General features: G+C 42.3%; 47 protein-coding genes (2 of these 47 only partly in view). 37 read left to right on the forward strand and 10 right to left on the reverse strand.

Going from position 1 to position 57671, the window contains the following annotated elements:
- From dnaJ to IGI89_RS12530, 6 genes are all read left to right on the forward strand, one after another.
- Positions 1–374, forward strand: partial view of a molecular chaperone DnaJ gene (dnaJ, locus tag IGI89_RS12505; RefSeq protein WP_005235650.1) — the 3' portion only. The gene continues 796 nt to the left of window position 1, outside the view; the window shows 374 of its 1170 coding nt (coding positions 797–1170); its start codon lies off the left edge, out of view; it ends in the stop codon at positions 372–374.
- Between the two features lie 187 nt (positions 375–561).
- A complete protein-coding gene (locus tag IGI89_RS12510; protein WP_438735714.1) occupies positions 562–1662 on the forward strand; it encodes a glycerol dehydrogenase in 1101 nt (366 codons plus the stop codon).
- A 407-nt stretch (positions 1663–2069) separates the two neighbouring features.
- Positions 2070–3035: a PLP-dependent cysteine synthase family protein gene (locus IGI89_RS12515; RefSeq protein ID WP_430600994.1), complete on the forward strand. Its 966-nt coding sequence runs from the start codon at positions 2070–2072 to the stop codon at positions 3033–3035.
- Positions 3025–4170 (forward strand): cystathionine gamma-synthase, encoded by a 1146-nt coding sequence (locus tag IGI89_RS12520; RefSeq protein WP_430600993.1) that lies wholly within the window; start codon positions 3025–3027, stop codon positions 4168–4170. Before IGI89_RS12515 ends, IGI89_RS12520 begins: the two co-directional genes overlap by 11 nt.
- Before the next feature lie 2 nt (positions 4171–4172).
- Positions 4173–4817: a class I SAM-dependent methyltransferase gene (locus IGI89_RS12525; protein WP_218193077.1), complete on the forward strand. Its 645-nt coding sequence runs from the start codon at positions 4173–4175 to the stop codon at positions 4815–4817.
- A gap of 12 nt (positions 4818–4829) precedes the next feature.
- Positions 4830–5285, forward strand: a complete 456-nt coding sequence (locus tag IGI89_RS12530; RefSeq protein WP_430600991.1) for an S-ribosylhomocysteine lyase — start codon at positions 4830–4832, stop codon at positions 5283–5285.
- A gap of 95 nt (positions 5286–5380) precedes the next feature.
- Here IGI89_RS12530 and IGI89_RS12535 read toward each other — a convergent pair whose 3' ends face one another.
- Together IGI89_RS12535 and IGI89_RS12540 are read right to left on the reverse strand one after the other, a co-directional pair.
- Positions 5381–6136, reverse strand: a complete 756-nt coding sequence (locus tag IGI89_RS12535; protein WP_430600990.1) for a Tat pathway signal sequence domain protein — start codon at positions 6134–6136, stop codon at positions 5381–5383.
- A gap of 105 nt (positions 6137–6241) precedes the next feature.
- A complete protein-coding gene (locus tag IGI89_RS12540) occupies positions 6242–6784 on the reverse strand; it encodes a hypothetical protein (RefSeq protein ID WP_430600989.1) in 543 nt (180 codons plus the stop codon).
- A gap of 391 nt (positions 6785–7175) precedes the next feature.
- Here IGI89_RS12540 and IGI89_RS12545 point away from each other — a divergent pair, with 391 nt between their 5' ends.
- Complete coding sequence (locus IGI89_RS12545; protein ID WP_008382185.1) at positions 7176–7415, forward strand: hypothetical protein; 240 nt, start codon at positions 7176–7178, stop codon at positions 7413–7415.
- 52 nt (positions 7416–7467) lie between these two features.
- Here the strand turns inward: IGI89_RS12545 and IGI89_RS12550 are convergent, their stop codons facing one another.
- Together IGI89_RS12550 and IGI89_RS12555 are read right to left on the reverse strand one after the other, a co-directional pair.
- Entirely contained in the window at positions 7468–8205 is a 738-nt protein-coding gene (locus IGI89_RS12550) for an amino acid ABC transporter ATP-binding protein (protein WP_005235668.1), read from the reverse strand.
- A gap of 1 nt (position 8206) precedes the next feature.
- Positions 8207–10360 carry an amino acid ABC transporter substrate-binding protein/permease gene (locus IGI89_RS12555; protein ID WP_196044288.1) on the reverse strand — a complete coding sequence of 718 codons (2154 nt, stop codon included), beginning with the start codon at positions 10358–10360 and terminating at the stop codon, positions 8207–8209.
- 270 nt (positions 10361–10630) lie between these two features.
- Here IGI89_RS12555 and uvrB point away from each other — a divergent pair, with 270 nt between their 5' ends.
- The 7 genes from uvrB (at position 10631) to whiA (ending at position 20684) form a co-directional block, all read left to right on the forward strand.
- Positions 10631–12622: an excinuclease ABC subunit UvrB gene (uvrB, locus tag IGI89_RS12560; protein ID WP_430600988.1), complete on the forward strand. Its 1992-nt coding sequence runs from the start codon at positions 10631–10633 to the stop codon at positions 12620–12622.
- A gap of 13 nt (positions 12623–12635) precedes the next feature.
- Positions 12636–15452 carry an excinuclease ABC subunit UvrA gene (gene uvrA, locus IGI89_RS12565; protein WP_429967816.1) on the forward strand — a complete coding sequence of 939 codons (2817 nt, stop codon included), beginning with the start codon at positions 12636–12638 and terminating at the stop codon, positions 15450–15452.
- Positions 15453–15760: 308 nt separating this feature from the next.
- Positions 15761–17014 (forward strand): carboxylate--amine ligase, encoded by a 1254-nt coding sequence (locus tag IGI89_RS12570; protein WP_035007337.1) that lies wholly within the window; start codon positions 15761–15763, stop codon positions 17012–17014.
- Positions 17015–17017: 3 nt separating this feature from the next.
- Positions 17018–17728, forward strand: a complete 711-nt coding sequence (locus tag IGI89_RS12575) for an amino acid racemase (RefSeq protein WP_430600986.1) — start codon at positions 17018–17020, stop codon at positions 17726–17728.
- Positions 17729–17841: 113 nt separating this feature from the next.
- A complete protein-coding gene (rapZ, locus tag IGI89_RS12580; RefSeq protein ID WP_005235675.1) occupies positions 17842–18732 on the forward strand; it encodes an RNase adapter RapZ in 891 nt (296 codons plus the stop codon).
- Positions 18729–19730 carry a gluconeogenesis factor YvcK family protein gene (locus tag IGI89_RS12585; protein WP_005235677.1) on the forward strand — a complete coding sequence of 334 codons (1002 nt, stop codon included), beginning with the start codon at positions 18729–18731 and terminating at the stop codon, positions 19728–19730. Before rapZ ends, IGI89_RS12585 begins: the two co-directional genes overlap by 4 nt.
- A gap of 18 nt (positions 19731–19748) precedes the next feature.
- Positions 19749–20684 (forward strand): DNA-binding protein WhiA, encoded by a 936-nt coding sequence (gene whiA / locus IGI89_RS12590; RefSeq protein WP_005235679.1) that lies wholly within the window; start codon positions 19749–19751, stop codon positions 20682–20684.
- An 88-nt stretch (positions 20685–20772) separates the two neighbouring features.
- On the opposite strand, the gene IGI89_RS12595 is transcribed toward whiA, so the two are convergent.
- Entirely contained in the window at positions 20773–21288 is a 516-nt protein-coding gene (locus IGI89_RS12595) for a DsbA family protein (protein WP_005235682.1), read from the reverse strand.
- A 227-nt stretch (positions 21289–21515) separates the two neighbouring features.
- On the opposite strand from IGI89_RS12595, the gene nifJ reads away from it, so the two are divergent.
- The 4 genes from nifJ to glmM all read left to right on the forward strand — a co-directional run bounded on the left by nifJ (position 21516) and on the right by glmM (position 28834).
- A complete protein-coding gene (nifJ, locus tag IGI89_RS12600; RefSeq protein WP_430600985.1) occupies positions 21516–25199 on the forward strand; it encodes a pyruvate:ferredoxin (flavodoxin) oxidoreductase in 3684 nt (1227 codons plus the stop codon).
- A gap of 270 nt (positions 25200–25469) precedes the next feature.
- Entirely contained in the window at positions 25470–26351 is an 882-nt protein-coding gene (gene cdaA / locus IGI89_RS12605) for a diadenylate cyclase CdaA (protein WP_005235688.1), read from the forward strand.
- Positions 26348–27439 (forward strand): CdaR family protein, encoded by a 1092-nt coding sequence (locus IGI89_RS12610; RefSeq protein WP_315041964.1) that lies wholly within the window; start codon positions 26348–26350, stop codon positions 27437–27439. Before cdaA ends, IGI89_RS12610 begins: the two co-directional genes overlap by 4 nt.
- 39 nt (positions 27440–27478) lie before the next feature.
- Complete coding sequence (gene glmM / locus IGI89_RS12615; protein ID WP_008382200.1) at positions 27479–28834, forward strand: phosphoglucosamine mutase; 1356 nt, start codon at positions 27479–27481, stop codon at positions 28832–28834.
- Positions 28835–29123: 289 nt separating this feature from the next.
- Here glmM and glmS read toward each other — a convergent pair whose 3' ends face one another.
- Entirely contained in the window at positions 29124–30935 is a 1812-nt protein-coding gene (gene glmS, locus IGI89_RS12620) for a glutamine--fructose-6-phosphate transaminase (isomerizing) (protein ID WP_430600984.1), read from the reverse strand.
- 445 nt (positions 30936–31380) lie between these two features.
- Between glmS and IGI89_RS12625 the strand changes: the two genes are divergently transcribed.
- From IGI89_RS12625 to IGI89_RS12660, 8 genes are all read left to right on the forward strand, one after another.
- Entirely contained in the window at positions 31381–31671 is a 291-nt protein-coding gene (locus IGI89_RS12625; RefSeq protein ID WP_005235701.1) for a hypothetical protein, read from the forward strand.
- Positions 31672–31703: 32 nt separating this feature from the next.
- Entirely contained in the window at positions 31704–32735 is a 1032-nt protein-coding gene (sppA, locus tag IGI89_RS12630) for a signal peptide peptidase SppA (protein WP_005235703.1), read from the forward strand.
- 2 nt (positions 32736–32737) lie between these two features.
- The gene (locus IGI89_RS12635; RefSeq protein WP_194188489.1) at positions 32738–33568 is read left to right on the forward strand and encodes an RDD family protein; all 831 of its coding nucleotides are present in this window, start codon (positions 32738–32740) and stop codon (positions 33566–33568) included.
- Between the two features lie 37 nt (positions 33569–33605).
- The gene (locus IGI89_RS12640) at positions 33606–34553 is read left to right on the forward strand and encodes a hypothetical protein (RefSeq protein WP_086316178.1); all 948 of its coding nucleotides are present in this window, start codon (positions 33606–33608) and stop codon (positions 34551–34553) included.
- Positions 34554–34672: 119 nt separating this feature from the next.
- Positions 34673–35956 carry a trigger factor gene (gene tig, locus IGI89_RS12645; protein WP_005235710.1) on the forward strand — a complete coding sequence of 428 codons (1284 nt, stop codon included), beginning with the start codon at positions 34673–34675 and terminating at the stop codon, positions 35954–35956.
- Positions 35957–36181: 225 nt separating this feature from the next.
- A complete protein-coding gene (clpX, locus tag IGI89_RS12650; protein WP_005235713.1) occupies positions 36182–37426 on the forward strand; it encodes an ATP-dependent Clp protease ATP-binding subunit ClpX in 1245 nt (414 codons plus the stop codon).
- 70 nt (positions 37427–37496) lie between these two features.
- The gene (yihA, locus tag IGI89_RS12655; RefSeq protein ID WP_400451310.1) at positions 37497–38081 is read left to right on the forward strand and encodes a ribosome biogenesis GTP-binding protein YihA/YsxC; all 585 of its coding nucleotides are present in this window, start codon (positions 37497–37499) and stop codon (positions 38079–38081) included.
- 170 nt (positions 38082–38251) lie between these two features.
- A complete protein-coding gene (locus IGI89_RS12660) occupies positions 38252–39133 on the forward strand; it encodes a helix-turn-helix transcriptional regulator (RefSeq protein ID WP_016620052.1) in 882 nt (293 codons plus the stop codon).
- A gap of 111 nt (positions 39134–39244) precedes the next feature.
- Here IGI89_RS12660 and IGI89_RS12665 read toward each other — a convergent pair whose 3' ends face one another.
- Positions 39245–39421 carry an SPJ_0845 family protein gene (locus tag IGI89_RS12665; protein ID WP_005235717.1) on the reverse strand — a complete coding sequence of 59 codons (177 nt, stop codon included), beginning with the start codon at positions 39419–39421 and terminating at the stop codon, positions 39245–39247.
- Positions 39422–39551: 130 nt separating this feature from the next.
- On the opposite strand from IGI89_RS12665, the gene IGI89_RS12670 reads away from it, so the two are divergent.
- On the forward strand, positions 39552–40883 hold the full coding sequence (locus tag IGI89_RS12670; protein ID WP_438735715.1) for a hypothetical protein: 1332 nt from the start codon (positions 39552–39554) through the stop codon (positions 40881–40883).
- 42 nt (positions 40884–40925) lie between these two features.
- On the opposite strand, the gene IGI89_RS12675 is transcribed toward IGI89_RS12670, so the two are convergent.
- Genes IGI89_RS12675 through IGI89_RS12685 form a run of 3 tightly spaced genes read right to left on the reverse strand, consistent with a single transcriptional unit; the run spans position 40926 to position 44534 of the window.
- Positions 40926–42851 (reverse strand): PTS fructose transporter subunit IIABC, encoded by a 1926-nt coding sequence (locus IGI89_RS12675; RefSeq protein ID WP_005235722.1) that lies wholly within the window; start codon positions 42849–42851, stop codon positions 40926–40928.
- A 13-nt stretch (positions 42852–42864) separates the two neighbouring features.
- Entirely contained in the window at positions 42865–43782 is a 918-nt protein-coding gene (gene pfkB, locus IGI89_RS12680) for a 1-phosphofructokinase (RefSeq protein ID WP_008380122.1), read from the reverse strand.
- Positions 43779–44534, reverse strand: coding sequence for a DeoR/GlpR family DNA-binding transcription regulator (locus IGI89_RS12685; RefSeq protein ID WP_420657524.1), 756 nt, complete (start codon positions 44532–44534; stop codon positions 43779–43781). Before IGI89_RS12685 ends, pfkB begins: the two co-directional genes overlap by 4 nt.
- A gap of 205 nt (positions 44535–44739) precedes the next feature.
- Between IGI89_RS12685 and IGI89_RS12690 the strand changes: the two genes are divergently transcribed.
- The 10 genes from IGI89_RS12690 to IGI89_RS12735 form a co-directional block, all read left to right on the forward strand.
- Positions 44740–46206: an alpha-amylase gene (locus tag IGI89_RS12690; protein WP_420657525.1), complete on the forward strand. Its 1467-nt coding sequence runs from the start codon at positions 44740–44742 to the stop codon at positions 46204–46206.
- A 214-nt stretch (positions 46207–46420) separates the two neighbouring features.
- Positions 46421–48664, forward strand: coding sequence for a DNA helicase PcrA (gene pcrA, locus IGI89_RS12695; RefSeq protein WP_430600980.1), 2244 nt, complete (start codon positions 46421–46423; stop codon positions 48662–48664).
- A gap of 13 nt (positions 48665–48677) precedes the next feature.
- Complete coding sequence (gene ligA / locus IGI89_RS12700; RefSeq protein ID WP_301389198.1) at positions 48678–50708, forward strand: NAD-dependent DNA ligase LigA; 2031 nt, start codon at positions 48678–48680, stop codon at positions 50706–50708.
- 215 nt (positions 50709–50923) lie between these two features.
- Positions 50924–51229, forward strand: coding sequence for an Asp-tRNA(Asn)/Glu-tRNA(Gln) amidotransferase subunit GatC (gene gatC / locus IGI89_RS12705; RefSeq protein ID WP_005225977.1), 306 nt, complete (start codon positions 50924–50926; stop codon positions 51227–51229).
- On the forward strand, positions 51229–52701 hold the full coding sequence (gatA, locus tag IGI89_RS12710) for an Asp-tRNA(Asn)/Glu-tRNA(Gln) amidotransferase subunit GatA (RefSeq protein WP_315041923.1): 1473 nt from the start codon (positions 51229–51231) through the stop codon (positions 52699–52701). Before gatC ends, gatA begins: the two co-directional genes overlap by 1 nt.
- Positions 52698–54128 (forward strand): Asp-tRNA(Asn)/Glu-tRNA(Gln) amidotransferase subunit GatB, encoded by a 1431-nt coding sequence (gene gatB, locus IGI89_RS12715; RefSeq protein WP_005225979.1) that lies wholly within the window; start codon positions 52698–52700, stop codon positions 54126–54128. The genes gatA and gatB overlap by 4 nt, the downstream gene beginning before the upstream one ends.
- A 10-nt stretch (positions 54129–54138) precedes the next feature.
- Positions 54139–55173, forward strand: coding sequence for a diacylglycerol kinase (locus IGI89_RS12720; RefSeq protein WP_430600979.1), 1035 nt, complete (start codon positions 54139–54141; stop codon positions 55171–55173).
- A 372-nt stretch (positions 55174–55545) separates the two neighbouring features.
- Complete coding sequence (locus IGI89_RS12725) at positions 55546–55845, forward strand: YlaN family protein (RefSeq protein ID WP_008380108.1); 300 nt, start codon at positions 55546–55548, stop codon at positions 55843–55845.
- A 2-nt stretch (positions 55846–55847) separates the two neighbouring features.
- Entirely contained in the window at positions 55848–57011 is a 1164-nt protein-coding gene (locus tag IGI89_RS12730; protein WP_005235746.1) for an FtsW/RodA/SpoVE family cell cycle protein, read from the forward strand.
- A gap of 22 nt (positions 57012–57033) precedes the next feature.
- Positions 57034–57671: the 5' end (the start) of a pyruvate carboxylase gene (locus IGI89_RS12735; protein WP_005235747.1), read on the forward strand. The gene runs 2791 nt beyond the window's last position; 638 of the gene's 3429 nt are visible here — the first part of the coding sequence; the start codon lies at positions 57034–57036; the stop codon falls past the right edge of the window.

A 57671-nucleotide genomic window follows, 5' to 3' on the forward strand; every position in this document is an offset into this window, starting at 1 on the left:
TGGAAGAAAGTGATATTTTTGATCGTGACGGTTCAGAGATTTATTACGAGTTGCCGTTGAACTTTGTCCAAGCAGCTTTAGGAGATGAGGTCAATGTGCCAACCGTTCACGGGAATGTGAAGTTAAAAATCCCAGCTGGGACCCAAACAGGTACGAACTTCCGCTTACGCGGTAAAGGAGCACCTCGCTTACGGGGAGGCGGCAATGGCGATCAACAAGTCAAAGTGAAGCTGATCACACCTAAGAACTTAAATGAGGAACAAAAAGAAGCATTGCGGGCTTATGCAAAAGCTAGTGGTCATGAAACCACCGAACAACAACCAGAAGGGTTTTTTGATAAAATGAAAGATGCTTTTGGTGGGAAAAAGAAATAACAAGTAAATAATCCAATTCATGCCCTTATAAAACCATCAGTTTTATAAGGGCATGAGTGTTTGTATGGCTATAAATGTGCAGTATGTGCGAGAATCGAATCTTCTTGGCCATCTTTTTTTCTTTTCCTTTGAAATCGCTTGCTTAGTGTGTCACAATAAAAGTAGACCAATTGAAGGAGGAGATACAATGGAAAGAATATTTGCGAGTCCGTCACGATACGTTCAAGGAAAAGGAGTATTGAAGGATGGTTTATCTCACATTAAAGATCTAGGAAAGAAAGTGCTGCTTTTGACCGATGAAACAGTTTGGAAAATTGCCGGGGAAGATTTATTTGAAAATCTCAAAGCGGCTGATTTAGGTCCGGTAAAAGAAATTTTTGGTGGAGAAGCTTCTGCAAATGAAATCGATCGTATCGTCTCTAAAGCCAAAAGCGAATCCATTGAAGTAATTGCTGCATTAGGTGGCGGGAAAGCCATCGATACTGGGAAAGCTGTTGCGGATGAATTAAACATACCGATTGCTGTTTTGCCAACGATCGCTTCTACTGATGCACCAACTTCGGCACTTTCTGTTATTTATACAGATGAAGGTCGCTTTGAAAAATATCGTTTTTACAACAAAAACCCTGAACTTGTCTTAGTGGATACAGCCGTTATTGCGAAAGCGCCTGCCAAATTACTTGCAGCGGGTATTGCGGATGCACTAGCAACCTATGTCGAAGCACGCGCCGTTGCCCGAAGCCATAGTAAGAATATGGTGGGTGGTATTCAACCAATTGCCGGCATGGCAATCGCTGAAAAATGCGAAGAGATTCTTTTTGAGAATGCACTGAAAGCCTATCAAGCAAATAAAAAACAAGTCGTTACCGAAGCTTTTGAACAAATCGTGGAAGCCAACACTCTGTTAAGTGGTTTAGGCTTTGAAAGTGCTGGTTTGGCAGCAGCTCATGCGATCCATAATGGCTTGACAGCCCTTGAAGGAGACGTCCATGATTTGACTCATGGGGAGAAAGTTGCTTACGGGACACTTACACAGTTGATGCTGGAAAACGCGGATCCTGATGAAATTGACCAATATATTGAGTTGTATCAGGCGTTGGAATTACCAACGACATTAGCTGAAATGCATCTTTCTGATGTTAGCGATGCAGAGCTTATGAAAGTCGGTAAACAAGCAACCATCGAAGGGGAGACGATTCACAATATGCCGTTCACGGTATCCGCAGAAGATGTTGTAGCCGCGATCAAAGTCGTGGATGCCTATGTGACTGCTTATTATCCTCTTTAATGTTATTTTATAAACGTTCATTGATCGATACTTGTTGATTAAAAAAAATATTTGACAAAAAAAAAGAGTCGTGCTATTTTGATAACAAGCAAATTAAAGGAGGGAACAAGACATGACGAACTTCAACACACAAACTACCTGTTGTTGTTGTATGGTGCAAAAAGCAGCATACCCATTTGTCATGCCTATTATTAGTTCCTTTGTCGCAGCAGATCGCTGATTTTTATTAGTGATTCGCTTCTATCCGGATAAGACGACATTTTTTTGGGGTACTGATGTAATAGTCAGTACCCCTTTTTGTTTGCTTTTTTTTACCGCTTTCATTGGCGACGGCTGATGATTGCAAGCCAAAATAGGTATATGAAGCTTACAAGTTTTGCCTAAAAAACTGAATAAGGAGTCAAACGATGATCGTTAAAAATGTAAAAGAATTGATAGGGCATACCCCGCTCTTTGAATTTGATGCCGCAGCTTTAGGCGGAAAAAAGGGAAGTAAAATCTATGCGAAACTTGAATATTTAAATCCTGGTGGCAGCATTAAGGACCGCTTAGGAAAGTACTTGATCGATGAGGCATTTCGAGAGCGTACAATCAATCATGAGACAACAGTAATTGAACCGACAGCCGGAAATACCGGGATTGGCTTAGCTATTGCCGGGATCGAGCATGGACTAAAAATGATTTTTGTTATTCCGGAGAAATTCAGCATTGAAAAGCAGCAATTGATTGAAGCATTAGGCGCAACTATCGTTCATACACCAACGGAAGCTGGCATTCAAGGGGCAATCGAAAAAGCAAAGGAATTAGCAAAAGGACAGCCGAATAGTTTTATGCCATTGCAGTTTCATAATCAGAACAATCCCGCAGCCTATCAAGCAACATTGGGGCCTGAGATCTATCAGGAATTACATGGAAAAATTGACAGCTTTGTTGCAGGCGCTGGCAGTGGTGGTACTTTTGCGGGTGTCGCGACGTACTTAAAGAAGCAAAAATCAAGCACTCGTCTTGCTGTTGTTGAGCCGGAAGGATCAATCTTGAACGGCGGTCCTGCCCATGGCCACGAGATTGAAGGGATCGGTGTTGAGTTCATTCCACAATTTTTTGACGATTTGCTTATTGATAACATTTATACGATAAGTGATGCCGAAGGCTTTGCCTTTACTCGTTACTTGGCAAGAAACTATGGTCTGCTTGTTGGAAGTTCAAGTGGAGCCGTGATGGCAGCAGCAGTAAAAGAAAGCCTCGAATTACCAACCGGAAGCTCGATCGCCACAGTCTTTCCCGATGGTGGCGACCGCTATCTATCAAAAAAGATTTATGCTGGCGAATCAGCAATCACACCATTCATAGGAGGAACAAACAATGCATTTTAATACAAAAGTAATTCACGGCGGTATCAGCGAAGACGAACTCACCGGTGCAGTCAGTGTGCCAATCTACCAAACATCTACCTATCGGCAAAATGCTCTAGGTCAGCCAAAGCAATATGAATACAGTCGTTCAGGCAACCCAACTCGTTTTGCCTTAGAAGAATTGATTGCGGATCTTGAAGAAGGCGCTCAAGGGTTTGCTTTTGCCTCTGGATTAGCAGCCACCCATGCGATCTTCACGCTTTTTCAGACAGGAGATCATGTCATTTTAGGAGATGACGTTTATGGGGGGACATTTCGTTTGCTTCATCAAGTATTAGAAAAAAGCGGGTTGACTTATTCACTTGTCAAAACCGATGATTTAGTTGCTATTGAAACAGCAATTCTTCCGGAGACCAAAGCGATTTTTCTGGAAACACCGACGAACCCGCTGTTAAAAATCACGGATATCAAATCGGTTGCGAGACTAGCTGCCCAGCACGATCTCTTGACGATCGTGGATAATACCTTTGCGACGCCATATTTTCAAAAGCCGCTACAATTAGGCGCAGATATTGTGATTCACAGTGCTACCAAGTACCTCGGTGGACACAGTGATGTAGTAGCTGGATTAGCGGTTGCCAAAGAGCCGCTAATCGCCGAAAGAATTGCCTTTTTACAAAACGCTATTGGCGGTGTATTGGGGCCTCATGATAGCTGGTTGATCCAACGAAGCATCAAAACACTTGCTTTGCGGATGAAAGCACATCAAAACAATGCGATGAAAATTGCCCACTACTTACAAGCACATCAAGCTGTTGCAAAGGTCTATTATCCAGGATTGATTGACCATGAAGGTCATGAGATCGCCAAATCACAGATGTCTGGGTATAGCGGTATGATATCTTTTGAACTAAACGATGAATCGAAAACAGCAGAATTTGTTGAATCATTAAAGATTTTTACTTTAGCAGAAAGCTTAGGTGGCGTGGAAAGCTTGGTAGAAGTGCCAGCCGTGATGACCCATGCCTCGATCCCTAAAGAAATTCGTGAGCAATCTGGGATCAAAGATGGCTTGATTCGGTTGTCGGTGGGCATCGAAGACGGTGAGGATCTGCAGGCAGATTTAGAGCAAGCGTTTGAAAAGGCAGGTAGCTAGTGATGGGGAGAGAGTTTATTCCAATTTTTTCTGACTGGGCAGCTGAGTACGATGAAACAGTTGCAGGTAAGGATGAAGAATATCGAGCGGTTTTTTTCAAATATGAACAGTTACTCGCTGAAATAGCTGAAAAAGCAGGGCAGTCTGTGGTAGAATTTGGTAGTGGAACTGGAAATCTAACACAAGCTCTGCTTGATCAAGGAAAAAACGTGCTGGCAATCGAGCCATCGCCAGAGATGCGGCGGATCGCCAAGTCAAAACCCAGTCTTTCTAAAGTGACTTTTGTAGATGGTGATATGGAGATTTTTCCTGAAATCACGGATGTAATCGATACGATCGTTTCTACCTATGTTTTTCATCATCTTACGGAGGACGAAAAACAACGGGCAATCGGCAAATATGCGGCGATGCTGCCAAAAGGCGGGAAAGTGCTTTTCGGGGATACGATGTTTCTTTCCTTAGCCCGAAAAATGGAGCTAATCGATGAAGCGCGGCAAGCTGGACACCAGCGACTAGCCGCTGATCTGCAACGGGAGTACTATCCAGTTACTGCGGATATCGAACGATATTTTCGCCAACATGGGTTTACCAGTCGTTTTAAGCAAATCAATGAGTATGTTTGGCTTGTGGAAGCACAAAAAGAGTAGGAGAGATGTACAATGAAAATGAATGTTGAAAGCTTTAATTTGGATCATACGAAAGTCAAAGCACCTTATGTACGGGTTGCCGATAAAAAACAAGGAACAAATGATACCATCATCAAATATGATGTTCGTTTGAAGCAGCCGAACCAAGCACATATGGATATGGCAAGTCTGCATTCTTTAGAACATTTGACGGCAGAGTTGATTCGTAATCATGCAGATTATATCGTGGATTGGTCACCCATGGGATGCCAAACCGGCTTCTATCTGACTGTCTTGAATCATGACGATTATGAAGAGATTTTGACAGTCCTAGAAAAAACCATGAAGGATGTTTTGCAAGCAAATGAAGTACCTGCCAGCAATGAAGTGCAATGCGGTTGGGCGGCGAACCATACCTTAGAAGGTGCGCAAAAATTAGCGCAAGAATTTCTTGATGAACGTGACAATTGGTCGACCGTTTTTGCCTAAACAAAATAGAAGTAGAAAAAAGGTGCCTGCGTTTGTATTCGCGGACGCTTTTTTTGTTAATCCCGCAAAGAGAGGGGGGATTAACTATTTTTCGTTTATGGTTCTACCGCTTGGACGGTGATGCCGACTCCATTCGGATTGTAGGTATGACTAATGTAAAACTCAAATCCTTCATGAACAAAGAAAAGTCTCCGAATGGCGCTAACGTCCCTGATGTGAGCATCTAAACCATACTGTACGATCAATGTCTCTTTGATCTCCTCAACATCAGCCTCTTTCTCGAATTGTGAGAAATCAATACCGAAAAATTCTGGGACATCAACCAATGTGATTTTCGCTAATCTTTCATCACCAGAATCATCAAATTCAAAATCAAAGCTGATTTTGGACAGTTTGTCCCGTGAACCTAAAGGCACTCTTTTTGTCTCGAGAGCGCTGCTATCAACCATCATTGATAACAAATCAATGGCTGAATCAGGTAAGCGAGTGGTTACTTTTCTTACTTCATCAACCATTGCTCCTTGATCGGGAGAAAAAACTTTTCTAGTCTCTTCTGTGACGATCACATTTTCGCGGCGCCGCTTTCGGTTGATGGCACTGCGCTCTTGGTTTACCCGATCACTACGTTTGATGAGATCGAGGCCAAGATCGCTGATGGACTCAGGGGAAGGTCTTTCTTCCAGTAAAGCAGTTAAGTAATCGATCTCTAAAAACTGCTCGTAGGCAGCTGCCGGCTGGTTTTCGCTGTAGAAGAGGGCAGCGCCAAGCAAAAAACAACTGATACCCAAAGAAAGCAAAAGGCTTCTTCTGCTATGCTCCCGGATTTTTTTTCTAAGTCGACTCAGTTTCATTTGATCCTTCAACTCCCAAGTTTTTTAGATGACTTCTGATAAAAGTGGTGATTGAATTTCATCATGCGTTTTACCAATATCAGTCACGTGAGATCGCTTAATGGATTACTCAATTTCTGATTCAGAAAACTGATCATGCCAGGCCACATTAGAAACGGTTCGGTTAATAAGAGTGACAATGATTGCTTCACCATCGGAATTGATCCAGGCATTGGATTCCACACCTACGACTGCTAGTCGCCAAGAAGGAAGGCCACCCATGGTTTCAAGAACTTGATCGCAAGACATTCCTATTTGCAGTTGATGGAGCAAGTCTTTGTTGACTGTTCGATTCCACCGTCGCGGCAGCCCGATCTGCAATTGTTCACAATACGAAAATTGAGGGGCAGCTGTTTCGGTACTGCTCTGAGCTTGTGCAACGTCATCAGAAGAAGGAGTTGTTTCTGATGCGGGTTCTGATGCATGGTTCTCAGTTCTGGAAGAAGAAGCTCTGGTTTCTGAATCAGCTGACAAAGATTGAGAAGACGACGTTGCTTCTGGTGAAAAACTGCTTTTGGTGTTGTCATCCATGATTTCGTCAATCAAGGTACAGCCAGTGAGAAAGAGGGAGAGTATCATTAGTGGGAAAAATAAAATGATGGTTTTCATAAGATAGGTTCCTCCAAAATGATTTTCTTGGCCTTCCTTTGTTATTTTAATGTTGGTTTTTTATTAGGAAAGCCCCGTCATTTGCTATAAAATAAAAAAAGAAAAATGTTTGTATACCTATTTTGGTTTGGAGGGAGTGTTGTTTAATAAGTGTAACATGTTGCTTCTGATCTGGCTACTTGATTTCAAATGTCCTTTCATGGTTTTAGTAAAATTAGTATCTGCAGCTTACGATGGTGAAAAGGAAATGTTATAATAGATTTAACTACTCAATAAAAATTTGCTATTTTAAAGGTGAACCCTGTATACTCTTACCAGATCAACAGGAACCAGCATACCGGTTGCTAAGAATTTATGTAAGGATTCATAACAAGGAGAGGAGGGAATGAAGATGAGCATCTTAAAGCAGTGGCAAGCAAAACATCAAGCAAAAAAAGAAGCGAAAAAACAAGCGTTACGTTTAAAAAATGCGCAACTTCGTGCAGCAGGGAAAGAGCCATTGAAGGGTTGGGGAAAGATGGTTGATACTGGCGTCGGAGGGGCGAACAAAGCCAACCCTATCGATACAAAAGTATTTTTAGGTGAAAATCAAAAGCGGATTTCAGAAGAAACCAAACGAAAAAATCAATAAAAAAAAAGACCTCTGCAACAGTCCGAGAAAAGAGCTGTTGCAGAGGATTTTTTTAGATATTCAATACTTTGTCTAAGAAATCTTTCGTACGATCGTGCTTAGGGTTGGAAAAGATTTGCTCAGGTGTACCGTCTTCCAAGAAATTACCGCCATCAATAAACATCACACGGTTTGCTACTTCTTTGGCAAAGCCCATCTCATGAGTAACGATTACCATGGTCATTCCTTGTTTTGCCAAATCCTTCATAACATTGAGTACATCGCCAACCATTTCTGGATCGAGGGCGGAGGTTGGTTCATCGAACAACATCACATCGGGATTCATTGCTAAGGCTCTAGCAATTGCCACCCGTTGTTTTTGTCCTCCAGACAGATTGTCCGGGTACATGTCTTTTTTATCTGCCAAACCCACCGTCTCTAATAAACGAATCGCGTTTTGTTCCGCTTCTTGCCGAGAAGCATTTTTTAGATCCATCGGAGCTAAAATAATATTTTCTAAAACCGACAAGTGAGGGAAGAGATTGAAATGCTGAAACACCATGCCGATATGTTGACGAACAGCATTGATATTGGTGTTTTTATCCATCAGATGTGCGCCGTCAACGATAATATCGCCGCTGGTTGGTTCTTCTAAGCGGTTCAAACAGCGTAAGAACGTCGATTTCCCAGATCCTGAAGGGCCGATCACACAAACGACTTCTCCTTCAGCGATTGAAACATTGATATTGTTCAATACGGTATTGTCACCGTATTTTTTTACAAGATTTTCAACTAAGATTTTTTCTTTCATGCTATTTCACCTTCTTTTCTAAAACTTTTGCAAGTTTCGTTAAAGCTGTGATCACGACTAAGTAAATAATCGCGATGATCAAGTAGACATAGGTACTTTGTGTGGTTCGTGCAACGATGATTTTCCCAGTTTGCAATAATTCTACGACTCCAATAACCGAGATGATCGTTGTATCTTTCAACGAGATAACGAATTGGTTAACGAAAGATGGAATCATGATTTTGATCGCTTGCGGTAAAATGATTTTCTGCATTGTCCGAGTGTAGGTCATCCCCAAACTACGAGAGGCTTCCATCTGACCTTTTGGCACTGCGTTGATCCCACCACGGACGATCTCAGCGATATAGGCACTGGCATTTAAGGTCAATGTAATGACCCCAGCAGCAAAGTCCGGAATCGTGATACCAATCGCATCGGAGAGGCCGAAGAAGATGAAGAAAGCCAATACCATCATAGGAATACCACGAATGATGTCAACATAGATCCCTGCAAAAACCCGCAATGCTTTGATTGGAGCAACACTAAATAGTCCAAAAATGATTCCGATCACTAATGCTAAGGCAAAAGAAATCAATGCTAGTAAAAGGGTATTCCATAATCCTTTTAACAAGACGTTATAGTTGTTGCTGATCAAACCAGTGATCGTTGATTCATCCACTCGTTTTTCTGTGGCAGATCCATCTTCAATGTATTTATTGATGATTTGATCGTACTCCCCAGTCCGTTTCATTTCTTTCAATGCTTCATTGAACATTTGGATCAGTTCAGGATTTTGGCCTTTTTTCACCGCAAAACCGTACTGACCACCAGATTCTTTTTCAATCGGTGTCACTAGTTTTTGTCCTTGGCTGATGGCATAACCAATCACTGGATAATCATCCATCATGGCATCAATTTGTCCGCCGTTAACAGCCGCATATAATTGATCGGCAGCATCATAATATTTGATCGAATAGCCATATTTCTCTTCGTTGGCGATCAAGAAGTCTGCACTTTCTGTCCCAACTTTTGCACCGACGGTTTTTCCATCTAAATCTTCATAGGATTTGATGGAATCATTGCCTTCTTTTACAGCAATCTGAATACCACTTTCAAAGTAAGAATCAGAAAAGTCATAGGATTGACGACGCTCATCAGTGATTGTCATCCCAGCGATCATCCCATCTGCTTGGTTACCATCCAACGCTTGCAAAGCTCCGGAAAAACCGATGAAATTGAATTCGATGTTGAACCCTTGCAATTCTGCCGCCCGGTTCATTAAATCAACATCGATCCCTACATACTCATTGTCTTCATTTTGGAATTCAAATGGAGCGAAGGCTGAGTCACTGGCAATTCGGTAAACATCTTTCTTTGGTTCGACTTTCACCATTTCACTAGTGCCTGCATCTGTATCAGACGTTGTGATGTAAGTATTGACGATTTCGTCGTATTTGCCGGAAGCTTTCATATTGGCTAAACCAGCGTTGAATTTTTCAAGGAGTTCTTGATTTTGGCCTTTTCTGACGGCAAATCCGTAAGAAGCGCCTTTTTCAGGTTCGCCGACAAGCTTCATTGGTTCGCCATTGTTGATAGCATAGCCAAGCACTGGATAATCATCAAAAGCGGCTGCCACAGTACCATTGCGTACAGCGCCATATAGTCCAGTAGCGTCATCATATAATTTGATGTCGTAGCCATATTGGTCTTTATTGCTTTCTAGAAAGCGGGCACTTTCGGTACCAACCTTTGCACCGACCGTTTCGCCTTCAAGATCCTCATAGCTAGTAATACTGTCATTGTCAGCAGCTACCGCCATTTGAATCCCACTATCGAAATAAGGATCTGAGAAATCAAAGGTTTCTTTACGTTCCTCTGTGATACTCATCCCAGCGATCATGCCATCTAACTGATTTGATTGCACGCCTTGAATGGAGGCGTCAAAACCTAAAGGACGTAAATCAACTGCAAAACCTTGATCTTCTGCGATTGCATTTAATAAATCTATATCGATCCCAACGTATTCATTATTTTCATTTTGGAATTCGAAAGGAGCAAATGTTAAATCTGTTCCTATCTTATACGTAGTTTCCTCCGCACTTGCTGACTTTACTGAGAGCGTAAAAATGCTGATAATCAGCGCGATTAAAGCGAAGGACATGTGTTTTCTTTTCAAGAAAATTCCCCCTTTAGATATAACGTATTTATAGATTATATGGATTTTTTCTTCAACACACAAGTCTTTCTCTTTAAAAATATGACAAAATCGTTTAAACCTCACATTAGATGTTAGAAAATCAAACATGTTAAGTTATGCTTAATCGCATGAAACTTTCATAGCAAATGATGGCGAAAGTATGTTCGCTATGATATACTTATTTATGGAAAAGCGGCAGCGAGTTTTTCTTTTTTTGTTGTCGTTTAGAATAATTGAGGGGGAATGAAGATGATCGAAAGAACAACTTCCCATGAATTTGACTTAGTATCAAAATATCAACCAGCTGGGGATCAACCAGAAGCGATCCATCAATTGGTTGACGGGGTGGTCGGTGGAAAAAAAGCACAGATTTTGTTGGGAGCCACTGGGACCGGTAAGACTTATACGATTTCTAATCTAATCAAAGAAGTCAATAAACCGACATTGATCATTGCCCATAATAAAACATTGGCTGGACAATTATATGGCGAGTTTAAGGATTTCTTTCCAAATAATGCAGTCGAGTATTTTGTCAGTTACTATGATTACTATCAACCAGAAGCGTATGTTCCTTCCAGTGATACATACATCGAAAAAGACTCCAGTGTCAACGATGAAATCGATAAGCTCCGTCACTCGGCGACAAGTTCTTTATTAGAGAGAAACGATGTGATTGTTGTAGCTTCTGTCTCTTGTATTTTCGGTTTAGGTTCGCCGATCGAGTATGCAAGACAAGTTGTTTCTTTACGAGTAGGGATGGAAAAGTCTCGGGATCAACTATTAAAAGAATTGATCGAGATCCAATTTGAACGAAACGACATCGATTTTCAACGGGGGCGTTTTCGCGTGCGCGGCGATGTTGTGGAGATTTTCCCAGCTTCTCGTGATGAGCGAGCGTTGCGCATTGAGTTTTTTGGCGATGAAATCGATCGGATTCGTGAAGTTGATGCCTTGACGGGCGAGATCATGAGTGACACCGAACATGTGTCGATCTTTCCGGCAACCCACTTTGTGACCAATGAAGACCATATGGAACATGCGATCGCTTCAATCCAAAGTGAACTCGATGAACGACTGAAAGTTTTGCGAGCAGAAAATAAGCTGCTGGAAGCACAGCGTTTAGAGCAGCGAACCAACTATGATATTGAAATGATGCGAGAAATGGGGTATACCTCAGGGATCGAAAACTACTCTCGCCACATGGATGGACGAAAAGAAGGGGAACCGCCTTATACGTTATTGGATTTCTTCCCAGATGATTTTCTATTAGTAATCGATGAATCACACGTAACGATGCCCCAAGTTCGTGGGATGTATAATGGTGACCGTGCTAGAAAACAAATGTTAGTGGATTATGGCTTCCGTTTGCCTTCTGCACTGGACAACCGTCCGTTACGCTTGGAAGAATTTGAGAAACATGTCAATCAAATCGTCTATGTGTCAGCAACACCTGGACCCTATGAATACGATCAAACCGATACCGTCGTTCAACAAATCATTCGACCAACTGGTCTGTTAGATCCGGTGATCGAAGTACGACCGATCATGGGTCAAATTGACGACCTCGTGGGAGAAATCAATGAGCGAGTCGAGCGAAATGAACGGGTCTTTGTGACGACCTTGACGAAAAAAATGTCTGAAGATTTGACGGATTACTTCAAAGAATTAGGGATCAAAGTCAAATACTTGCACAGTGACATCAAAACATTGGAACGAACAGAGATCATTCGAGACCTGCGCCTCGGTGAATTTGATGTACTGGTCGGAATCAACTTACTGCGAGAAGGGTTAGACGTGCCGGAAGTTTCTCTGGTTGCGATTCTTGATGCCGATAAGGAAGGCTTCCTGCGCAGCGAACGCTCATTAGTCCAAACCATTGGACGGGCAGCCCGAAACTCTGAAGGAAAAGTAATCATGTACGCTGATAAAATGACTGATTCGATGCAGCGAGCGATCGATGAAACGGCGCGACGCCGAAGTATCCAAGAAGCCTACAACGAAGAACATGGGATCGTACCGAAAACCATTATTAAAGAAATTCGCGATCTGATCGCGATCACAAAAGTGGCAGAAGAGACCGGTGAATACACCACGACTTCTTATGAAGAACTGAGTCGTGAGGAAAAAGCAACCTTGTTGCTGAAGCTAGAAAAAGAGATGAAAGATGCTGCGAAAGCATTGGATTTTGAAACGGCTGCTACCTTAAGAGATGCTATTCTTGAGCTAAAAGCTGCTGATTAGAAGGAGAAACACTATGGCAAATGATAAAATCGTGATCCATGGGGCACGGGCCCATAATTTAAAAAATATCGATGTGACGATTCCCAGAGACCAACTCGTTGTTGTTACTGGTCTTTCGGGTTCAGGGAAAAGCTCCTTAGCTTTTGATACGTTGTATGCCGAAGGACAACGCCGATATGTAGAAAGTCTATCGGCGTATGCCCGTCAGTTTTTAGGTCAAATGGATAAACCAGACGTAGATAGCATTGATGGACTTAGTCCAGCGATTTCTATCGATCAAAAAACCACCAGCAAGAACCCGCGATCAACAGTAGGGACGGTTACTGAAATCAATGATTATCTGCGGCTTCTTTACGCTAGAATCGGTCACCCGATTTGTCCAAATGATCACATCGAGATCACTAGTCAGTCGGTTGAGCAGATGGTGGATGAAGTTTTGGCATTACCAGAACGCACCAAGATCCAATTGTTGGCACCGATCGTTTACCAAAAGAAAGGGCAGCACAAAAAAGTCTTCGAACGTATCCAAAGAGAAGGCTATGTAAGGATGCGCGTAGACGGTGAAGTCTATGATGTTTCTGAAGCGCCTGAATTAGAAAAAAATAAAAAGCACGATATTGCCATCATCATTGACCGGATTGTTGTGAAGGAAGGCATACGTTCACGCCTGTTTGATTCTTTTGAAGCGGCATTACGGTTAGCGGACGGCTATGCGGTAGTCGATGTGATCGGCCAAAAAGAAATGCTCTTCAGTGAACATTATTCTTGTCCTTATTGCGGTTTTACGGTTGGAGAATTAGAACCACGCCTCTTTTCATTCAACGCGCCTTTTGGTGCTTGTCCAGACTGTGATGGTCTTGGCGTGAAGCTAGAAGTCGATGTCGACTTAGTGATTCCCGATCAAAGCAAAACGTTGCGTGAAGGCGCACTATTGCCATGGAATCCAATCAGTTCACAATATTATCCGCAAATGCTGGAACAAGCCTGTCAAGAATTCAATATCGATATGGACACACCATTTGAAGAATTGCCAGAAGAACACAGAGATATTATCTTGAATGGTTCGAATGGGGAGATGTTCCATTTCCATTATGAGAATGATTTTGGTGGGGTGCGTGATGTTGAGGTCGCTTTTGAAGGGATCTTACCAAATATCAAACGCCGTTATCATGAAACCAACTCTGATTTTACCCGTGATCAAATGCGTTTGTATATGACAGAGTTGACTTGTAAAACCTGTCATGGCTATCGCTTGAACCCTCAAGCGCTGTGCGTGCAAGTCAATGGGAAGCATATTGGTGAAATGAGTGAGATGGCGATCAACAATGCCTTGAACTTTGTCGAAGAATTGAAACTAACGGAACAAGAGCAAATGATTGCACGTCCGATCGTGAAAGAAGTCGATGATCGTTTAAGCTTCTTAAAAAATGTCGGATTGGACTATTTGACCTTGAGTCGTGCGTCAGGCACACTCTCTGGTGGGGAAGCGCAACGAATTCGCTTGGCAACACAAATCGGCTCCAATTTGTCTGGGGTGCTTTACATTCTTGATGAGCCATCGATCGGTCTTCACCAACGAGACAATGATCGCTTGCTAGATTCATTGCGGAAAATGCGTGATCTCGGGAATACCCTGATTGTCGTTGAGCATGACGAAGACACGATGCGGGCAGCAGACTACTTGATCGATGTCGGTCCGGGTGCAGGACATGCAGGTGGCGAGATCGTCGCTGCAGGCACTCCCGATGAAGTCGCTGCCAATGAGTCTTCTTTAACAGGTCAATACTTATCTGGAAAACGAGAAATCCCAACACCGACGGAACGCCGCAAAGGCAATGGTGAAAAGATTCGTGTGACCGGTGCCTCTGAGAATAACTTGAAAAACATTTCGGTCGATTTTCCATTAGGAAAGTTCGTCGCAGTTACAGGGGTCTCTGGCTCTGGTAAATCAACATTAGTCAATGAAATTTTGAAAAAAGCCTTGGCGCAAAAAATCAATCGGAATTCGAACAAACCTGGCCGCTTTAAAGCCATTACTGGTTATGAAGCTATTGAGAAATTGATCGATATCGATCAGAGCCCGATTGGTCGGACACCTCGAAGCAATCCGGCAACATATACCAGTGTCTTTGATGACATTCGTGATTTATTTGCTAAAACCAATGAGGCGAAAGTCCGTGGTTATAAAAAAGGCCGCTTTAGTTTTAATGTAAAAGGTGGACGCTGTGAAGCATGTAAAGGGGACGGAATCATCAAGATCGAGATGCACTTCTTACCTGATGTCTACGTACCTTGTGAGGTTTGTCATGGCAAACGTTATAACTCAGAAACGTTAGAAGTTCATTACAAAGGAAAAAACATTTCGGAAATCTTAGATATGACCGTGGAAGATGCAGTGGAATTTTTCCAACATATTCCCAAAATCCATCGAAAATTGCAAACGATCGTCGATGTCGGTTTAGGTTATGTCACTATGGGACAACCAGCGACTACTTTGTCTGGTGGGGAAGCGCAACGGATGAAGCTTGCCAGTGAACTGCACAAAAATTCCAATGGCAAGAGTTTTTATATCTTAGATGAACCGACGACTGGTCTGCATACGGATGATATTGCCCGTTTGTTGAAAGTTTTGGAACGATTTGTCGACGCTGGCAACACCGTTTTAGTGATCGAACACAACTTGGATGTCATCAAATCAGCGGACCATGTGATTGACCTAGGTCCAGAAGGTGGCGAAGGCGGTGGCACGATCATTGCAACTGGTACACCAGAAGAAATTGCTGCGGTTTCAGACAGCTACACCGGTCATTATTTGAAAAAAGTCCTTTAAGCAGATGAAAAAGCACTCACTTTTTCACTTGTCTGTCAATAGGTTTCGCTAAAGTTTAAGGAAGCGTGAAATATCTGCAAATTTCATGATAAGGGCTTGAAATCAAAATTTTATTTGATAGAATAGCAATAGGTATACGTATATTCGCATTGAATAAACTGCCTATAAGTTCTATCCGTTCAAAGTGGGAGAAAGCAATCAAAGATAGATACTTTGATTGCTTTTTTCTTTGTGGTATTATAATGCTATTGTAATTAAACGAAACGAGAGAGGTCGTTTTTCGTATTCAAAAGAGAGAGTGATTTTTGATGAGTCAGGAAAATTTTCTTCCCATATTATTAGGAAGCGATATGAATGTTTATGGTATGGCCAGAGCGTTCCACGAAGCATATGGTATTCAATCAGTTGCCTATGCAGGCGCCGAACTTGCGCCAACCCGCTTTAGTAAAATTGTAAAAATCAATCAAGTGGAAGGTTTTGACCATGATCCCGGATTCACTGAAACGTTGATCAAGTTAGGAAAAAATACTTACAACGATCCTGCGATGAAATATTTGTTGATTCCTTGCGGCGATGGTTATGCGGAACTGTTAGCGAAGCATAAAGAAGAATTGAAGCCCTATTATACCTTTATCGCTAACGATTATTCTTTACTAAAACGGTTGATCAACAAAGTAAGCTTTTACGAAGTCTGCGAGGAATATGGCTTGCCTTATCCTAAGACCTTCATTTTAACGCCTGAACTGTTGACGGAAGGAACGTTCAAAGGAGAGCTGCCTTTTGATTTTCCTGTGGCTTTGAAACCAGCAAATAGTGTCGCGTGGCTGTCAGTTGATTTTGAAGGACGCAAAAAAGCCTTTATTATTGATAATCGAACAGAATTTGAAGAAATCGTTTCTCGCATTTATCAAGCGGGTTATCAATATGAAATGATCGTCCAAGATTTTATTCCTGGCGACGACAGCAACATGCGGGTTTTAAATGCCTATGTTGATGAGAATCACGAAGTTCGTGTGATGGGCTTAGGTCATCCTTTACTAGAAGACCCAACCCCTGGCGCTGTTGGGAATTATGTCGTGATCATTCCAGATGAAAATGATCAAATCTATCAAATGATTCGTAAGTTTTTAAAAGAGATCGAGTATGTTGGATTTGCCAATTTTGACTTGAAATATGATGCGCGCGACGGGCAATATAAATTATTTGAAATCAACTTGCGTCAAGGAAGAAGCAGTTTCTTTATTACCTTAAGCGGATTGAATTTGGCAAAGTTTATCACTGAAGATTTAGTCTTCGAAAAACCTTACACAGAAACGGTTTATGGCAAAGCTGACGCGCCGGAGGCGAAATTATGGCTAGGTGTACCAAAAAACATCTTCTTGACTTACGCAAAAGAAAATCCTGCGAAAGAACGAGCAAAAAAATTATTAGCAGACAATCGCTGGGGAACGACCGTCTTTTATAAAGAAGACTTATCGCTGAAGCGTTGGATTCTATTAAAGAGAATGTTCCATCTATACAACAAACGATTCAAAACGTATTTCCATACGAAAGAAGGCTAGAAGATGGAGAATTTTTTTAGTATTTTAGGTGGCATGGGAACGTTAGCGACGGAAAGTTTTGTCCGTATTTTAAACCGACGGACACAGACCCATAAAGACCAAGATTACTTGAACTATGTTTTATTCAATCATGCCACAGTCCCAGATCGGACGGCATATATTTTAGACAACACGTTAGAAAACCCTGTTCCATATTTAATGGACGACATCGAAAAACAAAATTTGTTAAAGCCTAATTTTATTGTGTTGACTTGTAACACAGCGCATTATTTTTTTGATGAGTTGCAAGCTGCTACTGAGATCGAGATTTTGCATATGCCTCGTGAGGCAGCGAAAGTCGTTTTAGAAAAAGGCGTCACTGGAAAAGTGGCCTTTCTTGGGACAGAAGGCAGTGTCAAAGCCGGCATCTATGAGAAAGAATTGCGCCAGTTGGGACTTGATGTCTATCTCCCAGAGCCAGCGATCCAAAAAAAGGTCAATACATTGATCTATGATCGAATCAAAGAAAATGATCATCTGGATCAAGAACTTTACTTTGAGATACTGGAAGAAGTCACCGAACGCATCGGCTGTGAAAGCGTAGTACTTGGATGTACCGAGTTATCCTTGATGGATGAATTTGTGACTGACAATCCTTATCCAGTCGTGGATGCCCAATCCATTTTAGTTGATCGGACGATTGAAAAAGCATTGGCAAATCGCCAAGCAATCTAAAGCTGATAGCGACGTTAGCGGCATTTTTTGAGCTAACGTCTTTTTTTATGCCGGTGTTCCAATGATACGCCCGGCATGATATAATAGAGTTGTTTCAGAAAGGAGTTTTACCTATGACTGAAGTGGATCATTTAGAATTGGTCATTATTACTGGGATGAGCGGAGCCGGCAAAACGGTCGCGATCCAGAGTTTTGAAGATATGGGGTACTTTTGTATCGACAATATGCCCCCAAGCTTGATCCCTAAATTTTGGGAACTGATCAAAGAATCAGGAAAAGTGACAAAAATTGCCTTAGTTGTCGATCTGCGTTCAAGATCGTTTTTTGAAGAAATCCAAAGTATGCTGATCGATATTGAAAACACGAATTTTATCGACACACGGATGCTCTTTTTAGATGCATCGGACAATGAATTGGTGTCAAGATACAAGGAAACGAGAAGAGCACATCCACTAGCGATGGATGGCTTAGTTACGGAAGGCATTCGCAAAGAGCGAGCGATCTTAAACGATTTGAAGACGCGTGCCAGTATTGTTATCGACACAACGACGTTGACCCCACGGCAACTGAGAGAAAAAATCAATCAAGAATTTCGTGCTTCTCATGAGACAGGGTTTCGTATTGAAATACTTTCGTTTGGCTTCAAGTATGGCTTGCCGATCGATGCTGATATCGTGATGGATGTTCGTTTCTTACCGAATCCCCATTACATTCCAGAGTTGCGTCCTTTAACGGGTAAAGATGAACCCGTGTATGATTACGTCATGTCTTTTCCAGAAACGGAAGAATTCTATCAGCAATTTAGTACACTGTTGCAAACGATCATGCCAGGCTATGTCAAGGAAGGCAAAAGCAGCTTGACGGTGGCTATCGGCTGTACTGGGGGTCAACACCGTTCGGTTGCATTATCGGAGCGCATCGGGGCGGTTTTGGCAGAAGACTATCGCGTCAATATTACTCATCGCGACAAAGATAAGCGCAAAGAGACGGTGAATCGTTCATGAAAATGAAAACGTACCGGATCAGAAAGCCGAAGATCGTTGTGGTAGGTGGCGGAACTGGGTTACCAGTCATCCTGAAGAGCTTGCGGAATCAAGGTGTAGACATCACAGCGATCGTTACGGTCGCTGATGATGGCGGTAGCAGCGGCGAGATCCGCAATTTGGTTTCCTCTATTTCACCACCGGGGGATCTGCGCAATGTTCTGGCGGCTCTATCTGATATGCCGCAATTGTATAATGATATTTTTCAATACCGTTTTAAAGCGGAAGACAAATTTTTAGCCAATCATGCCCTTGGGAACTTGATTATTGCGGCGATTGCTGAAATGCGTAGCAGTACCTATGAAGCCATTCAAATTTTGTCGAAAATCATGCATATCGATGGACGAGTATATCCTTCCTCAGATCTGCCATTGGTGTTGCACGCTATTTTTAAAGACGGCACCGAAGCGGTAGGAGAGTCCAAAATCGCGGTTGATCGCAAAACGATCGAACGGGTCTTTGTTCGTAATCAAGAAAATAATGATGAGCCGAAAGCAGCTCGTAAAGTTGTTTCATCAATTATGGAGGCAGATATGATCGTCTTGGGTCCTGGTAGTCTCTTTACTAGTATTTTGCCCAATCTCATGATCAGCGAGATCGGTCAAGCAATGTTGGAAACACAAGCTGAAACGGTTTATATTTGTAATATCATGACCCAAAAAGGTGAAACCGAACACTTTAGTGATGCCGACCATGTGAGAGTCTTGCATAAGCATTTAGGCAAACCCTTTATTGATACGGTGTTAGTCAACACCGAGAAAGTTCCAGAAGGATATATGGACCCAGAGATTTATGATGAATATCTTGTACAAGTGAAACACGATTTCCAAGGACTGCGAGAAGAAGCCAGCCGTGTCATTTCAGCTGACTTTCTGGAGCTTAGAGATGGCGGAGTTTTTCATGACGGAGATAAAGTGATTGAAGAACTTCTACGTATCGTTTACGGGGCCAAAATCTAAGAAAGGAGGGATTTTTTTATGTCCTTTGCAGCAGAAGTAAAAAAAGAATTGACTGCATTAGAAGTTCATCGCGAACATGCCAAGGCAGAACTGGCAGCTTTGATTCGGATGAATGGGTCATTAAGTATCAACAACCAGCAATTTGTTTTAAACGTTCAAACAGAAAACGCGGCGATTGCCAGACGCATCTACTCTTTACTAAAAGATCATTACGACGTGCGCAGCGAGTTGCTGGTCCGTCGCAAAATGAAATTAAAAAAGAACAACGTCTACATCGTTCGTTTGAAGCAAGAGACAAAGCGCGTGCTTTTGGACTTAGATATCATGGACGGGCTGATGTTTCAAAGCCATGTTTCTGATGAGATCATGGGCAATACTCAAAAAATGCGTTCCTATTTACGAGGGGCTTTCATGGCATCAGGATCGATCAACAATCCAGAAACTAGCCGCTATCACTTAGAGATTTATTCCATCTACGAGGAGCATAACCAAGATATTTGCGATATGCTAAACGCATATGGTTTGAATGCCCGTGCATTAGAACGTAGAAATGGGTATATTTCTTACTTGAAAGGCGCTGAGAAAATCGCTGATTTTTTGACTCTGATCGGCGCCACCAATTCCATGTTGAAATTCGAGGACGTGCGGATCGTGCGAGACATGCGTAACTCAGTCAACCGTTTGGTGAATTGTGAAACCGCCAATATGAACAAAACGATCGATGCTGCTTCGAAGCAGATCGACAATATCGAGTTTATTCAAGATCGAGTTGGCTTGCAAGCTCTACCTGAAAAGCTGCAAGAAATCGCCGAATTACGTTTGGAACATCCCGAGGTCAGCTTGAAAGAGCTAGGAGAAATGATTCCATCAGGAGCGATCTCGAAATCAGGGATCAATCATCGCATTCGAAAAATCAACGAATTTGCCGATCATCTTCGTGAACAAGTCAGCTAGTCGAATGGAATAAAAATGAATCAAAAGAGCAGGAGCAGATTTGACGTGGATGTTCGCGTCAAATCTGCTCCTGCTCTTTTATTTGTGGTTACTCATTGATCAATGCAGTTAATTCCTCAGCAGTGATCGATTCATCAAAAATGTGCCCATCTAAGATAATCGTTGGCACAAATTGAATGTTGGCGTTTTTCGCTTCTTCCACAATTTCTCCGGCGATCGCAGGATGATTTTGTTCAGATAGCCCTAAGGTATTTTTCGCATATTCTGCCACTTCATTTAAAGATAAATGACCCCATTCGTCTTGTGTTTGATAAATTTTTGTAATCTCAGCGATCGTTGCCTGAGGATCTGTACTGGAAACAAACCGATGCATCACATTGCCTCGTTGCAATGATTCTTTTTCTTTGTCGAATAATTTGATGACACGGCGTAGTTTCCCAGCTGTGACAGCTTCACTTAAGGTCGGTAACGATTCCTCAAACCATTGCCGACAATAAGGACAACGCAAATTCATAAATTCGACGATCGGTTTAGCGGAAGGGTCTCCGATATGTATCCCTGTTACCGCATTTGTTTCTTGTGCTTTGATGATTGAAATATCCATTAAGATTCCTCCTTTTTCTTTTAGTTTACCGAAGTTTCTACTGAAAGAAAAGCCTCAGGTCTTTTGATCCGAGTCTGTGAAATGAGGAGGGAAATTAGCTAAATACTATGTATTTCGTTTCACGAAATAAAGAAAATTACCCAGCCGGTGCTTTTATATTCCTTGATTTTCAGCTATAATGAATTGTGTTTTATTGTGCAAAATGATGATTAAAGGAAGTTATATAGATGAGAAAAAGAAAAACAATGGATGGCAATACGGCAGCTGCCTATATTTCCTATGCCTTTACGGAACTTGCGGCGATCTATCCGATAACCCCTAGTTCCACCATGGCTGAATTAGTGGATCAGTGGTCTGCTCAGGGAAAGCATAATCTTTTTGGGCAGCCGGTGAAAGTGGTTGAAATGCAATCTGAAGCAGGGGCGGCGGGTGTGGTTCACGGCTCATTAAAAACCGGCGCCTTAACGACGACCTATACGGCATCTCAGGGACTTTTGTTAATGGTACCAAATATGTACAAGATTGCTGGGGAAATGCTGCCAGGCGTCTTTCATGTCGCCAGCCGAGCAGTAACAACCAATGCCTTGAATATTTTCGGAGATCATACCGACGTAATGGCCACTCGACAAACAGGCTTTGCTATGCTAGCGGAAAGCAGTGTTCAAGAAGTAATGGATTTAGCGCCAGTCGCTCATTTAGCAGCAATTGAAGCCAACATTCCATTTTTAAACTTTTTTGATGGTTTCCGAACCAGTCACGAGATTCAAAAAATCGAGGTGCTGGACTATGAAGAACTCGCACAACTGGTTAATCATGAAAAGTTGGCTGCTTTTCGTCAAAAAGCGATGAATCCGAATCACCCAACAACGAGTGGGACGAATCAAAATCCTGATATCCATTTTCAACAGCGGGAAACGATCAATCAGCACTATCAAACATTGCCTGAGATCGTTCGTTTTTACATGAAGAAAATCAATGCTTTAAGAGGAACCAACTATGATTTAGTGGATTATTATGGTGCTGCGGACGCCGAAGAAGTTATCGTTTCGATGGGGTCCTCAACGCAAACGATCCAGCAAACGGTGGATCATTTGTGCGCTTCTGGACGCAAGGTGGGAGTCTTGTCGATCCATCTGTATCGACCATTCCCATTAGAAGTCTTCTTAGAAAAAATGCCTGCTACCGTCAAAAGTATCGCTGTATTGGATCGCAGCAAAGAACCTGGTGCCAACGGAGAGTCTTTGCTTTTGGATGTGCAAAGTGCCATGTATGATGCAGCGATTCGGCCGACGATCATTGGTGGACGCTATGGTCTTGGGTCAAAAGATGTGACGCCTGATCAAATCGTTGCCGTTTATGACGAATTGATTAAGCCGAAAGCGAGCCAAAAGAAACGCTTCACCATTGGGATCACGGATGATGTGACACAATTGTCGTTGCCATCAAAAGGCACGCTAGATCTAACTGATCCATCCACCTTCCAAGCGAAATTCTGGGGATTCGGCTCTGATGGGACCGTTGGGGCGAATAAGTCAGCAATCAAAATCATCGGTGACCATACCGAAAAATATGTGCAAGGCTATTTCCACTATGATTCGAAAAAATCTGGTGGTCTAACGGTTTCCCATCTGCGATTTGGGGATACCCCCATTCGTTCTACCTATCTGATCGAACACGCGGATTTCGTTGCATGTCATACGCCTGCGTATTTGCATACGTATGATTTGCTGAAAGGACTCAAAAAAGGCGGAACCTTTTTATTAAATACGACCTGGTCACAAGAGCAAATTTTAAATAATCTACCGAAGAAGATGAAACGTTATCTTGCTGAAAACGAGATCCGCTTTTATACCATCAACGCCATGCAGTTGGCAATGGAAGTTGGCTTAGGTGGGCGGATCAATACCGCGATGGAAACAGCCTTCTTTTACTTGGCAAACATCATTCCGACCGAGGAAATCTTGCCGATTTTAAAAGAAGAGGCGCTGAAAAGTTATCGGCACAAATCGATGGCGATCGTTGAAAAGAACCAAGCAGCCATTGATCGCACCATCGAATTATTACAAGAAATCCCTGTTCCAAGCGAGTGGGCAACAATCGAAGTGCCGGAAAGGACATCCACTGCTATGACACAATTTGTGCGGGAAATTGTGGAACCCATCAACCGTCAAGAAGGCAATCAACTATCCGTCGGCACCCTCGTAAGGAACCAAATGACTGAAGGGGTGATCCCTGTCGGGACAACAGCGGTTGAGAAGCGGGGCATCGCTGTTGAAGTGCCCGAGTGGCTATCAGATCGCTGTACCATGTGCAATGAGTGTGCCTTCGTCTGTCCTCATGCGGCGATCCGCCCGTTTTTGGCAGATGAAGATGAATTAACCGAAGCACCGGAAGGCTTTATCGTCAGAGAGATGCGAGGAGCGAACGGCCAAAAATATCGAATTCAAGTTTCCGTTGAAGATTGTACAGGTTGCGGCCTTTGTGTGGAGGCATGTCCCGCCAAAGGGAAAGCCTTGACGATGCGTCCTTACGAAGAACAAAAAGAGCAAGCTTTAAATTGGGCTTTTGCGATGACTTTACGCCAAAAGGAAAATCCAGCAAAACCAGGAACTGTTTTGGGCTCCCAATTCAATAAGCCCTTATTGGAGTTCTCTGGTGCTTGTGCGGGCTGTGGAGAAACCCCTTATGTCAAACTTCTGACCCAAATGTTTGGTGATCGCATGATGATCGCCAATGCGACCGGCTGCTCTTCGATTTGGGGTGGAACCTCACCAGTATCCCCTTATACAACCAATCACTTAGGACAGGGTCCAGCTTGGTCAAACTCGCTGTTTGAAGACAATGCCGAATATGGCTATGGCATGTTCTTAGCCAACCAAACCCGACGGGAGAAATTAGCAGCCCAGTTGCAGTCATTGAAAGCCGCTGTATCAGAAGAATTGCAGGCTTTGATTGATGATTGGGACCTTCATCGAGAAGAAAGTGCTGGGACACAGCAGCGAGCAGCAAAATTGATCGCCGCCTTAGAAGCTGAGGCTTCCACGACACCTCAGCTGAACAAAATCCTGCAGGAAAAAGATTTGTTTGTTAAGCCAAGCCAATGGATGATAGGTGGCGATGGCTGGGCATATGATATTGGGTTTGGCGGTATCGATCATGTTCTCGCTTCTGGTGCAGATGTCAATATTCTTGTGTTAGATAATGAAGTTTATTCCAATACGGGGGGGCAAGTCTCCAAAGCGACACCAACTTCGGCTATTGCTAAATTCGCTGCTAGTGGCAAGTTTGTTTCCAAAAAAGATTTAGGAATGATGGCGATGACCTACGGACATGTCTACGTCGCACAAATCGCATCTGGTGCTAATCAAATGCAAACGATCAAAGCCTTTGAAGAAGCCGAGCGGTTCCCGGGACCGTCAATCATCATTGCCTATACGCCATGTATCACTCACGGTCTTGCTGGCGGAATGCGTCAATCCTTGAAAGAAGCGCAAGAAGCAGTTGCATCAGGGTATTGGAGTCTCTACCGCTATAACCCGCTGTTGGCAGAAAATGGGAAACAGCCAATGACGCTCGATTTCAAAAAGCCAGCATTTGATCAAATGCCTGCCTTTATGCAGACCCAAGTCCGATTTGCTTCCTTGCAGTCTGCCAATCCCAATGCGGCGCAAGCCTTGTTTGAAAAAACCGTTTCAGATGCGAAAACTCGTTTCTATAACTATGCCCGCTTAGCAGGTCAAGAAGAAAAAATTCGAGCAAAGCTTGAAAAAAATGTAAGTACTGATACAGAACAACCAATGGCAGTAAAAACGGAGCGTGTGCGAAGAGAAAAACAGCCGTTAAGCGAAGAACAGCTCGCTGAAAGAGCAGCACAGCGTGCAGCGCGCGCAAAACGTCGTCAGCAAGAATAATCGCTAGCTGAGGAACGACCATGGAAAAACGCTTTATCACGTTTTTTCAGGGTCGTTTGTTGTTTTTCCTATGAAATGCGTGCAAGAAGCTCTTTTAGATGAAATCTTCTAAGACCTTTGACAAACAATGATTTCATGATAATGGTAAACTAAATAAAAGAGCTGTTTATTTTTTCAAAACTTTTTCATAAATTTGTTTTTTTTCAAATCTTTGAAGAGGTCCTATGTTATACTATTATCTGAAGTCTTAAGAATAAAGGAAGGCTGTTTATGTTGATAAATTTCAGGGATTTTTTTAATTTAGATTATTGGAGAGAATTGCTCTCATTTGATATATTTTCTTGGTCTTTTTTAGTAAATGTTTTAGATGTGATCGTTGTTTGGTACTTGGTTTATAAGCTTATCCAGCTTGTGCGAGGGACAAAAGCGATCCAGTTGTTCAAAGGAGTCGGACTGTTCATTGTTCTAAGGTTTTTGGCTGGTATCGTAGGATTAAAGACGCTATCTTGGTTGATGGATCAAGTCATTACTTATGGGGTGATCGCCGCAATTGTTATTTTCCAACCAGAAATTCGACGAGGGCTAGAGCATCTTGGACGCAGCTCCTTCTTCAAGACTTCTAAAAACGAAAAACGGCGGGATGAAGTTTTGGTCCAAGCATTGGACAAAGCTGTTCAATATATGGCAAAACGAAAGATCGGTGCATTGATCACGATCGAGCGGACGACTGGTTTAGAAGAATACATCGAAACTGGGATTCCCTTAGATGCGGATGTGACGGGCGAACTACTGATCAATATTTTTATTCCTAATACACCGCTGCATGATGGTGCAGTCATTTTAAGAGATGATAAGATCGCTGTTGCTAGTGCCTACTTGCCATTGTCAGAAAGTCCACTGATTCCGAAAGAATTCGGGACACGTCATAGAGCAGCTGTTGGGATATCAGAAGTCAGTGACGCATTGACCATTATCGTCTCAGAAGAAACCGGCGACGTTAGTATTACGCTAAATAATCGCATGTTGACTGAACTTTCTCGCCAAGAGTATCTCGACGTGTTGAATCGCGAATTAGTTCCGGAAGAAAAACCTGGCAAACGCAACTTGCTGCAATCTTTCTTTGAAGGGGTCAACAAAGGAGGAAGAAAATGATCAAGAAAGAGCGTCGTCAAAACGTATTTTATGGTATACTAGCGCTGTTCTTTAGTCTGGTTTTGTTTTTCATCGCCAGCGGATCAAGCCTGCAAGTCAATCTTGCGGGAACATCAAATCCTTATGAGGAAGAGATCGAAAATGTACCGATTCAGACCACCTACGACACGGATGAATACTTCATCCAAGGATTTGAAACAACAGTGGATGTGACTTTATCTAGTCGAAATCGTGTACAATTGAATGCAGAACGTAGTGAGGAAACACGGAGCTTTCGAGTCGTAGCTGATTTGACTGGGCTCGATGAAGGAACCCATGAGGTCCCTTTAGAAGTAAAAAATCTTAGTTCAAGCGTCACAGCTGAAATCGAACCAAAAACAGTCACTGTGACGATCGAGAAAAAAGTGACCCAAACGTTTACCGTTGAACCCGTCATTTCGACTGACGGAGCAACCAGTGGTTACGGCGTCGATTCAATGAGTGTCGATCCGCAGGAAGTAGAAATCACAACTGGCGATCAAACATTAGCTGAAATCGACCGAGTGGTAGCGATCGTAAATCCAGATGATATCACTGGGGATTCGATCACTGTCAATGGAACCATCGAAGCCTGGGATAGCGACAACAATCCATTAGCGATCATCGCGGATCCTGATTCGGTAGATGTTGCATTGGCGATGGAGGCTCCAAGCAAAGAAATTGAATTGTTTGTTACACAACAAGGGACAACTCCAGACGGGATCTCCCATTACATTTATCGCATGAGCAGTATCAGTGCCGTTCTGACAGGACCACAAAGTATCTTGGATGAAACCCAACAGATCGGTGTGCCGGTGGACGTTAGTGAGATCACGACAACGACGGAACGGACAGTAACCATTCCAGTGCCTGAGGGGACAACAATCAATCCAACGGTCGTGACGATCCAAATCACACCGGTTGCAGAAGCTACTACGGAGAATCAATCAAACAATGATAGCAATGAAGCAGTGAATAGTGAGAATTCTCAAGACAACTCTTCAACAGTCGACACGACGAACGAACAAACAGAGAATTCCGCAAGCAGCACGACGACAAGTAGTTCTTAGTCGTTTGACTGTAGAGAATGAATAAGAGAGGTTATTAAAATGGGAAAATATTTTGGTACTGATGGTGTTAGAGGAGAAGCTAACAAGGAATTGACGCCTGAGTTAGCATTTAAATTGGGGCGTTACGGCGGCTATGTACTAAGTCAACATGAAACCGGGGACCGTCGTCCTCGCGTATTGGTTGGGCGAGACACACGAATTTCTGGACAAATGCTAGAAAGCGCATTGATTGCTGGTTTGTTATCCGTTGGGATCGAGGTATTTCAATTAGGCGTTATTTCCACACCAGGAGTGGCATACTTGACGAAAGTACAAAAAGCAAGCGCAGGTGTGATGATCTCTGCCTCTCACAATCCTGCACAAGACAATGGGATCAAGTTCTTCGGAAATGATGGCTTTAAATTAGTCGATGAACAAGAAGCTGAAATTGAAGCATTACTTGATGCGCCGGAAGATACACTTCCTCGACCTTCTGCCGATGGCTTAGGAACGGTGGATGAGTTCCCAGAAGGGTTATTGAAATACTCTCAATTTCTACGTCAAACGATTCCTGACGATTTAGAAGGGATCACGGTTTGTGTCGATGCAGCAAATGGCGCAACAGCTACAAGCGTTAATCGTTTGTTTGCCGATCTAGAAACAGAATTCTTCACAATGGGAACTTCCCCAGATGGGTTGAACATCAATGATGGTGTTGGTTCGACTCACCCCGAAACATTAGCCGAATTCGTCGTTGAAAAAGGGGCCGATGCTGGTCTTGCATTTGATGGAGATGGCGATCGGGTCATCGCAGTTGATGAACTAGGAAATATCGTTGATGGCGATAAGATCATGTATATCTGTGCAAAATATTTAGCAGAACAAAAACGCTTGAACCAAGGAACGATCGTTACAACAGTCATGAGCAATTTAGGGTTCCACAAAGCAGTGGAAGCAATTGGTCTGAAAGATGTGATCACACAAGTCGGTGACCGTTATGTCGTAGAAGAAATGCGTAAAAACGATTATAATTTCGGTGGCGAGCAATCAGGGCATATGATTTTCTTGGATTTCAATACGACAGGTGACGGTTTACTATCAGGAATTCAACTATTGAATATCATGAAACAAACGGGCAAGAAACTGTCGGAATTAGCAGGAGAGGTAACGATCTATCCACAAAAACTTGTCAACATTCGAGTGACAGATAAAAATGGTGCGATGGATGTTCCAGCTATCCGTAAAATCGTGGAAGAGACAGAAGCAGAAATGAACGGCGAAGGCCGTATCTTGGTTCGTCCTTCAGGAACAGAACCATTGCTTCGGGTGATGGCAGAAGCACCAACCATTGAAAAAGTCGATTACTATGTTGAAAAAATCGCAGCGGTCGTTCGAGAAGAAATCGGTGCGGAATAAATGAAGAAGTAAGACGATCAAAAATATTCTTTGGTCGTCTTTTTTGTCTACTTACCAGCAAGAAGCCAACTTGCGAACTAGAGAAACTTGTCAACGAATTTGTCGACAACGCTTAAAAGGGAACACGCCGTGGGCAAGCCTTGCGAAGTATAGTTGCTTTTAAAAGTCTTTTCGGATTTGTTGGGCAGAAAACAAGAAAAAAGAACCCCTATGAACGATCGAGTCATCGAACGAGGAGTTCTTTTTATTAAACAGAAGATAACCAATTCGGTTTCAGTTTTTTTAAAAACTATTCAACGGTAACGGATTTTGCTAAGTTTCTTGGTTTATCAACATCGAATCCGCGTTGTAAAGTGGCAAAGTAAGCCAGCAGCTGTGTTGGAACGACTGCCACTAAGCTGGTTACCAATGGATGAACATTTGGCAAAATGATTTGATCAGTCGCTTTTGCTAACTCTTGACTAACGATCACAAGGGTGTGAGCCCCACGAGATTCGACTTCTTTCAAATTGCCTCGCGTATGAGAGCCAGTCACTTCTTCCGTGATCACACCGATCACTGGTGTACCTTCTTCGATCAACGCGATGGTGCCGTGTTTTAATTCACCAGCCGCAAAGCCTTCCGCTTGGATATAAGAAATTTCTTTTAATTTCAATGCCGCTTCCATTGATACATAGTAATCATTCCCACGACCAATGTAAAATGCATTACGGGTTTCGGAAAGAAAATCTTCAGCAAATTGACTGATAACAGCTTTTTCATCCACTAAAGCCTCCATTGCAGAAGCAACGATGCTTAGTTCATGGAACACGTCAAAATCCAATGCTTCAGGGACAGCTTTTTCATCACCAATGGCTTTTGCTAATAAGGTCATGACAGCGATCTGTCCGGTATATGCTTTTGTAGAGGCAACGGCGATTTCTGGACCAGCATGAAGCAATAAGGTATGGTTCGCTTCTCGAGAAAGAGTAGAACCAGCAACATTGGTAATCGTGAGACTAGGAAGACCTAACTGGTTGATCGTCACTAATACTTGACGGCTATCTGCCGTTTCACCACTTTGTGATAAGAACAAGAAGAAGGGTTTTGCTGACAACAATGGCATGTTGTAGCCAAACTCACTAGATAAGTGAACCTCAACAGGGATCTGTGTTAGCTTTTCTAAAATGGATTTTGCTGCCCAACCAGCATGATTACTGGTACCACATGCGATGATGTAGATTCGATCGCTAGCTAAAAGTTCGTTTTTTAACGCTGGATCGATTACTACTTCACCGGATTCTCCTTGATATTCTTGGATCAAGCGGCGCATCACGGTTGGTTGATCATCGATTTCTTTTAACATGTAGTAAGGGTACGTTCCTTTTTCGATGTCAGTCAGATCTAGTTGTGCTTCATAAGATTCACGGTACACAAGGTTTCCTTTTGGATCTTCGATTTCGATCGCATCGGCTGTTACGGTCGCCATTTCGCCATCTTCGATCTCAACAAAATGAGTCGTTTGATCGAGCATTGCTAAGGCATCGCTGCAAATGACATTAAATCCATCTCCCAAACCGATCAATAAGGGACTTTTATTTTTAGCAACATAAATGGTTTCTGGATCTTTTTTTTCTACTAAAGCAAAGGCATAAGAGCCGCGAATCAAGGACAAAGCTTTTTTAAAGGCCGCTTTGGTCGTGCTGTTGTCTTGCTCTTTCAACACTTCAATCAAATGAACAACGATTTCGGTATCTGTTTGACCTTCAAACTGGTGGTTGCTTAAATATTCTTGATGAAGCTCTTCAAAGTTTTCGATCACACCATTATGAACCAAAACGAGTGCTTGGTTTGCCGAAGTGTGAGGATGAGCATTCATTTCTGATGGCTTGCCATGGGTCGCCCAACGGGTATGTCCGATACCGATCGTTCCTGTTACTTCAGAAGTCACTTTTTCTTCCAAGTTTTTGATTCTTCCTTGGGCTTTCACTAAATGATCCGAAGTCCGATCAGCGACATAAAGGCCTGCTGAGTCATAGCCCCGATACTCTAAGCGTTCCAATCCGTTTAAAATAATTCGTTCTGCATTTGATTTTCCTACGATTCCTACAATTCCACACATAATGATAATCCTACTTTCAAAAAATTTAGTTTGGCATTATGTATTTCTATCTGCGCAGCAAGTCTTTGTCATCATCTTACGATGAGATTTGTTCTTGCCTGTAGAGTGCAGTCCCTAGAGTCATCCGCCGAATGTTTCGATAAACTCTTTCCTCGTCATCTGTTTCCAGATCAGGCGCTATCCATATTGGTCTATCTATCCTCCTTGTGAAATATTTTATAGAAATACAAGCAATATCATAATATTTATTCCTGTTTCTGTCAACTGTAAGTTATATGAAAATAATTGGTATAGTTATTGGTAAGGTTGATTTGAACCAGTCTAAAGGGAATCAAAATAGCTGACATAGCTTTGTCGAATAAGATTCCCAAGAAATTTCCTCATAAAGCTATGCTTTTTTTTTTAAGTTCGCTACAATAAAAAAGTAAGAAAGTGAGGGAATGAAATGCCAGAATTTGTAAATTGTATGACTTTTTCAGAGCTAAAGAAAATAGTAGCTGCGATAGAAAAAGATCCTAATGTCACAGATGAAACAAAGGTCATGTTGGATACGGGCTGGGACAGCTTGCAAGAAATTTTACCCGGATCAGTCACCGTGGAAACCGCGCAAACATTCAAAGTCCAGGATGAACTAACAAAGGAATTTTTTGGCGGCTACGTCTTAGCTGAAAAAAGCGAGAAATTTGATGCGGTTGGAGACGAAGAAGCAGTGATCGTCATCAAAAATCTATACTAAATTATGGGAAAGGTGAAAAGTTAGGTGGGAAAATGAATAAAAGAAGATGGATCGCAGCGGCGATCGCAGCAGGGTTATTTATCTGCTCGGGGGTTTTTTCAGTAATCACAAATCGTCCAGAGCAAGAGGAAACTCAAACGCTGCAAGGTTTAAATGCTTTGTTCTACGGAAGTAATGCGATCGAAGAGACAACGTTAGTTGCCGGAGATCAAGACAATCGCATTGTTCGCTTATCTTTAGAAGGAACGATCGCCAGCAGCTCCAGTGGTGGCTTATTCACAACAGAATCTTATGATCATCAGCGATTTTTAGAAGAACTACGGATGATCCAAGAAGATCCAACTATTGGGGGCATCTTGATGGAAGTCAATACCCCAGGAGGCGGCGTCTATGAAAGTGCCGAGATTGCTCGTGAATTAGCAAAAATCAAAGAGTTAGGGATTCCGATGTATGTCAGTATGAAAAACATGGCAGCCAGTGGCGGTTATTATATTTCGGCAGGTGCTGATAAAATTTTCGCAACGGATGAAACGATTACCGGTTCGATCGGAGTGATCATGTCGGGGCTCAACTATGCCGGCTTATTCGAAAAGCTAGGGATCGAAGACAATACGTATAAAAGTGGTGCACTAAAAGATGTAGGTTCAGCAACGAGAGAGCCAACAGAAGCCGATAAAGAAGTCTTGCAGACCTATGTCGACAATGCTTATGGTCGGTTCGTTAAAATTGTGGCTGAAGGACGCGGCATGACAGAAGAAGCCGTTAGAAAGATCGCTGATGGCCGCATCTATGATGGTCAGCAAGCAGTGTCTGTTGGCTTAGTGGATGAAATCGGTTTTCCTGAAGATACATTAGCAGCAATGCAAGCAGATCTAGGCTTGGAAGATGCAGAGATTTTCAGCTATGACGTTTCATCTACTGGATTTGCTTCTACTTGGTTAGGTTCAAGTTTAGCCGAACTGCAAGGACTAAAAGAATCAAATACAGAACGAGTGATCCAATTGATGGAAAGCCTAGGAACAAGCGATGCCCCTAAACCTCTTTATTACTATGGAGGTGAATAACTATGACAGAGAAAAACAAGTATTCCGCTGCCGCATCGTCAACGGATGACAATCACACAAGTACATCAATCGATCAAAGGGAACAGCGCGAAACCTCCACACCGTCAACCGGTCATACGGATGTACGAACTGAAGCGCAGGTTTCAGAAACAGCCGAACCAGTAAACGCCAGCAAAGCGATGAAGAACGCACAAGTAAACCATCCCGATGATTTTTATCAACAAGTCTTGACGTCTTTTCAAGAAGAAGAGTATAACCAAAGTGAAATCGAAGAAAGACAAAAAGCGTGGCAGCATTTTGAAGAACCTGAAAAACAGACCGAAGACAAACGGTTCTTTAATGACTTTCCTAGCTACTTTTTTGCCGGTTTTTGGATACGTCTGTTTGCTTTTTTAGTGGATCTTCTAGTGATCCGGGCAATCACGCAAATAGCGATCGGCAGTATCTATAATCTAGCGAATCTAACGGCAACTAACCAGCGGTTTGGACTTTACAACGTCTGTGCCTTAGCGATCTATCTGGGCTATTTTGTTCTGATGACGAAGCTGAATCATGGCCAAACAATTGGGAAAATGCTCTTTGGCATCCGCGTTATTTCTTTTGTAGAAGAAGAACTCAGTTGGCAAACGGTCTTGATCCGCGAACTTTGCGGGCGCTATGTGCTGCAATTCAATGTTTTCTTTTATCTCGGTTATTTACCAATCGTCTTTAATAAAAATAAGCAGCAGGCTGCGGATTATTTTGCAGAAACAAGTGTGGTAACCATCAATTTGATCAAGGCCTTTAATAAACAGGTGGATGCCAATCACGTAATGATTGGTGCACAAAACTAACTAGCAGATCAAGCAATTAGTAAAGGAGGGGTCGTGAATGGGTGAGACGATTGATTTCCCGGGACCAAATGAGCGGCTTCGTCTGGCGGCAGAAAAAGCCTACCAGTCAAAAGAGTTTTTGCAGGCTTTTCGTTTGTACAATGAACTTTATCAAAAAAACGCCAGTTTTGAGATCAATCAATGGCTCGTGGAATGCTTGCAACAGCTGAATGATTTTGCCAAAGCGTTAGATCTTGCGGAAGACTATCTAGATGATTATTTGAAACAAACTGATGGTTTTTTACAAATTGGTCATCTGCTGATCTTGGATGGTCAATACTTAAAAACTCGGCGCTGGCTTACATTAGGTCAGAAAACAAAAATTCCAAAACGCTATCAGGAACAGTTGGCTAGTGAACTAGCTAAAGTAGAAGAAGTACAACAAATTTTAGGATTGGAAGATTTTCATGGGAAACGCAAGCATTTACGCGCATTAGATGAAGCCAATCAACCGGTGAGTGCAACAGAGTGGCACGTTTTTACCCAAGCAATTACCAAATCACAATTTATCTCGCTGATGCATGACACGTTGGCTTCCATCAAAAATCCGTATTTGCTACCTAAATTAGTGGATGAGCTCGTGCGTCTTGAAGTGGACGAACCTTTTGACCTAATCGATTACCTTGGGAATATGCAGCAAATCGTTCCGAAAGAATTGAAACTTTTACAGGAGGATGACGCTGTTAAAGCGATCCATAAAGCGATCGAAGAAACGATCGCCCAAGAGGACCCGATTTTAGCGGAAAGTGTCTCAGCAGAAATCGATGATCATTTAGCGATAAGTTACCCGTTTTTACCGGCAAAAGAAGAGGCAAGCGCATGGGTGGCAAGCTACATTGAAGATTATCGCGGGTTATTTGAAGAAAAAGAACAGCCAAAAGCAGACAATGAAATAGAAGAACGCAAACGACACTTGCGTAATATCCTACGTTTGAGCATTCGCTGAAAGAAAAATTCGCAACTTTCATGGTAAAATGTTTACAATTAAACAACGTTAGTGTACTATTTAAAGGTATGCATGAAGCTATTTCATATGTAAATCAATTAATATTCGGAGGGAAATAAATGACTGCAAAATGGGAAAAAACAGGCACCAATGATGGTGTTTTGACATTTACGATCGCTCAAGCGGAAATCCAAAAAGGCTTGACGACTGCATTCAATAAAGTGAAAGGCAATCTTAACGTACCTGGCTTCCGTAAAGGGAAAGTTTCACGCCAAGTATTTAACCGTATGTACGGCGAAGAAGCGTTGTATGAAGATGCATTGAACGCTGTTCTTCCAGAAGCTTATGAAGCTGCTGTAAAAGAAGCAGGGATCGATCCTGTTTCGCAACCAAAAATCGACGTTGACAGCATGGAAAAAGGTCAAGACTGGGTAATCAAAGCAGAAGTTACTGTAAAACCTGAAGTAAAACTTGGTGATTACAAAGATTTAACTGTTGAAAAACAAGACCGTGAAGTAACAGAAGAAGACGTTGATGCACGCATCAAACGCGAACAAGAAGCACAAGCTGAATTAGTTATCAAAGAAGACGAAGCAGCTGAAAATGGCGACACAGTCGTTATCGACTTTGAAGGCTTCTTAGGAGAAGAAACATTTGAAGGCGGCAAAGGTGAAAACTACTCACTTGAACTTGGCTCAAACTCATTCATCCCTGGTTTTGAAGAACAATTAGTAGGAACAAAAGCTGGCGATAGCAAAGACGTTACCGTGACTTTCCCAGAAGATTATCAAGCAGAAGATTTAGCTGGTAAAGAAGCAGTCTTCAAAGTAACGGTTCACGAAGTAAAAGCAAAAGAACTTCCTGAATTAGATGATGAATTCGCAAAAGACGTTGATGACAGCGTTGAATCATTAGCTGAATTAAAAGAAAAATATCGTGCTGAATTGACTGAAACAAAAGAAAAAGCAGCAGAAGATGCAAAAGATGAAGCTGCGATCCGTCAAGCAGTTGAAAACGCAGAAATCGTTGAATTACCACATTCAATGGTACATGATGAAGTACACCGTTCAATGGATGAGTTCTTGAACAATATGCAACGTCAAGGAATCTCACCAGAAATGTATTATCAATTAACTGGTTCAACTGAAGCAGATCTTCACACACAATTTGAAGGCGAAGCAGAAACACGCGTGAAAACAAACCTTGTCATTGAAGCAATCGCTAAAGAAGAAGGTTTGGAAGCAACAGAAGAAGATATCGAAAAAGAAATCAAAGAACTTTCTGAAGCTTACAATATGCCAGTAGATCAAATCAAACGCGTCTTAACAGAAGACATGTTGAAACATGATATTACAATGAAAAAAGCAGTTGAACTTGTAACAGGTACTGCAAAAGAAGCGTAGGCAAAACTCTAAAAACGGCGAACATCTAGTGGTGTTGGCCGTTTTTTCATGGGAGTAAATAGGGGATATTTCGGAATTACTAACAAATGATAAGAAAACGTTAGGCAAAGTAAAAATGACTTTTTCTTTCAAAAAAGTTATGATATGATTGTTTAAGACTGCAAAGTTAGTAAACCAAATTCCACTCCTTTAAATAGGTTGGAAAATTTTCAAGGGGTGAACAGTATGTACGATAATACAAACGGTAATGAAGCTGTTCGTTGTTCTTTTTGCGGAAAAACGCAAGAAGAGGTGAAAAAGATCGTTGCAGGGCCTGGGGTCTATATCTGTAATGAGTGCATTGATTTGTGCAAAGAAATCATTGATGAAGAGTTTTACGAAGAAGCAGTTCGGGAGTTTACCGAAGTGCCGAAACCGCAAGAACTATTGAATGTCCTCAATGAATATGTGATTGGACAAGATCGTGCCAAACGAACATTGGCTGTAGCGGTTTATAATCACTACAAACGCGTCAATGTAGAAACGACAGCTGAAGATGTGGAGTTACAGAAAAGCAATATTTGCTTGATCGGACCAACAGGTTCAGGTAAAACATTTTTGGCACAAACGCTAGCACGTTCACTGAATGTGCCTTTTGCAATCGCTGATGCAACCAGTTTAACAGAAGCCGGCTATGTCGGTGAAGATGTGGAAAATATTCTTTTGAAGCTTTTACAAGCTGCTGATTATAATGTAGAAATGGCTGAAAAAGGGATTATCTATATTGATGAGATCGATAAAATCGCCCGTAAGAGTGAAAATGTATCGATTACTCGTGATGTCTCCGGTGAAGGTGTTCAGCAAGCTTTGCTGAAAATCCTAGAAGGAACCACTGCTAGTGTGCCGCCTCAAGGGGGACGGAAACATCCGCATCAAGAGATGATCCAAATCGATACGACCAATATTCTCTTTATCGTTGGTGGGGCGTTTGACGGGATCGAAACAATTGTTAAAAACCGCTTAGGTGAAAAAACCATTGGGTTTGGTACAAACAACAAACGTCTTGAAGAAGGCGAGAGCGTGATGCAACAGATCATTCCTGAAGACTTGCTTAAATTCGGTTTGATCCCTGAATTTATCGGCCGTTTGCCAGTGATGGCTGCTTTAGAGAAATTGACGGTAGATGATTTAGTGCATATTTTGACTGAACCAAAAAATGCCCTTGTCAAACAATATCAAAAATTGATGGCATTAGATGACACAGAACTCGAATTTGAGCCAGAGGCTTTACGTGCGATTGCTGCGCAAGCAATTGAGCGAAACACCGGTGCTCGTGGATTACGTTCGATCATCGAAAATATCATGATGGAAGTCATGTTCAATGTTCCTTCTGATGAGTCGATTCAAAAAGTCACTATTACGGAAGAAGCTGCGAAAGGACTTGGCGAACCAAAAATCATTTACAATGAAGAGACAAAAAAAGCAGTCTAATCGAGACCAAGTCGGATAGTTTCATTGCTATCCGGCTTTCTTTTTGAAAAAAATGAAAAGGAGCGATCCAATGAAAGTACATGAAGCTGAGATCGTCATTAGTGCTGTTTCACCAGCACAATACCCAGATACACCCTTACCGGAGATTGCCTTAGCAGGGCGCTCCAATGTCGGTAAATCTTCCTTTATCAATACATTGATTAACCGTAAAAACTTAGCCCGAACCTCGTCAAAACCGGGGAAAACCCAAACATTGAATTTTTATTTGATTGAAAATACGCTGCATTTTGTCGATGTCCCTGGCTATGGCTATGCAAAAGTATCAAAAACCGAGCGAGCAAAATGGGGAAAAATGATTGAAACGTACCTCGAACAAAGAGAGCAGCTGCGAGCAGTAGTATCTTTGGTAGATTTGCGCCATGCACCTTCCCAAGAAGATGTTCAAATGTATGAATTTTTAAAGTATTATGAGATCCCTGTGATCGTTGTTGCCACCAAAGCAGACAAAATCCCTCGTGGGAAATGGAATAAGCATGAAAGTATGATCAAAAAAGTGTTGTCCTTTGATCCAGCTGATACGTTCATTCTTTTTTCTTCCATTACCAAACAAGGAAAAGAAGAAGCATGGAAAGCCATCGAAGCAGCAATCAAATAATTTTGAATAAAGAAACGAAGCGAGCAAGTCGCTCCCTTCGTTTCTTTGCTTTTTAAAAGTAAAAATTGGGGATTTAGGCTATTCTACGGAGCGTAGAGTGCCAAATTTGCCCAATTTCAGCGAAAATCTCCTTAATATTTGTTAAACTTGTAACAAGGAGGTGTGGTCGAATGCATGAAACATTAAGTAAAAAATTAAAAGAGTATCGATCAAGACATAACTTAACCCAGAAGGAATTAGCTGCGAGGTTATTTGTTTCTGATAAGGCCATTTCAAAATGGGAACGAGGAAATGGGTTGCCAGACATCGAGACATTGGTTCGTCTCGCCGATTTATTAGGCACTCCAGTGGAAGAGCTATTAAAAGAAAAGAAAGAAACCTACTATTATGAATACAAAAGTGAACGGAGGGTTCTACGGCTTCCGTTAATGCACATTTTGATTCCCAATTTATTCTTATTACTGAATCAAGTGACGAGCGTTCGAGAGTTTTTTGTTCTGATGAAAGAGGTACCAACTGCCAGCGGCTGGTTTAGTCTTGGTGTCAAATCCAAAGGGGTTATTGCTTTGGGAATTGTCAGCTTAGGTTTTTTATCGATTGGCTTATTGTCCTTCGGAATGCTGGGGATTGGGACAGTCAGCACCGGTGTTATTGCAATAGGGAACCTCTGTTTTGGCTTTTTAGTTGGGATTGGCAATCTTGCTGTCGGCTCGATTGTTGTCGGTAATCTTGGCATTGGCTGGCTCGCTTTAGCAAATGTCGCAATTGCGTGGATTGGGGTTGCCAATTACGGCGTGGGGAGTTTTATGGCTGTTTTGCCATCAAATTCAACCACAGAGGATTTTAACCAAGCCATTCAACAACTCTTAGCTTCGGAGATCCCTGACTTGATCAAGACCACTATCTTTGAACCAATGATTCATTTTACAAATTCACCGATTTTTGTGGTGATCTTCGTGATGACGATCTTAGCAGCCGTCTTCCTTATTCTCTGCTTGTTGACCATTGGCTTGGTGCGCTTACGTCAAAGCATGATGTATGAAGAGCTATAAGGAAACCATTAGATGCCAATTCTGATTGCTGCATTTAAGTAGACTCAGTGGCTCATTTTCTATTCGCATAAGTAAAAAGGCAAGGGACGGAAGCGTCCTTTGCCTTTTTTATTAGTCTGCTTTCTTACTATCTTTTGGTTGTTTTTTATTCTCATCATCAGGTTCGTTTTTTAAGAAACGTTCAATATCGTTTTGTTGCTTTTTATTGTCCTTATCGTTATCGGGAAGAAAGGCAAAATCATCAAACATTTTATCTAGCGAGTCTTCTCGTTGGAATTTTAAGCCCATAAGGTTCACCTCCAAGCGCCTTTAGTTTACCACGAACGGTCGTAGATTTCACCAAAAAAAAGCGAAATAGTGTTCAATCGTTTCTCCCTTTATTATAATTAAAGAAAGGGGATAGAAAAGAGGGATAGCGATGATCAAAACTGAAAAAATTTACGGCTTTCTACAATCGACACAAATGGAAGCATCACAGTTGCGTTTGTTGATTGAAAATTGGTTCGCTTTGGTTCGTCTTAGCTATCAGCCGACGGAATACTATTACAATCAGCAAGAAAAGAAACCTTATGATTTTGATGAGGTCAGTCAACTGCTGCATAGCGCCCCTGAAGAAATCAATACTGAATTGATTGTGACGGACGGCCAAAATGAGTCCAGTATCCATATCATTCAAGAGGCTGTTTTACAACGGCACCTGTTTACGAAAGACGTATTTTCCACACAGAAAACAGTGATTTTAAGTTACTTCGATGAAACGATGCAAAGAGATGGAATGTTTGGCTATTTGCGTTCATATGATGAGTACCTGATGCATAACGTCGAGCGAATCGAGAAAAGACAAAATTTTCAATCGATTGCTGAAATCAACGCGTTACCGAAGCGGAAAAATTTTGAACAAGAGATCGTTATTGATTGCAATCAATTTGCTGGGTACGATGTTTTTTACAATGGCTACACACTGACCTCTTGTTGGCGAATGTACTTTTCGGTATTCTATGCCCGTATTATTCCTCAGGTGATCATTACGGATGCGCAACAAGTCGAGCAGGTCCAAGTTAGAGATCAGGGAATCGTGATGGTGGAATTGTATCGCGATCCGTTTCAGTGGGATCACGAGTTGAATCTTTCATACCAGCGTTTGTTTCGCGATCAAACTGGGATCGATCAATTGACATGGGATAATGGCGTCGGTATTTTGAGGGAACCATATATTGAGTACGCCTTTGGCGACCAATTGATCCAAACCATCCAGTACCAAAATGATCGGCTGCAGCCGACGACTAAGCGTAACGCGACACATTTCGTCACTCGAAGCTTCGATTTGGTGAACGAAGAGTACCAGGAGCGACGGGTGAAAGGTGACTTGAATGCACAAGCGTATTTTCCTTGGATCGACCAAGATCGGTTGCGCATGATGGATTATATTGTATTAAAACCGGAATTGACTGTAGATGATGGGGTCGAGGCATATGCCTTTTATATTCGGAATCACCTCGAAATTGATTACTCAGAGGATCGCTTTAAAGACTACACAGCTTGCTTACAATTTTATTTACCAGAAACAGCCTTGAAGGAGCTGCCGATAGACGGATTGAAAGCAGCGATGCCGGATGTTCATTTTGGGTATTTGCACCGCACGCGCAAATATACGTGGGTCAATCTAAAAAAGAATGGCAAGAAACTTCGAGTGTATTTTATGAATACCCAAAAGCTAGTCGAACAGCAGCTCTTTACCAATCAAGAATGAAAAAGACCCGCAAGATCACGAGGATCTTGCGGGTCTTTTCAATTAGGCAGCTTGTTCAGGCGCTTTTTTCAACAAACCGAATACAACGCCAGAAACGATCGCACCGATTAAGATGAATAGCAAGAACAAAATTGGTTTAGATAATAATAGAACAACAAAGATCCCACCATGTGGTGCCATTAATTGGATATCAAAGGCACCGACAAGCGCACCAGTCAGTGCAGAACCAACGATAAAGCTTGGGATCGCCCGCAATGGATCTGCTGCTGCAAATGGGATCGCACCTTCTGTGACGAAGGATAGCCCCATGACGATGTTTGTTAAACCAGCTTCTTTTTGGTCTTTGGTGAATTTATTTTTAAACAATAACGTTGCGACAAAGATTGCCAATGGAGGAACCATTCCGCCCGCCATTACAGATGCCATCACGACGCTACCACCTTCAGCAACGGTCGTTGCCAATGTTGCAGTACCGAAAACATAAGCGGCTTTGTTGATTGGGCCACCTAGATCGGCTGCCATCATTGCTGCTAACAAAGCACCAAGTAAAGCGGCGTTGGTACCACTTAAGCCAGTCAAGAAGCTATTCAAACCGTCATTGATGGCTTTCATTGGCACGTTGATCAGTAACATCAAGAAGCCAGTGATCAATAGGCCGAAAACAGGGTAGAAGAGGATCGTTTTGATTCCTTCTAATGATTTTGGTAAACCTTTGAATAATGAACGCAAGAACTTGATGACATAACCAGCTAAGAAACCGCCAATCAATGCTCCTAAGAATCCAGCACCACCCGTATTTGCTAGGGCACCTGCTGCGAAACCGACGATCAATCCAGGTCGGTCACTGATACTTGAAGCTATGAAACCAGCTAAGACAGGTAACATAAAACCAAATGCCGCGCTACCGATTTGATTGAACCAAGAAGCGGCTTGGTTGTAGTTTCCTAATTGACTCAAGGCATCTTGAGGGACACCCATGAACTGGTCCACCATGAAGGAAATAGCGATCATGATTCCACCGGCAATAACAAATGGTAACATGTGAGAAACACCATTCATCAAATCTTTATAGATTCGTTGACCGACTGAACCATCAGCAGAAGCGTCCTCTTTATCAGAAGCTTGGCCACTACCGTGAAAAACAGGAGCAGTTCCGCTCAATGCTTCATTGATTAATTGCTCGGTCTTACGGATACCATCGCTCACAGGACGGTTTACTAAATGTTTGCCGTCAAAGCGATCCATTTCAACTTTTTTATCGGCAGCTACGATCACACCAGCAGCTCGGGCGATATCAGCTTCTGTTAAACGATTTTTGATTCCTTCTGAACCATTTGTTTCGACTTTGATGTCAACACCAAGTTCTTTGGCTTTCTTTTTCAAAGCATCTTCTGCCATGTAGGTGTGGGCGATCCCTGTCGGGCAAGCTGTAACTGCGACGATATAGGGACGTTCGCTAGCAGGTGCTGCTTCTTGGTTTGCCGCTTCTTCTGCTAAAGCATCGGCTTCTTGCTGTGCCTCAGCTTCTGAGAAAAGTTGTTGTACTTGATCAGCAGTTGTCGCTGTTTTTAGTTTAGCAACGAAATCTGGATCGATCAATAAGCGAGATAGAGCTGCTAACGCTTGTAAATGAGTATCATTTGCTCCTTCTGGTGCTGCGATCATAAAGAAGAGGTACGTTGGTTGTCCATCTAACGCCTCATAGTCGACACCCGCATTACTCTTTGCGAATAAAACCGTCGCTTCTTTGACTGCACTGTTTTTGGCATGGGGCATTGCGATGCCGTCACCTAACCCTGTTGAGGTTTGGGCTTCTCGGGCAAGAATTCCTTCTTTGTAGATTTCGACATCTGAAATCCGTCCGACAGCATATAATTTTGCTACCATTTCATCAATGGCACCTTTTTTGTCTGTTGCTTGTAAGTCCATGATCATGGCATCTTTCAGCATCAACTCATTGATTTTCATTTTTTCCATCCTCCTATAGATTCACTTGTTCAATTATGACTTCCGGTAGTAATTCTTCGATAAATGACGCCTCAGCTAAATCATCTGAAAACGCAGTGGCACTGCCACAAGCGACTCCCCATTTGAATGCTTCAACCACATCTTTGGTCTTTGCATAACGCCCAATGAATCCAGCAATCATGGAATCTCCAGCGCCAACTGAATTTTTCAAAGGTCGTTTCAACACATTGGAGCGATAGATCTCATTGCCAGTAAAGAGCAGGGCACCATCACCACCTAGAGAGACGATGACATTTTTAGCGCCATCCTTTAGCATTCTTTGGCCATAAGGCAAAATATCTTCGATTGTTGAAAAAGAAGTTTCATAAAGTTCCGCTAATTCATGATTATTTGGTTTGATCAGCAAAGGCTGATCGGATAAGGCATCAAATAGTTCCGCACCAGTCGTATCAATGACAAATTCTGCACCAGCTTCTTTAACGATTTTGATCAATTCTTTATAAAAGTCGGCTGGAAGACCAGCTGGTTTACTTCCTGATAGGATGACGATGTCTTCGGCAGAAAGAGCGGCTAATTGGTGTTTCAATTCAGCGATTTCTTGCTCTTGAATGACTGGACCAAGGCCGTTGATTTCTGTTTCTTCGCCGGATTTTAATTTGATATTGATCCGGGTATCGGCAGCGACTTGCGTAAAATTGCTGTTGATTTCCTCTTTGGTCAGCCACTCTTCAATAAAACGACCAGTAAATCCGCCAACAAAACCAAGGGCAGTCGAGGAGATGCCAATTCGCTTCAAAATACGTGAGACATTGATTCCTTTGCCACCAGGTAGTTTAAAGTCTTGTTTCATTCGATTAAGGGCACCGATCTCCAAATGATCGACGTGGACGATAAAGTCGATCGATGGATTGAGTGTTACTGTGTAAATCATTGTATTACCTCCATAATGGTTGTTTTTGCTCTGAATTTCGCTAAATAGTTTTTTGGGCAATAATCGGTGATGATCGTTGCACCTTCAATAAAAGCAACTTGAGCAAAAGTTGTTTGCTGAAACTTGGAATGGTCTAGCAAGACATAGCCTTGTTGGCTATGTTCCAGAGCGATCTGCTTGATCAGCGCTTCTTCTGGATCGGGTGTGGTGAAACCAGCTTCCGAATGAGCACCGTTCATGCCCATAAAACAGCGGTTAAAGCGCAATTTACGCAACTGTTCACCGGCATTGATCCCTAACACAGCGTTCGTAGCTATCTTAATGGTTCCCCCTAAAATCATGGTGTCGATCCCGTGATCAATCAGTAGGGAAGCGTGCTTGACGGAGTTCGTGACAACTTTCAGCGCTGTGATGGTCGATAAGAAAGGAATCATTTCAAGGGTCGTTGTTCCTGCGTCTAGATAAATGACTTCACCATTTTTGATCGTTTGTGCGGCTGCGCGAGCAATTTTTTGTTTTTCTATTTGAAACTTCGCTTTTTTTTCAGACATGTTGGGTTCAAAACCTAATTGCTGGCTTTTTTTGGCCCCGCCGTGAATTCTAACTAGAAACCCTTTATCTTCCAGTTCTTGGAGATCTCTGCGGATTGTTGACTCTGAAGCATCCAGCAGTTGGATCAGTTCACTGACTTTGACGATCTCCTCTTGCTCTAATCGTGCCAAAATCGCTTGATGCCGCTCCTCTGTAAGCATTTACATCACCTCTTCACCTGCCATAGTAACATATGATTCATTCAAAATCAATCATAAACAGTGAAAAACATTCAAAATGAAAGCGTGAATAATAGAAATCGGTCACAAACGGTCATGCTAACCTTCATTTTCCTGAGATTGCTGTCCTTATATTTGACAATTTTTACTATTATTTGGCTTAATTGAATTAAGGGGGGATAAATAAATGAATAACAAAGTCATTTTACAAGGGTTCGAATGGGACCTGCCGGCAGATAGCCAACACTGGAACAAATTGAAAGAAATGAGTAAAGAAATCAAAGAGTATGGATTTACCGCAATTTGGCTGCCGCCTGCCTATAAAGGGACAGCTGGGTCCGAAGACGTTGGGTATGGTGTCTATGATTATTATGATCTAGGCGAATTCGATCAAAAGGGGTCGGTGCCAACAAAATATGGGACAAAGGATGAATACTTAGAAGCCATCAAAGCACTGCAAGAACAAGGAATAGAGGTTTATGCCGACATCGTTTTCAATCACTTGATTGGTGCCGATGAAAAAGAAGTCGTTCCAGCGGTTAAATACAATACCGAAAACCGTAATGAACCGATCAGTGATGAGGAAGAAATCGAAGCCTGGACCAAGTTCACATTCCCAGGACGTCAAGGGACGTACAATGATTACGTTTGGACGTGGCATAATTTTTCTGGTGTTGATTATGATGACCGTAACAAAGACCACGGGATTTTTAACTTCGCTGATAAGGGCTGGGAAAGCCAAGTGGATGATGAGATGGGCAATTATGACTACTTAATGGGTTGTGATCTGGACATGGAAAATCCTGAGACGGTGGAACAGCTCAATAAATGGGGGCAATGGTACCAAGAGCTGACTGGTGTTGATGGCTATCGCTTAGATGCGGTCAAACACATTGAGTTCAATTATTATGCGGACTGGATCTTGAACCGTCGGGAAGAAAAAGGCGAACCGCTATTCGTTGTGGGAGAATATTGGTCAGGGGATCTGCCAAAATTAGAAGAGTATTTAGATTCTTCAGGAAATCTGATTTATTTATTCGATGTGCCTTTGCACTATAATTTATATGAAGCATCTCACTCAAATGGCGAATATGATATGAGTCAAATTTTTGCCGGTACACTGACTGCCGCGCGCGAAGATTATGCCGTGACTTTTGTGGACAATCATGATACACAGGTTGGTCAAAGTTTACAATCTTGGATAGACGGTTGGTTTAAAGTCCATGCTTATTCATTGATCCTTTTACGAAAAGCGGGTGTACCGGTTGTTTTCTGGGGTGACTTATTCGGAATCCCAGCGCAAGAAATCGCTCCTGTTGGTGATGCTTTGATCCATATGTTAAAACTTCGAGAGAAGCTTGCATTTGGGAATCAAGTGGACTATTTTGATGATTCTAATTGTATTGGTTGGGTATTAACGGGGGATTATGAACACGAACTTTCTGGATTGGCGGTCGTGATGACCAATGCTCAAGGTGCGGAAAAAGAAATGACCATCAGCGCGATCCATGGTGGAGAGACATTCGTAGATATATTGAGAAATAATGAAGCGAAAGTTGTTTTAGATGATACCGGAAAAGGACTTTTCCCGGTAAATGATGGCCAAGTGTCAATCTATGTGAATGAAAAGCTAGTAGAGAAATACTTTAGCTGATCTCTTGCAATAGACATAATAAAAAGGCTGTAAGTTTACAGCCTTTTTATTATGTAAACAAACAATAGACTGACTTTTTTCTTTCAAAACTGATGGCATCGTGAGTACTAAAATCAAAGCGCTTTTAATTAAAAGTTTTCAAAGCGTTCGGTTTTCCCCTTTCCCGGATAATGCTATAATTGAGAAGATTGAGAAAGAAAGGATGTTTAAAAGCATGTCATCCAAAAGTGAATTACTTGAACGCATGAATCCACGGCAAAAAGAAGCCGTTATGCATACGGAAGGACCGTTGCTGCTGATGGCAGGGGCAGGAAGCGGGAAGACCCGTGTCCTAACCCACCGAATCGCCTATTTAATAGAAGAAAAAAATGTAAATCCATGGAACATTTTAGCCATCACTTTTACCAATAAAGCGGCGCGGGAAATGAAGGAACGGGTAAGCCAATTATTAGGTTCCGGTGGAGAAGACGTTTGGGTCTCGACCTTCCACTCGATGTGTGTCAGAATCTTGCGCAGAGATGTTGATCGAATCGGTTATTCGAAGAATTTTACTATCGTTGATTCTTCTGAACAAAATACCCTGATGAAACGGGTATTAAAAGAATTGAATATCGATCCCAAAAAATATGATCCTCGTTCCATTTTGGGAACGATCTCTCATGCAAAGAACGAGCTATTGACACCTGAAGCTTACCAAGCCATGGAAGGTAGTCTATTTGAGCAGATCGTGGGTCGTTGTTATGAAAAATATCAAAAAGAGCTGCGCAATAATCAATGCATGGACTTCGATGATTTAATCATGAATACGATCCGCCTCTTCCAAGACAATGAAGATGCGCTGCAATTTTACCAACGGAAATTCCACTATATCCATGTCGATGAATACCAAGATACCAACCACGCCCAATACACGCTGGTCAATTTATTGGCCGCTCGTTTTCGAAATCTTTGTGTTGTTGGGGATGCGGACCAAAGTATTTACGGTTGGCGTGGTGCCAACATGCAAAATATTTTAGACTTTGAAAAAGACTATCCGGATGCCGCGACGATTTTGTTAGAGCAAAACTATCGTTCAACGCAAACGATTTTAAATGCGGCAAACCAAGTAATCAAAAATAACCGCAACCGTCCAGATAAAAATCTGTGGACAGAAAATCGTGATGGGGAAAAGATCACTTATTATCGCGGGGATAGTGAACGAGATGAAGCGCGATTTATCGTCAGTGAAATGCAGAAACAAATTGCAGAAAAGAACCGTAAATTCGGTGATTTTGCGATTTTGTATCGGACCAACGCGCAGTCACGGATCATTGAAGAAATGCTTTTAAAAGCCAACGTTCCTTATACGATGGTCGGCGGCAGAAAGTTCTATGACCGCAAAGAAATCCGTGATATTTTGGCTTATTTATCGGCGATCGCCAATCCTCGTGATTCCATCAGCTTGGAACGAATCATCAATGTACCAAAACGTGGGATCGGTGCGACATCCGTCGAGAAACTACGAGAGTTTGCGAATCTTCATGAATGGTCATTGTTAGAAGCAGCCATGAACGTCGAGTTAGCAAATATTTCGGGGAAGGCCGGCAAAGAATTAGGAAGCTTTGGGATGATGATGGATGGCTTCGCCCAAATGGTTCCTTACCTCTCAGTAACCGAACTGACGAAAGAAATATTAGAAAAAACGGGTTATCGTCAAGAGTTAGTCAACCAGAATAATTTAGAAGCACAAGCTAGACTTGAAAACCTGGAAGAATTTTTATCGGTTACCCAAGAATTCGATAAACGATTTGAGGCGCAAAACGAAGACGATGCAGATGCACCAGATGAGAAGTTGAGTGTTTTCTTAAATGACTTAGCTTTATTGTCAGACGTCGATAGTTATGAAGAAGAAAGTAGTCAAGTGACGTTGATGACCTTGCATGCTGCAAAAGGACTGGAGTTTCCAGTGGTATTCTTGATTGGTTTGGAAGAAAATATCTTCCCGCTTTCTCGGGCTTTAATGGAAGAAAGCGAACTCGAAGAAGAACGGCGCCTTGCTTATGTGGGAATCACTCGTGCTGAGGAAGAGCTCTTTATGACCAACGCTTTTTCCAGAACATTATACGGTCGTACCCAATACAATCGTCCGTCACGGTTTATCGAGGAGATTGAACAAGATCTGCTGCAATCATTAAGCGAGCGTTCACAACCGAAAGCTGCTGCACCGTTTCAACCAAAAGTCTTTAAACCGAGCTATACACAGCCGCGTCAAACGACCGTCGCTTCTAAGCAACAGACCTCTGCAGCTGGTAATACATGGCAAGTAGGCGAGAAAGTTCAACATAAAAAATGGGGAATCGGTACGGTCGTTCGGACGACTGGCAGCGCGCAAGATATTGAATTAGATGTGGCGTTCCCACAACAAGGCGTCAAACGACTGTTGGCGGCCTTTGCGCCGATTGAAAAAGTTGAAAAATAAGGAGGATATTAGGATGGATGTCCCTTCAAAAGAAATCCAATCACGAGCAGAAGAGCTGCGTACGCAATTAAATCAGTACGCGTACGAATACTATGTAAAAGATCAACCTTCTGTTGAAGATTATCTCTATGATCAGCTGTATGCAGAACTGGTTGAAATTGAAACCAATTATCCGCAGCTAATAACCGAAGACTCGCCCACCCAACGAGTAGGCGGCATCATTTTACCTGGCTTTGAAAAAGTCACCCATGATATCCCACTTTATAGCCTGAACGATGTCTTTGACAAAGAAGGAATCGTGGCTTTTGATGCTCGTGTTCAAAAAGCATTGGGGAAAGCGGTAGATTATGTCTGCGAGTTAAAGATCGATGGATTGTCAATTTCCTTGAAATATGAAGAAGGGCGCTTTGTTCGGGGAGCGACTCGAGGAGATGGTACGGTAGGTGAAAACATTACAGAAAACCTAAAGACTGTCAAATCGATCCCACTGAAATTAAAAGAACCGATCTCGTTGGAAGTTCGTGGCGAATGCTATATGCCAAAGGCTTCGTTTTTGAAATTGAATCAACAGCGAGAAGAAGAAGGGGTGGAGGTTTTTGCCAATCCGAGAAACGCAGCTGCTGGAAGCTTACGTCAATTAGACACTCGGATCGCAGCCCAAAGAAACTTGAGTACCTTTTTATACACACTAGCTGACTTTGGTCCAATTGAAGCTAATGATCAATTTTCAGCATTGAATGAACTGGATCAATTAGGCTTTCGTACAAATCACGAACGCAGAGTGTGCCACACCATCGATGAAGTGTGGGCATATATCGAAGAGTTTCATGACAAGCGCAGTGAGCTCCCGTATGAGATTGACGGCGTAGTCATCAAAGTCAATAATTTTAAAGATCAAGATGCGTTAGGCTTTACCGTAAAAGCACCCCGATGGGCGGCGGCATATAAGTTTCCACCGGAAGAAGCGGAAACAGTGATCGAAACGATCGAATGGACCGTGGGACGAACGGGTGTTGTGACACCGACCGCTGTTATGACCCCTGTCCGGGTTGCCGGAACGACGGTCAGCCGCGCCAGTTTGCATAATGTAGATTTCATTAAAATGAAGGACATTCGCATTGGCGATTCGGTCATCATCTATAAGGCGGGGGACATTATTCCAGAGGTTGCGAAAGTCTTGGAAGAAAAACGCACGGAAACAAGTGAACCCTTTGAATCGCCTACACATTGTCCCGAATGCGGGAGTGAGCTGATCCATTTAGATGAAGAAGTTGCCTTGCGTTGTATCAATCCGAAGTGTCCGGCGCAGATCAAAGAGGGGTTAAGCCACTTTGTTTCCCGAAATGCTATGAATATTGATGGTTTAGGGCCACGTGTTTTAGAGCAAATGTTCGATAAATCCTTAGTTAAAGATGTGGCCGACTTGTACTTTTTAACAGAAGAACAATTGCTGACCCTCGATAAAATCAAAGAGAAATCAGCTAATAACCTTTTGCGTGCCATCCATCAAAGCAAAGAAAATTCAGTTGAGCGCTTGATTTTCGGGCTAGGCATCCGTCATGTTGGTGCCAAAGCGGCTCGGATTTTAGCGGAACATTTTGGTGACCTTCGAACCCTTAGCAAAGCCAAAGAAGAAGAGATCATTTCGTTGGAAACCATTGGTGCTACAATTGCGGAAAGTGTCGTTACGTATTTTGACAATCAAGAAGTTCACGACCTTTTAGATGAACTTGAAAAAGCGGGTGTTAACTTTGCTTATTTAGGGCTGAGAACGGATCAATTGGAAGAAGTGGAGTCGCCATTTAAAGAGAAAACAGTTGTTTTGACAGGAAAATTGAGTCATTTCACCCGCGAAGAAGCCAAGGAACGAATTGAAAATCTCGGTGGGAAGGTAACAGGCAGTGTGTCGAAAAAGACTGATATCGTTGTTGCCGGGGAAGAGGCTGGCAGTAAACTGACCAAAGCACAGTCCCTAGGCGTTACCGTTTGGGATGAAGCTCAAATGGTGGCTGCGATCGAAGGCAGTCATTCGGCAGATCAATAACTGTTAAGTATTGTCACAGACGAGAAGCAGTTGTTTCTTCTTGTCTAATTGAAATCATTTCTTCCCTGCAGTACGAGGAAAGAAATGATTTCTGCTTTTATTTGCAATTATATTTGATAATTTTCAAATTCTATTTCATGATTTGTTAAAAAAATGATACAATACATTGGAAAAACGTAAACGTAGATTACGGATGCGAGAAAGAGGAGGATTTTATGGCGATCAGCGAAGAACAAGTCAAACACGTTGCCAAACTAGCAAAACTTTCATTCTCAGATGATGAATTACATGAGTTTACCTCTCAGCTAGGAAAAATTATTGATATGGTAGAAACACTGGAAGAAGTGGATACTACAGGAGTACCCTTTACATCGAATGTCGCAGAAACGATCAATGTGATGCGTGAAGATGTAACGACCGGTGGCTGGGACCGTGATGAATTAATGAAAAATGTTCCAGAATCCGAAGAAGGCTTTATTAAAGTGCCTGCAATCATTGACAATGGGGAGGCGGGTGCCTAATGACTGAACTATATAATAAAAGCTTAGAAGAATTGCATAGCTTATTAGTATCAAAAGAAATCACTGCGACAGATCTAACGAGCGAAACCTTTGCTCGCATTAAAGAAACAGAGCCGAAAGTCGATGCGTTTCTTGCATTGAACGAAGAAAAAGCCCATGCGTTAGCGCAAGCTATCGATCAAAAAGGTATCACTGAAAGCAATGTGTTGGCTGGGATTCCCATTGGGATCAAAGATAACATTGTTACGAAAGATCTACGCACAACAGCGGCTTCTAAAATTTTAGGCAACTTTGACCCAATCTACGATGCAACAGTCATGGACAAAGTTTACCAAGCAGACATGATTCCAGTTGGTAAGTTAAACATGGATGAATTTGCCATGGGCGCAAGTACCGAAACGTCGTTCTTTAAGAAAACGAAAAACGCTTGGGATGAGACAAAAGTACCTGGTGGTTCATCAGGTGGCTCGGCGGCTGCCGTTGCAGCGGGACAAGTCCCATTATCATTAGGTAGCGATACAGGTGGTTCGATTCGCCAACCAGCAGCTTTCAATGGAATCGTCGGGCTGAAGCCAACATATGGACGGGTTTCTCGTTTTGGTCTGATCGCGTTTGCATCCTCGTTAGATCAAATTGGTCCGATGACCCGTGGTGTGAAAGACAATGCCATCGCATTAAATGCCATCAGTGGGTTTGATGCAAAAGATAGTACGTCAGCCGGGACAGCTGTTCCTGATTTTACAGCAGGTTTGACTGGTGATATCAAAGGCATGAAAGTTGCTTTACCAAAAGAATACTTAGGTGAAGGAATTCAAGCAGGCGTCCGGGAAGCAATCTTAAAAGCTGCAGACACTTTCCGTGCGTTAGGAGCGACCGTGGAAGAAGTCAGCTTGCCACATTCAAAATATGGGGTAGCTGTTTACTATATCATCGCATCTTCTGAAGCAAGTTCTAATTTGCAACGTTTTGACGGTATCCGTTACGGTTTCCGTTCAGAAAATGTCCGCAATTTAGAAGATGTCTATGTCAATTCGCGTAGTGAAGGATTCGGGGAAGAAGTCAAACGCCGGATCATGTTAGGTACGTTTTCACTAAGTGCTGGCTACTATGATGCCTACTTCAAAAAAGCCGGTCAAGTTCGGACGTTGATCAAACAAGATTTCGATAAGGTCTTCAGCCAATACGATTTGATCATTGGCCCAGCATCACCAACGGTAGCATTTGGTATTGGAGAAAATATCAATGATCCAATTACCATGTACTTAAATGATATTTTAACCATTCCTGTGAACTTAGCAGGACTGCCAGGGATGTCGATCCCAGCAGGTTTTTCTGAAGGACTGCCAGTCGGCTTGCAGATCATTGGGAAACATTTTGATGAAGCAACCATGTATAAAGCGGCTTATGCCTTTGAACAAGCAACTGATTTCCACACGAAAAAACCAGTGATTTTAGGAGGGGATAAGGCATGAACTTCGAAACAGTCATTGGGCTTGAAGTCCACGTAGAATTAAAAACAGAATCAAAGATTTTTTCTCCAGCACCTGCTCACTTTGGCGCTGAACCAAATAGCAACACGAATGTGATCGACTGGGGCTATCCAGGTGTTTTACCAGTAATGAACAAAGCGGCTATCGAATTTGGGATGAAAGCTGCGCTTGCGTTGAATTGTGAAATCTCAAAAGAAACGCATTTCGACCGCAAAAACTATTTCTATCCCGATAATCCGAAAGCCTATCAAATCTCTCAATTTGACCAACCAATCGGTCATGACGGGTGGATTGAAATTGAAGTCGAAGGCAAAAAGAAAAAAATTCGCATCGAGCGAGTTCATTTGGAAGAAGATGCTGGGAAAAACATGCACGGCAAAGGCGGTTATTCTTATGTGGATCTGAATCGTCAAGGAACCCCTTTGATCGAGATCGTTTCCGAAGCGGATATGCGTTCACCAGAAGAAGCATATGCGTATCTAGAAGCATTGCGCTCAATCATCTTGTTTACAGAAGTATCTGATGTGAAGATGGAAGAAGGTTCCATGCGTTGCGACGCCAATATTTCGTTGCGACCTTACGGCCAAGAACAATTCGGAACAAAAACAGAATTGAAAAACTTAAACTCTATGTCCTTCGTGAAAAAAGGTTTAGCATTTGAAGAAAAACGCCAAGCCAAAGTATTGCTTTCTGGAGGCGAGATCCAACAAGAAACTCGTCGTTTTGATGAAGCAACCAGCAAAACTTTATTGATGCGTGTCAAAGAAGGTTCTTCTGATTATCGTTACTTCCCAGAACCAGATATCCCACGATTTGTGATCGATGATGAATGGATCGAACGGGTACGTCAAAGCTTGCCAGAAATGCCGCAAAAACGTCGTGCCCGTTACATCTCTGAATTGGGCTTACCAGAATACGATGCAATGGTCTTGACTTTATCAAAAGAAATGTCCGATTTCTTTGAAAAAACCATTGATGCCGGTGCTGATCCCAAACAAGCTTCTAACTGGTTGATGGGGGAAGTTTCAGCGTATCTGAACAGTGAAAAATTGGAACTGCCAGAAACGAAATTAACCCCAGACAATTTAGCGGGAATGATTCGTTTGATCGCCGATGGCACGATCAGCTCGAAGATTGCGAAAAAAGTCTTCAAAGAATTGATCACAAACGGCGGCGACGCTGAAGAAGTCGTAAAAGCCAAAGGATTGATCCAATTATCAGATCCTGCGCAATTACTACCAATGATCAATGAAGTACTAGATAACAACCAACAATCCGTCGATGACTTTAAAAACGGAAAAGACCGCGCAGTTGGTTTCTTAGTTGGTCAAATCATGAAAGCAACCAAAGGACAAGCGAATCCAGGCGTTGTGAACAAGCTGTTGCAAGAAGAACTAGCAAAGCGATAAGAGGCAAGCGATGAAAAGAGCAAGAGTAATCTATAACCCGACATCTGGGAAAGAATTGATTCGAAAAAATTTAGCAGATATTTTAGATGTTTTGGAAACTGGCGGTTATGAGGCGAGTGCATTTGCCACCACCGCTGCGCCATTTTCCGCTCGTGATGAAGCAAGAAGAGCCGGCGAAGCTGGTTTTGATTTGGTGGTAGCTGCCGGTGGTGATGGCACGATCAATGAAGTCGTCAATGGGATCGCTCCTTTAGAAAAGCGACCAAAAATGGCGATCATTCCTGGAGGCACGACCAATGACTACGCACGAGCACTAAAAATTCCCCGTACAGATATCAAAGCAGCTGCGGAAGTGATTTTGAAGCAGCAAACGGTGAAGATGGATGTCGGAAAAACACCCAACACGTATTTTATCAACATTGCTGCTGGTGGGCACTTAACGGAATTGACCTACGATGTTCCTTCTGAATTGAAAAGTATCTTTGGCTACTTAGCTTATTTAGCAAAAGGAGCTGAATTACTGCCCCGCGTCAAACCGATCAAAATGCATCTAAAGTATGAAGACGGAGAATACATTGGCGGAGCCTCAATGTTCTTTTTAGGACTAACGAATTCAGTGGGAGGTTTTGAACAGATTGCCCCTGACGCAAAGCTTGACGATGGGAAATTTTCGTTGATCATTGTCAAAACGGCCAATATTTTTGAGATTGTCCACTTAGTTGCTTTAATGATGAATGGTGGCAAGCACATCAACGATCGTCGTCTGATTTATACGAAAACATCTTTTCTTGAAGTAGACGCGCCAGAGCAGGTCAATCGATTAATGATCAACCTTGATGGTGAATACGGCGGAGATGCTCCTATGCGCTTTGAAAATCTACACAATCATATTGAGTTTTTTGCGAATGTCGATCAAATTCCTGATGATGCGGTCGTTGGTGAGCAGAACTATCAAGAGATGAGCGAAGGTTTTATTAAAGAAGTCGAACGTCTTTCCGATGAGGACATCAATGGAGATGGCAAGATCGGCGACGAAACAAGGTAAACGATTTTTCTTTTCATGCAAAGTGAAAGAACAGGGACTTTTGGACCTGTTCTTTTTTTAAAAAATAAATTGTGGAAAAAGTAACAGGAATATTTTTAAGAAAAGTTGATAGAGCAGCTTTTCTTAAATTTTAGTAAAGGACGTTTTTTGCGTTATGTTCCACATCGGGTATTTGTTTCACGGCTATCAGCGCGATTCATGAAGATAAAGCGAATGAAAAATTGAAAAAACGAACGATCTTCGCTAAAAAACGAACTTTTTGAAAATATACTCGTTAAAGTTCGTCATTTACGTATTTCTATGCAATCTAATGATGCAAAAGCCAGAGAGAATATGCTATAATGGTGAAACGAAGAAATGGGGGGGACCGGAATGGAGCACATCGATTCTACAAAAGCGCTAGATCTGCTTAGAGATGACGCAGAACGAATCAAAAAGCTGATCCGAAACCAAGAAAATAGTTTATGTATCGCACAATGCAAAGCATTTGAAGAAGTGGTTGATACCCAAATGTATGGTCTATCACGGCAAGTGGCATTTGCGATCCGCTTGGGGATCGTCGATAATCAAACAGGACAACAATTGATGGCGGATCTCGAAAAAGATTTGAACCAATTGTACAGCGAGGTCTATGAAGACCAGCGGACACCTGAAATCGGCAAGGAGGCATAAACTTGCCAGAAAAAGTAAAGAAAAGACATTTATTAGATTATAGTATTTTACTGCCTTATATAGTGATGTGTGTTACGGGTTTGATGATGGTCTACAGCTCCACATCCTATGTTGCGATGACCGCCACACAACCGACCACAGCTGCTTCTTACGTCATCAATCAAGCAATATTCTGGTTGTTGAGTCTAGTAGCAATCACTGTCATGTATAAAATGAAAACGGATGTTTTTCGGAACAAAAAATTTGTCCAGATCGCCATGATCGTCATTTTGTTTTTATTGATCGCTGCCTTCTTTTTCCCAAGAAGAAACGGGGCACATGGTTGGTTAACAATTGCGGGCTTTTCCATTCAACCAGCTGAGTACTTGAAATTTATTGTCATCTGGTTTTTATCTGTGACTCTTTCCTATCGTCAAAAAGGTATCCAACAAGAGTTTTGGAAAACGGTTTGGCGTCCAATCGGAATCGTCTTCGTCTACACCGGGATCATGGCCTTTTATCCCGACTTCGGGAATGCTGTGATCGTCATGCTACTGGCTTTTGTCGTTTTATTATCTAGTGGTCTGAATTACCTGTATACCCTGATATTAGGTGTGGCAGGAATCGTAGGCAGTACATTGATCGTCTTCTTGGTAAATTTAACTGGTGGAAAGCTTTTACCTGATTATGTCTATAGTCGCTTCTCATCATTTTTAAACCCATTTGCGGATGAATACAATACAGGTCATCAAATGGTCAATGGGTATTATGCAATGTTCAACGGTGGGCTTTTCGGACGCGGGCTTGGAAATAGTATCCAAAAACGTGGCTTCTTAAACGAAGCGCACACCGATTATATATTTTCGATCGTTATGGAAGAATTAGGCTTGATCCCATCGATCATTATCTTAGGTGTTTTGTTCTATATGGTGGGACGGATCTTTCTTGTCGGTATCCGTTCAAGAGATCCCTTTAATTCCATGATGTGTATCGGCATAGGGACATTATTTATGTCTCAGATTTTCATCAACTTAGGGGGGATCACTGGTTTGATCCCATTGACGGGAATCACTTTTCCGTTTTTAAGTCAGGGTGGGTCAAGTTTGCTGATGCTGTCGATTTGTATTGGTTTTGTATTAAATATCAGTGCCGAAGAAAAGAGGAAACAATATTATTTGAATTATTGATCAATTGAATGGAGTGGATTAGATGAAGAAAATTCTTGTTGCCAATCGTGGAGAAATCGCGATTCGTGTCTTCCGCGCATGTGCGGAGTTAGGAATCAAAACAGTCGGTATTTATGCTGCGGAGGATGAATACTCCGTCCATCGTTTTAAAGCAGACGAAGCGTATTTAGTGGGGAAAGGCAAACGGCCGATTGATGCGTATTTAGACATTGAAGATATTATTCGCACAGCGAAAAAAGCCGGGGCTGAAGGGATTCATCCAGGGTATGGTTTTTTATCAGAAAACCTGGGCTTTGCTCAGCGCTGTGAAGAAGAAGGTTTGATTTTCATCGGACCATCCACTCACCACTTAGATATTTTTGGCGACAAGATCAAAGCAAAAGCAGCAGCGATCGAGGCGGGGATTCAATCCATTCCCGGATCTGACGGTCCAGTGGCATCGATTGACGACGTTTTAGCATTCGCTGACGAACATGACTATCCAATCATGATCAAAGCAGCTCTTGGCGGCGGTGGTCGAGGCATGCGTGTCGCTCATGATGAAAAAGAAGCACGTGATGGCTACGAACGTGCCAAAAGTGAAGCGAAAGCGGCATTTGGTAGTGACGAAGTTTACGTTGAAAAATATATTAGTAATCCAAAACATATTGAAGTCCAAAT

Origin of the sequence: Enterococcus sp. AZ141, from assembly GCF_051714385.1 — a bacterium.
GTDB classification, from domain to species: Bacteria; Bacillota; Bacilli; order Lactobacillales; family Enterococcaceae; genus Enterococcus_D; species Enterococcus_D entomosocium.

Bases quoted from the DNA above. Each gene is read 5' to 3' on its own strand.
- nifJ (WP_430600985.1), top strand. From the start codon at position 21,516: ATGAGAAAAAGAAAAACAATGGATGGCAATACGGCAGCTGCCTATATT.
- glmM (WP_008382200.1), top strand. From the start codon at position 27,479: ATGGGAAAATATTTTGGTACTGATGGTGTTAGAGGAGAAGCTAACAAG.
- glmS (WP_430600984.1), bottom strand. From the start codon at position 30,935: ATGTGTGGAATTGTAGGAATCGTAGGAAAATCAAATGCAGAACGAATT.
- IGI89_RS12510 (WP_438735714.1), top strand. From the start codon at position 562: ATGGAAAGAATATTTGCGAGTCCGTCACGATACGTTCAAGGAAAAGGA.
- gatC (WP_005225977.1), top strand. From the start codon at position 50,924: ATGGCGATCAGCGAAGAACAAGTCAAACACGTTGCCAAACTAGCAAAA.
- IGI89_RS12640 (WP_086316178.1), top strand. From the start codon at position 33,606: ATGGGTGAGACGATTGATTTCCCGGGACCAAATGAGCGGCTTCGTCTG.
- gatA (WP_315041923.1), top strand. From the start codon at position 51,229: ATGACTGAACTATATAATAAAAGCTTAGAAGAATTGCATAGCTTATTA.
- yihA (WP_400451310.1), top strand. From the start codon at position 37,497: ATGAAAGTACATGAAGCTGAGATCGTCATTAGTGCTGTTTCACCAGCA.
- IGI89_RS12540 (WP_430600989.1), bottom strand. From the start codon at position 6,784: ATGAAAACCATCATTTTATTTTTCCCACTAATGATACTCTCCCTCTTT.
- IGI89_RS12720 (WP_430600979.1), top strand. From the start codon at position 54,139: ATGAAAAGAGCAAGAGTAATCTATAACCCGACATCTGGGAAAGAATTG.
- cdaA (WP_005235688.1), top strand. From the start codon at position 25,470: ATGTTGATAAATTTCAGGGATTTTTTTAATTTAGATTATTGGAGAGAA.
- IGI89_RS12635 (WP_194188489.1), top strand. From the start codon at position 32,738: ATGACAGAGAAAAACAAGTATTCCGCTGCCGCATCGTCAACGGATGAC.
- pfkB (WP_008380122.1), bottom strand. From the start codon at position 43,782: ATGATTTACACAGTAACACTCAATCCATCGATCGACTTTATCGTCCAC.
- IGI89_RS12625 (WP_005235701.1), top strand. From the start codon at position 31,381: ATGCCAGAATTTGTAAATTGTATGACTTTTTCAGAGCTAAAGAAAATA.
- IGI89_RS12520 (WP_430600993.1), top strand. From the start codon at position 3,025: ATGCATTTTAATACAAAAGTAATTCACGGCGGTATCAGCGAAGACGAA.
- IGI89_RS12530 (WP_430600991.1), top strand. From the start codon at position 4,830: ATGAAAATGAATGTTGAAAGCTTTAATTTGGATCATACGAAAGTCAAA.
- IGI89_RS12575 (WP_430600986.1), top strand. From the start codon at position 17,018: ATGGAGAATTTTTTTAGTATTTTAGGTGGCATGGGAACGTTAGCGACG.
- clpX (WP_005235713.1), top strand. From the start codon at position 36,182: ATGTACGATAATACAAACGGTAATGAAGCTGTTCGTTGTTCTTTTTGC.
- gatB (WP_005225979.1), top strand. From the start codon at position 52,698: ATGAACTTCGAAACAGTCATTGGGCTTGAAGTCCACGTAGAATTAAAA.
- IGI89_RS12665 (WP_005235717.1), bottom strand. From the start codon at position 39,421: ATGGGCTTAAAATTCCAACGAGAAGACTCGCTAGATAAAATGTTTGAT.
- sppA (WP_005235703.1), top strand. From the start codon at position 31,704: ATGAATAAAAGAAGATGGATCGCAGCGGCGATCGCAGCAGGGTTATTT.
- IGI89_RS12675 (WP_005235722.1), bottom strand. From the start codon at position 42,851: ATGAAAATCAATGAGTTGATGCTGAAAGATGCCATGATCATGGACTTA.
- ligA (WP_301389198.1), top strand. From the start codon at position 48,678: ATGGATGTCCCTTCAAAAGAAATCCAATCACGAGCAGAAGAGCTGCGT.
- IGI89_RS12550 (WP_005235668.1), bottom strand. From the start codon at position 8,205: ATGAAAGAAAAAATCTTAGTTGAAAATCTTGTAAAAAAATACGGTGAC.
- IGI89_RS12515 (WP_430600994.1), top strand. From the start codon at position 2,070: ATGATCGTTAAAAATGTAAAAGAATTGATAGGGCATACCCCGCTCTTT.
- IGI89_RS12690 (WP_420657525.1), top strand. From the start codon at position 44,740: ATGAATAACAAAGTCATTTTACAAGGGTTCGAATGGGACCTGCCGGCA.
- whiA (WP_005235679.1), top strand. From the start codon at position 19,749: ATGTCCTTTGCAGCAGAAGTAAAAAAAGAATTGACTGCATTAGAAGTT.
- IGI89_RS12725 (WP_008380108.1), top strand. From the start codon at position 55,546: ATGGAGCACATCGATTCTACAAAAGCGCTAGATCTGCTTAGAGATGAC.
- uvrA (WP_429967816.1), top strand. From the start codon at position 12,636: ATGGCAAATGATAAAATCGTGATCCATGGGGCACGGGCCCATAATTTA.
- IGI89_RS12685 (WP_420657524.1), bottom strand. From the start codon at position 44,534: ATGCTTACAGAGGAGCGGCATCAAGCGATTTTGGCACGATTAGAGCAA.
- IGI89_RS12570 (WP_035007337.1), top strand. From the start codon at position 15,761: ATGAGTCAGGAAAATTTTCTTCCCATATTATTAGGAAGCGATATGAAT.
- IGI89_RS12595 (WP_005235682.1), bottom strand. From the start codon at position 21,288: ATGGATATTTCAATCATCAAAGCACAAGAAACAAATGCGGTAACAGGG.
- IGI89_RS12535 (WP_430600990.1), bottom strand. From the start codon at position 6,136: ATGAAACTGAGTCGACTTAGAAAAAAAATCCGGGAGCATAGCAGAAGA.
- IGI89_RS12585 (WP_005235677.1), top strand. From the start codon at position 18,729: ATGAAAATGAAAACGTACCGGATCAGAAAGCCGAAGATCGTTGTGGTA.
- IGI89_RS12660 (WP_016620052.1), top strand. From the start codon at position 38,252: ATGCATGAAACATTAAGTAAAAAATTAAAAGAGTATCGATCAAGACAT.
- IGI89_RS12525 (WP_218193077.1), top strand. From the start codon at position 4,173: ATGGGGAGAGAGTTTATTCCAATTTTTTCTGACTGGGCAGCTGAGTAC.
- rapZ (WP_005235675.1), top strand. From the start codon at position 17,842: ATGACTGAAGTGGATCATTTAGAATTGGTCATTATTACTGGGATGAGC.
- IGI89_RS12610 (WP_315041964.1), top strand. From the start codon at position 26,348: ATGATCAAGAAAGAGCGTCGTCAAAACGTATTTTATGGTATACTAGCG.
- IGI89_RS12545 (WP_008382185.1), top strand. From the start codon at position 7,176: ATGAGCATCTTAAAGCAGTGGCAAGCAAAACATCAAGCAAAAAAAGAA.
- tig (WP_005235710.1), top strand. From the start codon at position 34,673: ATGACTGCAAAATGGGAAAAAACAGGCACCAATGATGGTGTTTTGACA.
- pcrA (WP_430600980.1), top strand. From the start codon at position 46,421: ATGTCATCCAAAAGTGAATTACTTGAACGCATGAATCCACGGCAAAAA.
- IGI89_RS12670 (WP_438735715.1), top strand. From the start codon at position 39,552: ATGATCAAAACTGAAAAAATTTACGGCTTTCTACAATCGACACAAATG.
- uvrB (WP_430600988.1), top strand. From the start codon at position 10,631: ATGATCGAAAGAACAACTTCCCATGAATTTGACTTAGTATCAAAATAT.